Here is a 56,969-nt window from a genome sequence, read left to right on the forward strand (position 1 = left end):
CGAGCCGCTGCCGGAACCGCACCACGTCGTCGTGGTAGTCAACCCAACGGGGGCCGCTCTAAGAAAACCCCCGGCCGCCCCCCCCCCCCCCCCCCCCCCCCCCGGGGGCCCCCCCCCCCCCCCGCCCCCCCCCCCCCCCCCGGCCCCCCCCCCCCCCCGGCCAGGGTGTCGGAGTCGGCGAGCAGCGCGTCGGCCTCCGTGACCACCCGGATGCGCTGCCCGGTCTCCTTCGCGAGCGCGGCGACCGTCGGCGCGAGCCCGTCCCAGGTGGCGTGCGCCAGCCCGTACGCGCGCAACTCCCCGGCGATCCGGGAGGTGTCCTGCTGACCGGCCGTGACGGTCTCGCGCACCTGGCGGTTGGCCTGGCGCAGGGTCAGCCAGGCGGTGGCCACCGTGGCGGTCATCGCGATCAGCATCAGCAGGCCGAGGGCCCTGATCCGGAAGCTCACCCTGTCCCCTCCCGTCAGGTGCCGGCCAGCGCCTGGGTCGGCGCCAGCCTGCTTGCACGTACCGCCGGATACAGCCCGGCGGCCGCGCCGATGACCAGGGTCGATCCGATGCCCGCCGCGCTCGCCCACGCGGGCACGACCGTAGGCCAGTCGCGGCTGAGGGCGTACCCCGAGGTGATCAGTGTCCCCAGGACCGTTCCGGCGAGCCCGCCGATGAGCGACAGAAGCAGTGACTCCATCACGAACTGCGTGCGGATCTGTGCGCGGGTCGCGCCGAGCGCCCGGCGAAGCCCTATTTCCGCACGCCGTTCCAGTACGGAGATCACCATGGTGTTCCCGACGCCGACCCCGCCGACAAGGAGGGCGACACCGCCGAGGCCCAGCAGCAGCCCGGTCAGCGCGGATTCGGTGGCCTCGCGGGCGGCGAGCGCGTCCGAGGGGCGCGAGACGCGCACCTCGCCGGGCTTCTCGGGGTACGCCGTGGCCGGGAGCACCTCCCGCACCGCGGTGACCCGGCTGTCCTCCGCCCGTACGTAGACCGTGGACGGGTGGCCGTCGAAGCGGAGGTAGGTCCGCGCGGCCGGCCGGCCGACCAGGGCCGCGCTGTCGAGCTCCGGAGCGAGCGGCACCGGGTCGAGCACGCCGATCAGCGAGAACCACCGGCCGCCGATCCACACCCGGACGCCCGGCCGGTACACGTCCAGCCGCTGGGCGGCCGTCGCCCCGAGCACGACCGCCGGGTACTCCTCGGTGGCGGAGTCCAGCCAGCGGCCCTCGCGCAGGCGCCCGCCGACGGCCGGCAGCAGACCGGTGTCCGCCGCCAGGACGCTCAGCGAACCGGTGCGCCCGATGGCGATGCGCTCGTTGCGGTAGACGTGCGCCCCGGTCTCGCCGGTGGCGGCGACCTCCTGGACCGGCGGGATGCGGCGGATCATCGCCACGGACTCCTCCGGGAGTTCCGCCTTCTCGCCGGAGAGGGATTCGCCGGGGGCGACCCGCAGCAGATTGGTCCCGAGCGCGTCGAGCCTGCGGTCCACCTCGGCCTGGCCGGAGCCGGAGATGCCGACCACCGCGATCATGGCGGCGACCCCGATGGCGATCCCGAGGGCGGAGAGGAAGACGCGGAGGGGGCGGGTGCGCAGCCCGGTGGAGCCGAGCCGTACGACGTCGGCGGGGCCCAGCCGGGCGGGACGCAGGCGGGACGGGCCCCGCTTCCGGTTTCGCGCCGGCCGGGGTGGGAAGGGCGAGGGCGCCCCGGCCTCTTCCCGGCCCGGGCGGGCCGTATGCGTGCGGTCCGTCATCGGGGCGCCCCGGTCGTCGTGCCGCGCGAGACGTCACCGGTCAGCCGGCCGTCGCGCAGGTCGAGGCGGCGGGGGAGCCCGGCCGCGATCTCCCGGTCATGAGTGATGACGACGACCGTGGTGCCCGCCGCGTGCAGCCCGTGCAGCAGGTCCAGGACGGCGGCCCCGGAGGCGGAGTCGAGGTTCCCGGTCGGCTCGTCGGCCAGCAGCACCGCGGGGTCGCCGACCACCGCGCGGGCGACCGCGACCCGCTGCCGCTCACCGCCGGAGAGCTGATGCGGAAGGTGGTGGACGCGGTGGCTGAGCCCCACCCGGGCGAGCGCGGCGGCTGCCCGGGCCCTGCGGCGGCGCGGCGGCACCCCCGCGTAGAGCAGGCCGTCCCCGACCGCGTCGAGCACGGGGACGCCGACGGCCAGGTGGAACTGCTGGAAGACGAAGCCGATCCTGGTCGCCCGGAGCGCCGAGACCTCCCGGTCGGACAGCTTCGCCACGTCGTGGCCGTCGATCAGGACGCGGCCGGAGGACGGCCGGTCCAGGCTGCCCATCAGATGCAGCATGCTCGACTTGCCGGAGCCCGAAGGGCCGACGACGGCGACCAGTTCCCCGCGTCCGATCCGCAGGCTGACGTCGCGGACCGCGTGGACCCCGCCGGGATACGTCTTGGATACGGCGTCGAATTCCACGACCGCCGAAGAGCGCGCGCCGGACGCCGGAGAGCCCGCACCGCCCACCGTGGGTTCCCCGTTCACTCCGGAATCCTCACCTTCAGGCCCTCGCGGACCGCCGGACCGCTCACCTCCACGTCCCCGTCCGCGAACAGGCCGGTCTTCACCGCGACGAACGTGCCGTCCGCCTTCTCCAGGCCGTGGCCGCCCTCCGCGAGGGCGACCAGGGCGGCGACCGGGACGGTCAGCACGTTCTCGGCCCGCCGCCCCACGTACTCGACGGTCACGGGTCCGCTCTCCCATTTCCCCACGGCATTCTGGTCCTTGATGGTGAGGGTCACCGGCACGGTCGCCGCCCGCTCGCCCGTGCCGCCGCCTCCCTCGGCCTCGTTCGCCTGCTTCCCCACGGACGCCACCCGCCCCTTCACGGGGGTCTCGTCGGGCAGCCGGATCGTCACGCCCGCCCCGCGCACCGCCCAGGAAGCCTCGGACGCGGAGGCGTTGACGACGACCTTGCGGGTCGTGCCGGTGTACGTGAGAGCGCCCTCTCCGACGGCGGCGCCCAGCCGGACCCCGGGCCGGCCGATCCGTATCCGCCCGGCGCTGTAGATGACGTCCCCGAAGCCGACCGTGCCGGTCTGCGGCAGGCCGAGCGACTTCTGCCAGCGCTCGACCGCCGCGGCGGTGCCCGGCGTGAACGTCTCGTCCACCGTGAAGCCCGTGTAGCCGAGGGCGGCGAGGTTGGTCTCGAACTGCATGACGTCCATGCCCCGTACGGGCCCCTGGGCGGCAGGGGGCGCACCCTTGCCGGACTCGTCGGCCCCTTCCGCCTCATCGGCCTCCGGTGCGGCCCGGGCCGGGCCCAGGTCGCGGTACATCGGCAGCGCCCCGTACAGCAGCACCGTCGGGCGGTCGTCGACGCGCAGCAGTGTGTCCCCGCGCTGCGCGGTCGTGCCGGACGCGGGCAGCCAGGTCACCGTGCCCGTCGCCTTGACCGGCAGCGGAATCTCCGGTCCGTATCCCAAGGCGCCGTCCACCGTGGTGCGTTCGGTCAGCGTCGCCCGGGTGACGGCGACGGTCGAACCGGCCCGGGAAGGGGCTTTCGGCCCCTCGTCCCGGCCGCCGCCGAAGCCGAGGGCACCGGTCACCGCGACCGCCGCCACGACGGCCACACCGGCGACGACGAGAAACGTCCGCCGTCCGCGAGGCCCGCGCCCCTCATCGAGGTCTGTCACCTTCTCCACCGCTCAGCCCTCGCCCGGACCCGCGTTCTCGGGGACCCCGACGATCGGCCCGCAGATCCGGGCGGCCCGCTTCGCTCCGGCCGCGCTCTGGTCCCACTCGCCCTGGCCCAGGCCGTCGGGGCCGGGGTCGGGGAAGTCGGCGGCGCCGTTCTTCTGCATGCAGGCGGCGTACTCGCGCTTCACCTTGATCTGGGCGGCCGACAGCTTGGGCTGGTTGCCCTTCTCGATGCTCTCGGGCGCGGCGGAGACGTACCCGGCGCATTTCTCCTGGGCGGTCCGGAACTTCGGGTCCTGCTTCAGCGCGCGCCGCTGGTCGCCCTCGCCGAAGTCGATGGTGCCCTGCGCGTCGGGGTCCGGGGCGTCCACGCCGTGTTCCCGAAGGCACTTCACGTACGCGCGCTGCGCCTTCACGTACGCGGCCACGTCGTCGGTGCCCTTTCCCCCCTCGGCGGGGGCCGACACCTTCCCGCCGCCGGCCGTCGGAACCTCCGCGCCGCCGTCGCTTCCGCCGCAGCCGGCCAGTACGAAGGCCATGGCCGAGGCCGCGACGGCCGGCCGTATCCGGTTCGTCCTCATCGTTCTCCCGCTCTCCCTGCCGGGCCCGGCCGCGGGCGCGGCGGGCAGGGCGAAGGTAGGAGCGGAACGATGAAGAACCTTTGAAGAACCTGTCCGACTGCCGTGCGGTCCGGCGAGGGCCCGTGCAAAGAGGCCCCCTGATCCGCGTTTTCGCAGTTCAGGGGGCCTCTGGGGATGTGGAGCCTAGGAGATTCGAACTCCTGACATCTGCCTTGCAAAGGCAGCGCTCTACCAACTGAGCTAAGGCCCCGACAGCACGCAGCCCGAACACCTCGATGTTCCGGCCACCACCGCAGAACAGAGTACCGGCTCACCCCCGTGATCCTCCAAAAATACGGGGACTCCCCGTGCGCGACCACGCTCCGTAAGATGCTGGTCGAGGTTCGCAGCAGCGAAGCCGATGCGAAGGGGAGACGCAATGGATGCAGCGCAGCAAGAGGCGACGGCCAGAGCCAGAGACCTCCAGCGCAGTTGGTACGGGGAGCCGTTGGGGGCGCTCTTCCGCCGGCTGATCGACGACCTCGGCCTCAACCAGGCCCGCCTCGCCGCGGCACTCGGGCTGTCCGCACCCATGCTCTCCCAGCTCATGAGCGGTCAGCGCGCGAAGATCGGCAACCCGGCGGTCGTCCAGCGCGTCCAGGCCCTCCAGGAGCTGGCCGGCCAGGTCGCCGACGGCAGCGTCAGCGCCGCCGAGGCCACGGCGCGCATGGAGGAGATCAAGAAGTCGCAGGGCGGCTCGGTCCTCTCCGGCACCGGCCAGACCACGTCGACCGGCGGGGCACCCACCGTTCGCCGGGTGGTCCGGGAGATCCAGTCGCTGCTGCGCTCGGTCGCGGCCGCCGGTGACATCATCGATGCGGCGGACTCCCTCGCCCCGACGCACCCGGAACTGGCAGAGTTCCTCAAGGTGTACGGAGCGGGGCGCACCGCGGAAGCGGTGGCGCACTACGAGAGCCACCAGAGCTAGGCCCCGCGCGGTACGGGGGCACGGGCCGGAACATGAACGGGGAGCGGGCGCAGCGCCATGGGTGAGGTCTTCGCCGGACGGTACGAACTGGTCGATCCGATCGGACGCGGTGGGGTCGGTGCCGTGTGGCGCGCCTGGGACCACCGGCGCCGCCGCTATGTGGCGGCCAAGGTGCTCCAGCAGAGCGACGCGCACACATTGCTCCGCTTCGTCCGGGAACAGGCGCTGCGCATCGAGCACCCCCATGTGCTCGCACCGGCCAGCTGGGCCGCCGACGACGACCAGGTCCTCTTCACCATGGACCTCGTCAGCGGCGGCTCGCTGGCCCATGTCATCGGCGACTACGGTCCGTTGCCCCCTCGGTTCGTCTGCACCCTGCTCGACCAGCTGCTGTCCGGCCTCTCGACGGTGCACGCCGAAGGCGTCGTGCACCGGGACATCAAACCGGCCAACATCCTTATGGAGGCCACCGGTCGGGGCCGCCCGCATCTGCGGCTGTCCGACTTCGGCATCTCCATGCGCAAGGGCGAGCCCCGTCTCACCGAGACCAACTACGTGGTGGGAACGCTCGGTTACTTCGCGCCCGAGCAGATGATGGGCGCCGAACCGGATTTTCCCGCGGATCTCTTCGCGGTCGGTCTGGTCGCCCTCTATCTGCTCCAGGGCACCAAGCCCGACTCCCAGGAGCTCATCGAGCACTTCGCGGAGCATGGGACGCCCAGCGCCCCGGACGGCGTCCCGGAGCCGTTGTGGCAGGTCATCGCGGGGCTCCTGCAACCGGATCCGCAGGACCGTTTCCGTACGGCCACGGGTGCGCGCAAGGCCCTGAACGCCGCCGTCGAGATGCTTCCCGAGCCCTCGGACGCCGAGGAGCCGGTGGAGGTCTTCGACCAGATCGGCCCGCTGCCCGAGGGCTTCGGCCCCGACGGCCCCCTGCGGTCCGGCGGTACGGCAGCGCATGCACCGGGCCCTCGGACAACCGACCCCCGTACGGACGGGCAGTTCGCGCCGCAGTCCAACGAACCGCAGCCGCAGCCCTACCCCTCCGCACCGGCTTCCATGTCCGAGACGGGCAGCTTCCACCTCCCGCCCCCCGGGCCGGCCGTTCCCGCGCACCACGCCCCGCAAACCGCCGCACCCGCGGCCCCGTACGGCTACCCGAACCCGGCCGGCTACACCGCCCCCGACGCGGGCCCCGCACCCATACCGGCTCCCGGTCCGCACGACCTCCCCTCCACCCACCCCTACACGGCCCCCCGGCAGGGGGCTGCCCCCTTCCAGGCACCGGCGCCCTCCCCAGGAACGCGTCCGGGACCGCCCCCGAAGGTGGCGGTCCCGGTCCTGCTGGTGGCGCTGGTGTGCTTCGCCGTGGGCATCTGGGCGCTGACCCAGTCCTGAGTACGAGGACGCCGCCCCCGCCTACCAGGCCTGGGGCGGCCCCCCGTACGGGTACTGCCCGCCCGTGGGCGCCGCCGGCACGGAGGCAGCGCGGCGACGCGCGATCAGGGTCCACGCCCCCAGCCAGAGCACCAGCACGGTGCCGGCGCCGATTCCGGCCGCCGCGACCAGCTTCATCGTGTCGCGCCCGCTCGCGGCCTCAGCGGCCTGCGCGCCGCTCTGCCCCTGCCGCGCCGCGTCCTTGTCGCGCTGGGTCACGGCGAAGATCCCGGCGTCGCCCTCGTACGGCGATGCCTCCGGCGCACCCTTCACGTTGATCTTGAGGGTCAGCGCGATCGGCTTCTGCCCGTACGGCTTCGCGACCTCCGGGCTCAGCGACACGGAGAGGTAGTACCAGCCGGCGAACCGCATCCCGCCGACGTCGTCACTGGAGTCGTAGCGGTTCTCGTACGCCACCGGGGGCAGCGGGTCGAAGGAGACGGAGACCGGCTTTCCCGAATAGGACGTGGGCGACACATCGGCGACGTGCCCCAGCGCGGGATTCTCCAGCGACACCGCCAGCGCGCTGCTGACGTACGCGCTCTTCTCGGAGGTGCTGTTGCTCAGCCCGGCCGTCGCGAAGAGCTGCTGGCCCCAGTCCACCGGCACCCGGTAGAAGAGGGTCTGTCCGGGCTCGATCCGGTCCTTCCACTCACCCGTCTCCAGGCTCGTGGAGTCGTAGTAACCAGCGCCCCCGGGACGGGTGTTGTCCGCCCCTGCGACGGGCGGCGGCGGGGACGCGGACGGCCAGGCCGTCGGGGCGGTGGTCGGCGCGGAGGAGGGTTTCGCGAGCTCCGGCTCGGAGGCGTAACGCAGCTCCAGGTCCCACTCCCCCTGGTCGGAGGTCTCCTTGCTCTCCCGCTCGATCAGCACGTAGTACGTACCGGCGTCCTGGCAGCTGCCGTCCTTTTCGATCCGCCGGGAGGCGTAGGCGGCGATGGGGCGCGGGTACTGCGCGGACCCGAACACGGCGTCCTGCGAGCTGCATTCGTCGTCCGAGCTGTCCCGGATGCTGACCGTGATCCCGTCCCCGTACGACACCTTGCCGCCGTCCTTCGGCACGACGACCGCGGAGACATAGGCGTTCGTCTTCGCGTCCAGGTCCAGCCGGTAGTACAGCTTCCGGCCACTCCCGATCGCGCTCTTGTAGACCCCGCCCGGCGTCAGCTTCGACGCCTCGGCGCTGATGTCGGCGCCGACGGCCGACTCGGCGTCCGGATCGAAGGTGTACGAGCCGGGGCCACCGGCCGCGTACGCCTGTCCAGGCAGCGCCGCCACCGCGAACACCGCCGCCACCGTCGCGAGCGCCCCCCGCATCCTGCTGCGCCGCCTCATCACGCGCTTCCCCTCGTCATCCGTACGGCTGCCCCTCGGCGGCCGCGTACACATACGAACACGGCCAGGATCGCGGCCGTGGCGGCAGCCCCCGCGCCCGCGGCCGCAACGACCGCCCATCCTGCCCCTCCCGCACCGCCGCTGTCTGCGGCGGCGGCCGAATCGCCCCGCTTGTCCGCCCCCGCGCCGCCGGTCTTCCCGCCCGCCGGCCCCGTAACCGCCGGGGCGTCGCGTCCCGGCCCGGAGCGTTCCTCGCCCAGCACCGCCACCCGCAGCACCACACCGACCTCCGGGTTCTCGGCGATCTCCGCGGCCCGCGCGCCCAGCGTCACCGAGATGTAGAAGTCGCCCCCGACGCGCACCGGCTGGACGTACGACCGGTTCTCGTAGCGGTTGCTCCAGGCGACCGGGACCCCGCCCATCCGGACCGCCGCGGGGCTGCCGTCGTACAGCGTGCTCGTGTGGAACTCACCGCCCCCGTCGAGCGGGAAGCGGGACGGGGTGTAGAGCCGGGTCGCGCCGTACGAGTACGTGGCGGCGGTCCGGTCCACCGTGGGCTCGTTCGCGAACTCGACGGCGTAGGAGACCTGCTGGCCCCAGCCCGCCGGGACCTTGTAGAAGAGGGTCTGCGAGGGCAGGACGCGGTCGCGCCAGACGCCGGTGCCGAGCTCCCGCGCGTCGTTGAAACCGGTGCCGCCCCGCACATCGCGCGGATCGCCCGTGGGCAGCGCGGCGTCCCCGTCGCCCTCGCCGAACTCCGCCGACGACTGGGCGGGCGTCACCCCCTCCGCCGGCGGCGCCTCGGTCCCGTAGACCAGCTCAAGGGGCCAACGGGCCGCGTCCGAGCCCTTCTTGCTCGTCCGCTCCACCACGAGCCGGTAGCGGCCCGCAGGGTCGCAGACGCGGCCGCCGTCCGGCGAGGGGATCCGGGCGACCGCGGCCGTCAGCGGCACCGCGCCCTCCCGCTGCGAGAAGCGCTCGGTGTCCGTCGCGCAGGACCCTTGTCCGGTGTGCTCGATCCTGGTGGTGAGGGCGTCGAAGGTGTCCACGGGCGCCCCCGGCTGCGGGACCGCCGTCGCGGCGAGGTCCGCCGTGGAGACGGCGTCGAGGTCCGCCGCGTAGTACCTCTTCTCGCCCGGCCCGATGGTGTCCAGGTACTGCCCGGGGGTCAGTACGGGTGCCCGGTCGGCCGTGGCCGTGCCCGTGACCCGGCGTCCCCTCAGCCGGTAGCCGTCCGCCGAGAGCCGTGCGGCGCGCTGGAGTTGACGGGCCAGCGCTTCGGCGTCCGGTGCGTCGTGATAGCGGCCGTTCCCCGCACGCGCGATGCACTCCAGCTGTTCGCGGGCGGGCCCCTTCACCTGGAAGCCGACGGTGTCGATGCGCAGCCCGAGCCCTTCCCCGCCGAGCCGCTCGGCAACCTCGCAGGGCGCCGGCGCACCGCAGTTGTCCTCGCCGTCCGAGACCAGCAGGATCGTGCGCGTGCCGATGGCGCCGTCGGCCGGTTCGGGCAGGTCCTCGGCCGCCTTGCGGAGCGAGAGGCCGATGGGGGTGTCGCCCCGGGGCCGGACGGCCTCGACCGCCCGCTTCAGCGCGCCCCGGTCCAGCGCGCGCACCGGTTGCACGAGGCGGGTGTCCGTACAGCCGTGCGGCCGGTCGGCGCCGTAGACCCGTAGCCCGGTCGGGAAGCCGTCCGGAAGGCCGTCCACCACCGTGGAGACGGCCGCGCGGGCGCTCTCCATCCGGGTGCGCCCGGTGCCGTCGTCGTCCCCCATGGAGCCGGAGGAGTCGAGCACCATCACCAGGCTGCCGTTGCCGCCGGACCGCGCGGCGGCCGGTGCCTCATGGGCGGCCGGGGCCGCCGGAGCGGGCAGTGCGCCCGCCACCAGGGCGAACAGCGCCCCGCCGATCAGAATCCCCGCCCGCGCACCACAGCGGTGATGACCTCTCCCCACCCGTGCCCCCTCGACCGAACGACCAGTTCCTTTGCTCATGCAAGCTATTGATTTGCTTGCGCGAACTCAAGAGCACAGTCGTCACGGTCCCGCAACAGCACGAAGCCCCGGCCGCGTCAGCGACCGGGGCTTGTAGCAGGCTGTTCCGTCTCAGACACCCGAACCTGCGGGCACGGAGTCGGTCGCCTCCGTCCACAGATCCTGCTCGGCGCGATCCGCCTGGATCTGGCGGTACACGAGGAGCCCGCCGATGGCGGCCAGTGCGACCAGGAGAAGCTTCTTCACCGCGCGACCTCGTCCTTCGTTGGCGTAGGGGACTTCTGCCGCCCGACTATACACACCGGCCGATATCGACCGGTGACCTCCCCGCAACCCAATCGGCGCCTGCCGGCGTGCGGTCCGAGCCCGTCTGTGCGTGCCCCTCGGACGCCCTCGCCGGAAGCCGGGGCGGGCCGGTTGAACCATACGAGTGGTGTTCATCTGAAGATCGGCGCATGCGCGGCGTCGGTCCACGAAATCCCGGGCCGGATCCACATCATCGGAAAGGTAAGCAAACCGGACCACCCGAAAGTGAGGGGCCATGAGCACCGTCACGGCCAAGAACATCTGGACCGCCTTCGTCACCGCGTTCTTCGCACTCCTCGCGGCCCTGGGCTTCGCGAGCTCCACCGCCACCGCCGCGCAGGTCACGCCCACGAACACGAACACGGAGCCGGCGGCCACGGCCCACGAGCACACGCCCGCCGACCGCGCAACAGCGACCGGACCTTCCGTGCGATGGACCCTTCCGCGTGACCGCGCACTGCCGCCCACGATGAAGCAGCGCATCCGCGCCGAGGCCCACGGCTCCTCACCCGCCACCCGGCATCTGTCCGCGGACACGAAGAACACCGTGAACACCACGGGCTCCGCCCGCACCTCGCACGGCACCACGGCGCAGGACGCCTCGCTCCTCCCACCGTGACAGCGCCGCCGCACCTGATCCCCTGAGCCCCCGGGCCGGTTCACACCGGACGGGGGCTTTCCCGTGCGCCCGCACGTTCACACAGGCCGGATGAGTAGGTGTACTCACGCCCGGAGCACGGCTCGCCACGAGCATGGGGAGCACCAAGCACCGCTACTCCCGGGGGAATCCCATGCACGCTCGCGCCCTGTTCCGTCTGACCTTCGCCAACCCCGTCTCCGCCGTCTACCTGGGGATCGTCGGCGCCTCCATCGTGTTCGAGGCGGCCGTCGCGACCTTCGGGGAGCCCGGCTTCGTCGGGGTCTGGCCGTTCCTCCTGACCGCCCCGGCCTCCCTGCTGTTCACCATGGTGGGCATGAAGGTCGGGGGCCCGGCAGAGCTCTCGTACTGGTTCCTGGCCGGCGGAGTGGTCGTCAGCGCCCTGGTCCAGGCGTTCGCCCTCGGCGCCCTCACACAGACGGTGCGCGGCCGCCTGCGGCGTACGGCCACGAGATAACGCGCCGGGCGATCACGGGATCGCCTCCAACAACGCCGAAGGCCCCCACCGTTCCCGGTGGGGGCCTTCGTACTGGTGGGGCTAACAGGATTTGAACCTGTGGCCTCATCCTTATCAGGGATGCGCTCTAACCAACTGAGCTATAGCCCCGCCGCGCTTTTCCGTCGCGCTGACTTCTGAAGATTAGCGCACGTCGGGGCCAGTCCCAAAATCGATACCCGCAGGGCTACTCGTCCTCGGCCAGCGTGAGCTCGACACCGCCCACGAAGCCCGCCGACAGGTTGTAGATGAAGGCGCCCAGCGTCGCCAGCGCGGTGGCCAGGACCACGTCGATCACCGCGATGACCGAGGTGAAGACCAGGACCCTGGGCAGCGACAGGAACGCCTGGAGGTCGAAGCCGTTGCCCTCGTTGGAGCCGGTCGCCTCGCTGATGGTGCCGCCCACGGTGGAGAAGACGCCCATCGCGTCCATCACCATCCACAGGACCGCCGACGCCACCACCGTGCAGATGCCGAGCGCGATGGACAGCAGGAAGCTGACCTTCATCACCGACCACGGATCGGCCTTGGACACCCGCAGACGCGCCTTGCGGGTACGCGGAGTGGTCCGCGCGCCCGTCCGCGGCTTGCGGGCCGTCTGGGCCGGTCCCGGGCCCTGCTGGGCACCGTAGGGCCGCCCACCGCCCTGGGTCCCGCCCGGAGGCGAGGGGTAGGCCTGCGGCGGGTGGTACGGCCCCGCCTGGCCGGGTGCGGGTTCCCGCTCGCCGGGCAGCGGCCCGGTCGCGTAACCCTCGTACTGGGGCTGAGGGCCCCGTGTATCCGTCACAGTGCCCCCTTGGGAGTCCGTGGCGGGGCCACGGGCACCGTTACCTCCGGCTCCGGAAGCGGCCGAACCGGCGCCCGTGGCTCCACTCACGCTCTACTCCTCGTGCTCCCCGGTCGAGGACGACGTGTCCTCGACATTGCTGTCGACCGTGCTGCCTGCGGCCTCGTCGGCCGTGGTCGCCTCGGTCGTCCCGCCTTCGGCGTCGCCGTCGACGGGTCCGTCGACCTCGTCGGCCTCGCGGCCCGCCTCGGCGTTGCGGGCGATGCCGACGACGGCGTCCCGCTTGCCCAGATTGATCAGTTGGACGCCCATGGTGTCACGGCCCGTCTCCCTGACTTCGTTGACTCGCGTACGAATCACACCACCGCCGAGCGTGATGGCGAGGATCTCGTCCGTCTCCTCGACCACCAGCGCGCCGACCAGCGAGCCCCTGTCCTCCACGATCTTGGCGGCCTTGATACCGAGGCCACCGCGACCCTGGACGCGGTACTCGTCGACCGCGGTCCGCTTCGCGTAACCGCCGTCGGTGGCAGTGAACACGAAAGTACCGGGCCTGACGACATTCATCGAGAGCAGTTCGTCTCCCTCGCGGAAACTCATGCCCTTGACGCCCGAGGTGGCGCGGCCCATCGGCCGCAGCGCCTCGTCCGTCGCGGTGAACCTGATCGACTGGGCCTTCTTGCTGATGAGCAGCAGATCGTCGTCGGCCGAGACCAGCTCCGCGCCGATCAGCTCGTCGTCCGCGCCGTCCTCCGTCTCGCGCAGGTTGATGGCGATGACGCCACCGGAGCGCGGAGAGTCGTAGTCCTTGAGCGCGGTCTTCTTCACCAGGCCGCCCTGGGTGGCAAGGATCAGGTAGGGAGCGGCGTCGTAGTCGCGGATCGCCAGGATCTGCGCGATCCGCTCGTCCGGCTGGAAGGCCAGCAGGTTCGCCACGTGCTGGCCGCGCGCGTCCCGGCCGGCGTCCGGCAGTTCGTACGCCTTGGCGCGGTAGACCCGGCCCTTGTTGGTGAAGAACAGCAGCCAGTGGTGCGTCGTGGACACGAAGAAGTGGTCGACGATGTCGTCTTCCTTGAGCTTCGTGCCGCGCACGCCCTTGCCGCCGCGCTTCTGCGAGCGGTAGTCGTCCGTCTTGGTGCGCTTCACATAGCCGCCGCGGGAGATCGTGACGACGATGTCCTCCTCGGCGATCAGGTCCTCGATGGACATGTCGCCCTCGAAGGGCACCAGCTTGGAGCGCCGGTCGTCGCCGAACTTGTCGACGATCGCCGCCAACTCCTCGCTGACGATCTGCCGCTGCCGCGCGGGCGAGGCCAGGATCTCGTTGTACTCGTTGATCTTCGCCTGGAGCTCGTCGTGCTCGGCGGTGATCTTCTGGTGCTCCAGCGCGGCCAGCCGGCGCAGCTGCATCTCCAGGATCGCGTTCGCCTGGAGGTCGTCGATCTCCAGCAGGCCCATCAGGCCCTCGCGGGCGATCTCGACGGTCTGGCTGCGCCGGATGAGGGCGATGACCTCGTCGATGGCGTTCAGGGCCTTCAGCAGGCCGCGCAGGATGTGCGCGCGCTCCTCGGCCTTGCGCAGCCGGAACTTCGTCCGCCGGACGATGACCTCGATCTGGTGCGTCACCCAGTGGCGGATGAACGCGTCGATCGACAGGGTGCGCGGCACCCCGTCCACCAGCGCCAGCATGTTGGCGCCGAAGTTGGACTGCAGGTCGGTGTGCTTGTACAGGTTGTTCAGGACGACCTTGGCGACCGCGTCCCGCTTCAGTACGACGACCAGGCGCTGGCCGGTACGCGAGGAGGTCTCGTCGCGCACGTCGGCGATGCCGCCGACCTTGCCGTCCTTCACCAGGTCGGCGATCTTCTGCGCGAGGTTGTCGGGGTTGGTCTGGTACGGAAGCTCCGTGACGACCAGACACTGGCGGTTCTGGATCTCCTCGACCGCCACGACCGCGCGCATCGTGATCGAGCCACGGCCCGTGCGGTACGCCTCCTCGATGCCCTTGCGGCCGACGACCAGCGCCCCGGTGGGGAAGTCCGGGCCCTTGATCCGCTCGATCAGGGCGTCCAGCAGCTCCTCCTGGGAGGCCTCCGGGTTCTCCAGGTACCACTGGGCACCCGAGGCGACCTCGCGCAGGTTGTGCGGCGGGATGTTGGTCGCCATGCCGACCGCGATGCCCGCGGAGCCGTTGACCAGCAGGTTCGGGAAGCGCGCCGGGAGGACCGTCGGCTCCTGGTTGCGGCCGTCGTAGTTGTCCTGGAAGTCGACGGTCTCCTCGTCGATGTCCCGGACCATCTCCATGGACAGCGGCATCATCTTGCACTCGGTGTACCGCATGGCGGCGGCCGGGTCGTTGCCCGGGGAACCGAAGTTGCCGTTGGAGTCCACCAGCGGCATGCGCATCGACCACGGCTGGGCCAGGCGGACCAGGGCGTCGTAGATCGAGGAGTCGCCGTGCGGGTGGTACGTACCCATGACGTCACCGACGACACGGGCGCACTTGTAGAAGCCCTTCTCGGGCCGGTAGCCGCCGTCGTACATCGCGTACAGCACCCGGCGGTGGACGGGCTTGAGGCCGTCCCGCACGTCGGGCAGCGCACGCGAGACGATGACGGACATCGCGTAGTCGAGGTAGGAGCGCTGCATCTCCGTCTCGAGCCCCACGGGCTCGACACGCATACCCACGCCCTCGACGGGCGGAACCTCTTCGGGCGTCACGGGTGCGGGGGTGTTCTCGTCGGCCATTGCTGGTCAAAGTCCTTTCGCGCTGCGGCTTGCTTGTACGGCCGACTCAGATGTCGAGGAAGCGGACGTCCTTGGCGTTGCGCTGGATGAACGAGCGCCGCGCCTCCACGTCCTCACCCATGAGCACCGAGAACAGGTCGTCGGCCTGCGCCGCGTCGTCCAGCGTGACCTGGCCGAGCACCCGGTGGTCGACGTCCATCGTGGTGACGCGCAGCTCCTCGGCGTTCATCTCGCCGAGACCCTTGAAGCGCTGGATCGAGTCTTCCTTGATCCGCTTGCCGTTCTGCTTGCCGAGCGCGACAAGGGCGTCCCGCTCGCGGTCCGAGTACGCGTACTCGGAGTCGTCACGGCCCCACTTGATCTTGTACAGCGGGGGGCGCGACAGGTAGACGTGGCCGGCCTCGACCAGCGGACGCATGAAGCGGAAGAGGAACGTCAGCAGCAGGGTGTTGATGTGCTGGCCGTCGACGTCGGCGTCCGCCATCAGGATGATCTTGTGATAGCGGAGCTTCTCGATGTCGAAGTCCTCGTGGACCCCGGTGCCGAACGCCGAGATCAGCGCCTGGACCTCGGTGTTCTGGAGGATCTTGTCGACCCGGGCCTTCTCGACGTTCAGGATCTTGCCCCGGATCGGCAGGATCGCCTGGTACATCGGGTTGCGGCCGGACTTGGCCGAGCCGCCTGCGGAGTCACCCTCGACGATGAAGATCTCGCACTTGGTGGGGTCGTTCGACTGGCAGTCGCTGAGCTTGCCGGGGAGCGACGCGCTCTCCAGCAGCCCCTTGCGCCGGGTCAGGTCGCGCGCCTTGCGGGCCGCCACACGGGCGGTCGAGGCGGCGATGCCCTTGCGGATGATGTCGGCCGCCTCGTTGGGGTTGCGGTCGAACCAGTCCGTCAGCTGCTCGTGGACGACCTTCTGCACGAAGGTCTTGGCCTCCGTGTTGCCCAGCTTGGTCTTCGTCTGGCCCTCGAACTGCGGCTCGCCCAGCTTCACCGAGATGATCGCGGTCAAACCCTCGCGGACGTCCTCACCGGTGAGGTTGTCGTCCTTCTCGCGGAGCAGCTTCTTGTCCCGGGCGTACCGGTTGACCAGGGAGGTCAGCGCGGCGCGGAAGCCCTCCTCGTGCGTACCGCCCTCATGCGTGTGGATCGCGTTGGCGAAGGAGTAGACACCCTCGCTGTACTGCGTGTTCCACTGCATGGCGATCTCGACCGACAGCAGCCGGTCCTTGTCCTCCGCCGCGATGTCGATCACCGACTCGTGGATGACGTCGCCCTTGCGGGAGTTGAGGTACTTGACGAAGTCGACGATGCCGTTCTCGTAGTGGTACGTGACCGAGCGGGCCACTTCCTCCTCGGGAACGTCCGCCGCCTCGGCGCTGTCCGCACCGGCCGTCGCCTTCGCCGACTCGCGTTCGTCGGTCAGCTTGAGGGTGAGGCCCTTGTTGAGGAAGGCCATCTCCTGGAAGCGGCGCGAGAGCGTCTCGAAGGAGTACTCGGTCGTCTCGAAGATGTCGCCGTCGGCCCAGAAGGTGACGCTGGTGCCCGTCTCGTCGGTTTCCTCGTTACGCGCCAGCGGGGCGGTCGGGACACCGAACTTGTAGTCCTGGGTCCAGCGGTAGCCGTCGGTCTTCACCTCGACGGCCACCCGCGTGGAGAGGGCGTTGACGACGGAGACACCGACGCCGTGCAGACCACCGGAGACGGCGTAACCGCCGCCGCCGAACTTGCCGCCCGCGTGCAGGACGGTGAGGACGACCTCGACGGCCGGCTTGCCCTCGGACGGCACGATGCCGACGGGGATGCCACGGCCGTTGTCGACCACGCGCACCCCGCCGTCGGCGAGGATCGTGACGTCGATGGAGTCCGCGTGCCCGGCCATGGCCTCGTCGACCGAGTTGTCCACGACCTCCTGCACGAGGTGGTGGAGACCGCGCTCACCGGTCGAGCCGATGTACATGCCGGGCCGCTTGCGGACCGCGTCCAGACCCTCCAGCACGGTGATCGCGCTGGCGTCGTACGAGGACTGTGCCTCGGCCGGGACGGGAGCGGCGCCGCCCTCGTCCTGGGTGGACGGAATGTTCTCGTTGGGGTTGCCGGAATCGGCCACGAAGCGCCCTTTCTGGCACAGCACAGGCCGTTCTCCGGGCAGGCGGGAGCGGCTGCGTCGTTCGGCTTGTATCGACGGATCCCGCCAGACACGGGATTGTTCATCAGTCTACCGGTAGCGCCGACCCGAATGGGGGTTTGCGGGCACCTGAGTACGCATGTGCCGCCCTGAATGAGCGGCTGACGACTCCCCATATCCGGGACGGGGCCTCAAGGGGCTCACGGAGGCGTTGAGCGCTTCGGCCTGTCAGCCCTCCGCTACGGTGAGGGACGCCCGCTCACCACCATCCGGTTTCACGTGCCACGTAATTCGGTCCCCGGTCGGCCGAGACACCGCCCGGATCCGCTCGTGGGGACGAAAAACCCAGGTCGCGGGGGTCAGCCGTAGGTGTCGCCGGGGCCCGTGCTCCCCGGAGCGCGCAGCGGGCCGAACCGGTGCTGCGGCCCGCCGGGACCCAGCACCTTGATCATCCGCACCGTGCCGTTGCCCAGGTCCGCGTTGAGCCGGGCCACCAGCTGGGGAGCCAGCAGCCGCAGCTGCGTCGCCCAGGCCGTCGAATCGCACTGCACCGTCAGCACCCGCTGGTCCGGCTCCTCGTCGTACCGCACGGGCACACAGTGGAGGGCGAGGTCGTCGCCGACGATCTGCGGCCAGCGGCCCATCACCCCGCCCACCGCCGCCGGGGTCTCCCAGCCGCGCTCGGTGATCAGCCGGTTGATCGCGGCGCCCAGCGGCAACGGATCGCGGCCGTCCCGCCGCGCGCCGGAACGCAGCCCGCCGCCCCGCCTGGCCTGCTTCTTCTGCTGCGCCGCCTCGCCGCGCGCCCGCGCCTGCTCCTTGGCCGCGCGCAGGGCGACCCGGGCCAGGTCCACACCGGACGGCTCCGCCGGCTTCGCCCGGTCCTCGCCGCCCGGGGCCTTCCCCTCACCGTCGCCGCTCACACCCGCTCCACCTCGCCGGCGGACACCGCGTACCGCGTGCCCGCGAGCACCCCCGGCACGTCGTCGTCGACCGCGGCGGTCACCAGCACCTGCTCGGCCGGCGCCACCAGCTCGGCCAGCCGCACCCTGCGGCGGGCGTCCAGCTCGGCGAACACGTCGTCCAGCACCAGCACCGGTTCGTTGCCCTCGCCGCGCAGCAACTCGTACGAGGCGAGGCGCAGCGCCAGCGCGTACGACCAGGACTCGCCGTGACTCGCGTATCCCTTGGCGGGCATGCCGCGCAGGCCGAGCACCAGGTCGTCACGGTGCGGGCCGATCAGCGTCACTCCGCGCTCGATCTCCTGCTTGCGAACTCCGGCGAGGGCCTCGATGAGCTGCTCGTACAGCTCCTCACGCGTGCGCGCGGGGCCGCTCCCGCCGCCGACGGTGCTGCGGTAGTCCAGTGCCACCGGGCCACCGCCGGGCGCCACGTCCCCGTACGCCTTGTCCGCCAGCGGCTGGAGCGTGGCGATCAGGTCCAGGCGCTGGGCCAGCAGCTCCGCGCCCACCCCGGCCAGATGCTGGTCCCACACGTCGAGCGTCGACAGGTCCAGGGAGCGCCCGCCGTGCCTGCGGGCCATCGCGGCGGACTTCAGCAGGGTGTTCCGCTGCTTGAGCACACGCTCGTAGTCGGAGCGCACCCCGGCCATCCGCGGCGACCGCGCGGTGACCAGCTCGTCCAGGAACCGCCGGCGCTCGCCGGGGTCGCCCTTGACCAGGGCCAGGTCCTCCGGCGCGAACAGCACCGTCCGTACGATACCGAGCACGTCACGGGGTCTGACCTGCGACGATCTATTGACGCGGGCGCGGTTCGCCTTGCCCGGGTTGAGCTCCAGCTCGACCAGCTGTGAGCGTTCGCCCTGGGTGACGGCCGCCCTGATCACCGCCCGCTCGGCGCCCATGCGGACGAGCGGGGCGTCGGAGGAGACGCGGTGACTGCCGAGCGTGGCGAGGTAGCCGACGGCCTCCACCAGATTCGTCTTGCCCTGGCCGTTGGCCCCCACGAACACGGTGACGCCCGGGTCGAGGGACACCTCGGCCCGGGCGTACGAGCGGAAGTCGGCCAGCGACAGATGCGTGACGTGCATGATGTGCGCCGACCTTCCCGGCTTCCTGCTCCGTGCTCCATGGGCGGGAGGGACGGTCGGTCCCTCCCGTCCTCGTCGCGGGGTTACTTCTTGTTCTCGACCGCGTGGCCGCCGAACTGGTTGCGCAGCGCGGCGATCATCTTCATCTGCGGGGAGTCGTCCTGGCGCGAGGCGAAGCGCGCGAAGAGGGACGCCGTGATCGCGGGCAGCGGCACCGCGTTGTCGATCGCGGCCTCCACCGTCCAGCGGCCCTCGCCCGAGTCGGCCGCGTAGCCGCGGAGCTTGTCGAGGTGCTCGTCGTCGTCCAGGGCGTTGACCGCCAGGTCGAGCAGCCAGGAACGGATGACCGTGCCCTCCTGCCAGGAGCGGAAGACCTCGCGCACGTCGGTGACGGAGTCGACCTTCTCCAGCAGCTCCCAGCCCTCGGCGTACGCCTGCATCATGGCGTACTCGATGCCGTTGTGGACCATCTTGGCGAAGTGGCCGGCGCCGACCTTGCCGGCGTGGACCGCGCCGAAGTCGCCCTCGGGCTTCAGGGCGTCGAAGATCGGCTGGGCCTTCGCCACGTCCTCGGCGTCGCCGCCGTACATGAGCGCGTAGCCGTTCTCCAGGCCCCAGACGCCGCCGGAGACGCCGCAGTCGACGAAGCCGATGCCCTTGGCGCGCAGCTCCTCCGCGTGCTTCTCGTCGTCGGTCCAGCGGCTGTTGCCACCGTCCACGACGATGTCGCCGGGCGAGAGGAGCTCGGCCAGCTCGTCCACGGTGGACTGGGTCGCGGCTCCGGCCGGGACCATCACCCACACGACCCGGGGGCCCTTGAGGCTGCCCACAAGCTCTTCCAGGCTGTGGACATCGGCGAGATCCGCGTTGCGGTCGTAACCGATGACGGTGTGGCCTGCGCGGCGGATGCGCTCGCGCATGTTGCCGCCCATCTTGCCGAGGCCGACGAGACCGAGCTCCATCAGAGATTCCTTAGCGTTGTGCCGATTCGTACCCTCATCCGAGCCTACGCCCGGAAGGGGACAGGACGCCGGGCGTGCTCGGCGCTGAACACGCCCGTCGGGCCCCGCCGGGGCGGGGCCGGGGGAGGTCAGCCGGAGAGGCGGACCGGCATGATCAGGTACTTGTACGCGTCGTCCGCCTCGGCGTCCACGGCCGGGCGGCCGCTGAGCAGCGCCGGCTTGGTGGAGGTCGTGAACGAGAGCTGGGCGACCGGGGAGTCGATGGCGCTGAGGCCGTCGAGCAGGAAGGTCGGGTTGAAGGCGATCGAGATGTCGTCGCCCTCCAGCACGGCGTCGACCCTTTCCACAGCCTGTGCGTCGTCGCTGGAGCCGGCCTCCAGGATCAGGACGCCCTGCTCGAAGGTCAGCCGGACCGGGGTGTTGCGTTCGGCCACCAGGGCGACGCGCTTGACGGCCTCCACGAACGGAGCGGTCTCGATCACCGCTACCGAGTTGAACTCGGTGGGGAAGAGCGTGCGGTACTTCGGCAGGTCGCCTTCGAGCAGTCGGGTGGTCGTACGCCGTCCGGCGCCCTCGAACCCGATGAGTCCTTCGCCCGCGCCGGAGCCGGACAGCGCCAGGGTGACCGTGTCGCCGCTGGTGAGGGCCTTGGCGGTGTCGAGCAGCGTCTTGGCGGGCACCAGGGCGACGGCGGAAGCCTCAGGGTCCTCCGGCTTCCACAGGAACTCGCGGACCGCGAAGCGGTAGCGGTCGGTGGAGGCCAGGGTGACGGTGTCGCCCTCGATCTCGATGCGGACGCCGGTCAGAACGGGGAGCGTGTCGTCGCGGCCCGCGGCGATGGCGACCTGGGCGGCTGCGGAGGCGAAGACCTCACCGGGCACGGTGCCGGTCGCGGTCGGCATCTGCGGGAGCGCCGGGTACTCCTCCACAGGAAGGGTGTGGAGTGTGAATCGCGAGGAGCCGCAGGAGACGGTCGCCCGTACACCGTCTGTGGAAATCTCCACCGGCCGGTTGGGCAGGGCGCGGCAGATGTCGGCGAGCAGCCGGCCGGATACGAGGACGGTGCCGTCCTCCTCGACCTCGGCCTCGACCGAGACCCGCGCCGAGACCTCGTAGTCGAAGCTGGAGAAGCTGAGCGCTCCGTCCTCGGCCTTCAGCAGAAGGCCCGCGAGAACGGGCGCCGGCGGACGGGCCGGAAGGCTGCGGGCCACCCAGGCCACCGCCTCCGCGAGTACATCGCGCTCCACCCGGATCTTCACCGGAACCGCCTCCTGCTGTTTTCGCCCTGTCGGCCTTCGTCGTCGTCGGCCTTCGTCGTCTGGTCGGGTCGCTCCGCCGATGACGGGGGAGGACGCCGGGGACCAGTCTGACGCACCGCACCGACACTCGTTGCTGCTCGGGGTCAAATCGCGGCGAGCGGCCCGGAGCGCTCCGAGGGCGAGTTGTGCACAGGGCCCACTTCGAAACGGATTCCGGGCTAACTATGGGTGGTGGTAGTAGTAGGCCCTGTGGAAACCGTGGATAACCCCGTTTTCGCAGCTCAGAGCCCATTTTTTATCCACCGACCCTGTGGGCGGAACCGGTGGACAACCCGGGCTTTCTGTGGACACCCGGAAGTTGTGCACAACCCGTACACAGGGGAGGGCAGTTTCTCCCCAGGTCTGTCCCCAGCTTTACCCCCGTTCCCCACAGGGCAACCCTGCCTCTTGGTGTGACGCCTTTCACTCGGGGCGGTGATGGGGCCTGTCGTGTTGCCGAACAGTGGACAGCGATGTGGAGAAGCGGCCTCCTGCTGGGGAAAACGGCCCCGGACCTGTGGGCAGCCGGTGGACAACCTTGCGCACAGCCTGTGGACGAAGATCTTGTCCACAGGCTGTGGATCATCGTTGACCACAAATCCCCAACCCGCTGAGCTGGCCCGATGTCCTCCCGATGGTTCTGCCTGTGGATGCAGTATGGACAACTTTTGGATCCCCAGGCTGTGGAGGGAAAAAAGTGCCCGGATCTGTGGAGAACACCCGTGACCTCCCGGTTAATCGAACAGGCCGGGGCCCCCGGGAGTCGGCCCGGTGGACGGCCGGCCCCTGTCCGGAGCCGCGCGAAGGGGTTGCGAGCCGCTTTTCGGGGAAGACGGAAGGGCGCTGTGCGGACTCCTGACGAGTCCGCACAGCGCCCTTCGAGTACGTGCGGGAGCCGGCGCGGGGCGCCGTCAGCCGTTCTTGATGCGGTTGGTGAGCTCGGTGACCTGGTTGTAGATGGAGCGCCGCTCCGCCATCAGCGCCCGGATCTTGCGGTCCGCGTGCATCACCGTCGTATGGTCCCGGCCGCCGAACTGGGCGCCGATCTTCGGCAGCGAGAGATCGGTCAGCTCACGGCACAGGTACATGGCGATCTGCCGGGCCGTCACCAGCACCCGGCTGCGCGACGATCCGCAGAGGTCTTCCACCGTCAGGCCGAAGTAGTCCGCGGTCGCCGCCATGATGGCGGACGCCGTGATCTCGGGCGCCGTGTCCTCGCCGCCCGGGATCAGGTCCTTCAGCACGATCTCCGTGAGCCCCAGGTCCACGGGCTGCCGGTTGAGGCTCGCGAAGGCCGTCACCCGGATGAGAGCGCCCTCCAGCTCACGGATGTTGCGCGAGATGCGGGAGGCGATGAACTCCAGCACCTCCGGAGGGGCGTTGAGCTGCTCCTGCACCGCCTTCTTGCGCAGGATCGCGATGCGGGTCTCCAGCTCGGGAGGCTGTACGTCGGTGGTCAGTCCCCACTCGAAACGATTCCGCAACCGGTCCTCCAGAGTGACCAGTTGCTTCGGCGGCCGGTCGGAGGACAGCACGATCTGCTTGTTGGCGTTGTGCAGCGTATTGAAGGTGTGGAAGAACTCCTCCTGCGTCGACTCCTTGCTCGCCAGGAACTGGATGTCGTCCACGAGCAGGATGTCGACATCGCGGTACCGCTTGCGGAAGGTGTCGCCCTTGCCGTCACGGATCGAGTTGATGAACTCGTTGGTGAACTCCTCGGAGCTCACGTACCTCACCCGGGTGCCCGGGTAGAGGCTCCGCGCGTAGTGCCCGATGGCATGCAGCAGATGGGTCTTGCCGAGTCCCGACTCCCCGTAGACGAAGAGCGGGTTGTACGCCTTCGCGGGCGCCTCGGCCACCGCCACGGCCGCGGCGTGCGCGAAGCGGTTCGAGGCCCCGATGACGAAGGTGTCGAAGAGGTACTTCGGGTTCAGCCGGGCGTGCGGCTCCCCCGGACCGGGGGCCGGAGCGGGCTGTGCGCCCATCGGACCCGGGGCTCCGCCCGGCCGGCCGGTGCCGGGGCCGGGGCGGTGCTGCGGCTCCGGGAGCTCGGGGCGCTCGGAGCGGGGGCGCTCGGTGTGCTGGGGCTCGTACCCCTGGCGCTCGGGCGGCTGCTGACGGTAGTCGTGCTGCGGGGGGCGGCCGCCGCCGTACGGCTCGCGCCATTGGTCGACGGACGGCTCGCGGTCCTGGAACCCGCCGAGCCGGGGCTGCTGCCAGGAGAGGTCCTCCTGGGTGCGCGGCCAGGCGCCGGGCTCCGGTCGCTGCTGCTGGTAGTCAGGGTAGGCGGGCCGCGCGGTGGGCATGCCGTCGTCCGCGGACCGGCTCCCGTAGCCGTCGTACGCGTCACCGTGCCGGCCCTCGTCGTGCTGCGGGCCCGGGTAGCGGTGGGGCGGCTGGGGGGACTGGTGCATCGGGGGCGCCGGCGGGCCCGACGGCTCGCCGGCGGAGTCGTCCACCGTGATCGCGATTCGGATGGGGCGCCCGCACTCGCGGCTCAGCGTCTCGCTGATGAGGGGGGCGAGGCGGCCTTCGAGAACCCGCTTGCCCCATTCATTGGGGACGGCGAGGAGTGCGGTGTCGGCGACCAGGGCGAGCGGCTGGCAGCGCTCGATCCACTGCTTGTCCTTCGGCTCGATGCCCTGCTGCCCCTCCCCGAGGAGCTGCTCCAGCACTCGCGGCCACACTGCGGCAAGATCGGCAGGTACGTCAGCCACAGGGCACGCTCTCTCGCTGGTCCCACGAATGTGTGGTTCTCGGGACGGTATGGGTCGGGGTGGGTGAGGACCGGCAGGCGGGAAGAAAAAGAACCGGAGTTCAGTCACGGTAGTCAGCACGACCCGCGACGTTCAAGTCGTTGTCCACAGCCTGTGCACAATGGGGGCCCCGACAGGGTCGGTTTGACCGGATGGCGTAGCCGCGCGTACCGTGACCAGGTCGAGTTGTCGATGGCTGCTGCCGCCTGCCTCCGATGGGCAAAGATCACGATCTGTGATTGTGAATGCGGTGCACTAGGGCGTTTACGCGAGTCTCTCGTGGGCGCACGGTGACAGCCAGGCGATGTCCCGCCAACACACGAGTCATTTCTGGAGCCCCCGAGTGAGCAAGCGCACCTTCCAGCCGAACAACCGTCGTCGCGCGAAGACCCACGGCTTCCGGCTGCGTATGCGCACCCGTGCCGGCCGCGCGATTCTCGCGTCCCGCCGTAGCAAGGGTCGCGCCAGCCTGTCCGCCTGATCGCGTACAGGTCGTCATGACGTGCTGCCTTCCGAGAATCGGCTGAGGCGGCGCGAGGACTTCGCGACCGCGGTACGACGAGGACGCCGGGCCGGTCGCCCGCTCCTCGTCGTCCATCTACGAAGCGGTGCAACCGACCCGCACGTGCCTGGGGAGAACGTTCCCCCGCCGCGTGCGGGTTTCGTTGTCAGCAAAGCCGTGGGTGGTGCGGTCGTCCGCACAGCGGTGAAGCGCAGGCTTCGCCACCTGGTCCGAGAACGGCTCGCCCTGCTTCCCCCCGGTAGCCTGGTTGTCGTACGAGCGTTGCCCGGAGCGGGCGACGCCGGCCATGAACAGCTGGCCCGAGACCTGGACGCCGCCTTGCAGCGGCTGCTGGGAGGGGGCGCGCGATGAAGTACCCGCTGCTGGCTCTCATCAAGCTGTACCAGTGGACGATCAGCCCACTTCTCGGGCCTGTCTGCCGTTACTACCCGTCGTGTTCCCACTATGGATATACGGCGATCGACCGGCACGGAGCGATCAAGGGAACGGCGCTGACAGCCTGGCGCATCCTGCGATGCAATCCGTGGTCACCCGGCGGCGTGGACTACGTACCACCACGCAAACGTCCGCGTTGGCACGAACTGCTGCGCAGCGCCATACGCGGCAGCAAGGGCGGGGACTCCGCCGCTGACGTGCCTTCCGGAGGTTCGGCCACCGAACCTCCGAGTTCGGCCGCAGAGACTTCGCCCAATGCTCAAGGAGCCTGATTAGTGGACACGATTGCCAGTCTGTTCAGCTTCATCACCTGGCCCGTCTCCTGGGTCATCGTCCAGTTCCACAAGTTGTACGGGGCGATCTTCGGCCCTGACACGGGATGGGCCTGGGGTCTGTCCATCGTGTCCCTCGTGGTGCTCATCCGCATCTGCCTGATCCCGCTGTTCGTCAAGCAGATCAAGTCGACGCGGAACATGCAGCTGCTCCAGCCGAAGATGAAGGCGATCCAGGAGCGCTACAAGAGCGACAAGCAGCGTCAGTCCGAAGAGATGATGAAGCTGTACAAGGAGACGGGTACCAACCCGCTCTCCTCGTGCCTGCCGATCATCGCGCAGTCGCCGTTCTTCTTCGCGCTGTACCACGTGCTCTCCGCCATCGCGTCGAACAAGAAGATCGGTGTCATCGACCAGTCGCTGCTGGACAGCGCCCGTCAGGCCCACATCTTCGGTGCTCCGCTGGCCGCCAAGTTCATGGACAGCGCGGAGAAGGTCGACGCCCTCGGTGCTTCGCTGACCGACGTCCGGGTCGTCACCGCGGTCATGATCGTGATGATGTCGGCCTCGCAGTTCTTCACGCAGCGCCAGCTGATGACGAAGAACGTCGACCTGACGGTCAAGACGCCGTACATGCAGCAGCAGAAGATGCTGATGTACATCTTCCCGCTGATCTTCGCGGTCATGGGCATCAACTTCCCCGTCGGTGTCCTCGTCTACTGGCTCACCACGAACGTCTGGACCATGGGTCAGCAGATGTACGTGATCAACCAGAACCCGACGCCGGGCAGCAAGGCCCAGGAGCAGTACCTCGGGCGCGTGCTGAAGAGCGTCACCACGCACGGCGAGGTCCGTGGCCGGACCCGGCGCAACACCGTCAAGCGGATCGTGGCCAAGGGCCCGGACCGCAATGACATCGAGCGGAAGTTCGTCGTCGGACTGGCCAAGCTGGGGCTCGCTCCCCAGGAGGACGGCACGGTGGCCAAGAGTGACACCGCCGTCGCCGAGGCCGAGGGCGGAGCCCCGCAGCGTCGCCAGCAGCCCAAGCGGCAGACGAAGGCACAGCGCCAGACCGGTGCGGCCCACCAGGGCGGACCCAAGGACGACGACTCCGTCGACTCGGCTTCCAAGACCTCCCTGAAGAAGAGCACCGCCCAGGACGACAAGTCGAAGCCGGCGGGCAAGACCGCGTCCGGCTCCTCACGCCAAGCCAAGTCCGGACAGCGCAAGGGCCCGCAGCGGCCCAAGCACCCGTCCAAGAAGTAAGAAGGAGTCCATCCGTGACGGAAGGCACCACCTCCACGGCCGCTGAGGGCAGCGACACCCTGACCCGCCTTGAGCAGGAAGGGGAGATCGCAGCGGACTACCTCGAGGGTCTGCTCGACATCGCCGACCTCGACGGCGATATCGACATGGACGTCGAGGCGGACCGGGCCGCGGTCTCGATCATCAGCGACTCGGCGCGCGAGCTGCAGAAGCTCGTGGGGCGCGACGGCGAGGTCCTGGAGGCTCTTCAGGAGCTGACGCGGCTCGCCGTACACCGGGAGACCGGTGACCGCAGCCGTCTGATGCTGGACATCGCCGGGTTCCGGGCCAAGAAGCGCACGGAGCTCGCCGAGCTGGGTGCCAAGGCGGCGAACGAGGTCAAGAGCACCGGTGAGCCGGTGAAGCTGGACCCGATGACGCCGTTCGAGCGCAAGGTCGTGCACGACGCGGTTGCCGCGGCGGGCCTGCGCAGCGAATCGGAGGGCGAGGAGCCGCAGCGCTTCGTCGTCGTCCTGCCGGCCTGACCGGCTCCTTACCTGTCGGCCCCGTCTGTTCGCAGACGGGGCCGATCTTTGTCAGCCTGATAGACAGCCACCCATGGTGCGTAGTGCGGTATGGAAGGACGGTCCCCCGTGACGGAGGAAGTAGCGCTTCCCCAGGCGCCCGACGAGGCCCGGGAAGTATTCGGTGAGTGCTTTCCCGAGGCTGTCCGGTACGCGGAACTGCTGGCGGACGCCGGGGTCACACGCGGACTGATCGGGCCGCGCGAGGTTCCGCGTCTGTGGGAGCGGCACCTGCTGAACTGTGCGGTGCTCTCGGAGGTCGTCCCCGAGGGGGTCACGGTCTGCGATGTCGGCTCCGGGGCAGGGCTGCCGGGCATTCCCCTGGCGCTGGTGCGCCCGGACCTGAAGATCACGCTCCTGGAACCGCTGCTGCGTCGGACGAACTTCCTCCAGGAGGTCGTGGAACTGCTGGGGCTCGATCATGTGACGGTGGTCCGCGGCCGGGCCGAGGAGGTTCTCGGCTCCCTGCAGCCGGTGCACGTGGTGACTGCCCGGGCGGTGGCGCCGCTGGACCGGCTGGCCGGCTGGGGTGTGCCCCTGCTGCGTCCGTACGGCGAGATGCTCGCGCTCAAGGGCGACACCGCCGAGGAGGAGATCAACGGTGCCCGGGCCGCCCTCAGCAAGCTGGGTGTGGTGGACACCGAGGTGCTGCATGTCGGCGAGGGCGTAGTCGACCCCACGTCCACCGTGGTCCGAGTGGTGGTCGGTGAGAGTCCGGGCGGTGTGAGGTTCGCCGCAAAGCGAGCCAAGGCAGCGCGGACCAGCCGGACGCGTCGCCGTCGCTGAGCCCTTCGCGGAGTGTCGTGTCTCCGTAGCTACGCTGCGGAGGCATCGTGTTTCACGTGAAACGTCGTTCTCTGCTGCATGGAATCATCGGCCGCGGTCATGAGGCGGCCGCCCCTCCCCATCGCAGGCCCGTTAGGGCTACGGAGTTGTCCACAGAAGTGGTTTCATCCACAGAAGAGCGGGCCTCGCTGGTTCATGACCCCGAAACCATGACAGGCTCTGCTCATTGCGAGCCTGAAGTCGAGGAGAGTGAATCCTTGCGGTCCGACGCCAACATCGCGGGGCCGATGACCGATCCGGTCCCCGGCCCCCGAACCGAATCGGTGGGGAACGGTGTTTCACGTGAAACACCGCCGCCGATGGATGACACACCCATCGGTCGTGCGGCCCAGCTGGCGGTGGAGGCCCTCGGCCGAGCCGGCGAGGGGCTGCCGCGGCCCGAGCAGACCCGCGTCATGGTCGTGGCCAACCAGAAGGGCGGGGTGGGCAAGACCACCTCGACGGTCAACCTCGCCGCTTCGCTGGCACTTCACGGGGCGCGGGTCCTGGTGGTGGACCTCGACCCGCAGGGCAATGCCTCGACGGCTCTGGGCATCGATCACCACGCCGAAGTTCCCTCGATCTATGACGTTCTGGTGGAGAGCAAGCCGCTCTCCGACGTGGTTCAGCCCGTTCCGGACGTCGAAGGTCTCTTCTGCGCCCCGGCCACCATCGATCTCGCCGGTGCGGAGATCGAGCTGGTGTCGCTGGTGGCGCGGGAGAGTCGACTCCAGCGCGCCATCCAGGCGTATGAGCAGCCGCTGGATTACATCCTGATCGACTGCCCGCCCTCACTGGGCCTGCTGACGGTCAACGCACTGGTGGCCGGTGCGGAGGTGCTGATCCCCATTCAGTGCGAGTACTACGCACTGGAGGGGCTGGGTCAGCTCCTGCGGAACGTCGAGCTGGTACGGGGCCACCTGAACCCCGATCTCCATGTCTCGACCATCCTGCTCACCATGTACGACGGCCGGACCCGGCTGGCGTCGCAGGTAGCGGAAGAGGTTCGCAGCCACTTCGGCAAGGAGGTGCTGAGGACCAGCATCCCCCGGTCGGTCCGCATCTCCGAGGCACCGAGTTACGGGCAGACCGTGCTCACGTACGACCCCGGGTCCAGTGGGTCGCTGTCCTACCTCGAAGCAGCCCGCGAGATCGCGCTGCGAGGGGTTGGGGTGCACTACGAGGGACAGCACGCCCACACGGGCGGTTCGATCAGTCAGCAGAGCAATTCGGAGGGGATCCAGTGAGTGAGCGTCGTCGAGGGTTGGGGCGAGGGCTCGGTGCCCTGATCCCAGCCGCTCCGCAGGAGAAGCAGCTGTCATCCACCGGGTCCGGGGCTTCCTCGCCGGTTCTGACCACGGAGCGGGGGGTGGCCGCCGCCAAGGTGGCCACGCTCGGAGCCAATCCCGTCGTGCCGGAGCCGAGCTCGCCGGTCTCGGGGGTCGAGTCGACGGCCTCGGGCGATGTAGCCGGCGCGTACTTCGCTGAGTTGGTGCTCGACTCGATCACGCCGAACCCGCGTCAGCCGCGTGAGGTCTTTGACGAGGACGCGCTGGCGGAGCTGGTCACCTCCATCAAGGAGGTCGGTCTCCTCCAGCCGGTCGTCGTGCGCAAGATCGGGACCGACCGCTTCGAGCTCATCATGGGCGAGCGGCGCTGGAGGGCCTGCCGTGAGGCGGGCCTGGAGCGCATCCCGGCCATCGTCCGGGCCACGGACGACGAGAAGCTTCTCCTGGACGCCCTCCTGGAGAACTTGCACCGGGCTCAGCTGAACCCGCTGGAGGAGGCCGCGGCCTACGACCAGCTGCTGAAGGACTTCAAGTGCACGCATGATCAGCTGGCGGACCGGATCGGCCGTTCCCGGCCGCAGGTGTCCAACACCCTGCGTCTGCTGAGGCTGTCTCCTCCGGTGCAGCGGAGGGTCGCCGCCGGGGTGCTGTCGGCGGGCCACGCGCGCGCACTGCTGTCGGTGGACGACTCCGAGGAGCAGGACAAGCTGGCCCATCGCATCGTGGCCGAAGGGCTCTCGGTGCGTGCGGTCGAGGAGATCGTGACGCTCATGGGCTCCCGGCCCACGAGCGCCAAGAAGGCCAAGGGCCCCCGGGCCGGGGCACGGCTCTCGCCGGCGCTCTCCGATCTGGCGACGCGGCTCTCCGACCGGTTCGAGACCCGGGTGAAGGTCGATCTCGGGCAGAAGAAGGGCAAGATCGTCGTCGAGTTCGCCTCGATGGAGGACCTGGACCGCATTCTCGGCAGTCTCGCGCCGGGCGAGGGCCGAGTGCTTGACCGCGCCGGCTCCGAGGAGCCGGCCGAGGACGACGAGAGCTGACACGCGCCGAACGACGCGAGGGCGGGCTGTTTCCGGTTCACGGAATACAGCCCGCCCTTTGCTCTGTCTCGGTGTCGGCTTGATCCGGCGGTGGTTACGATCGTTGCGGCAGGGCATTTCCGTCCATGACGCAGTGGGCGAGAGAAGTGAGGAACAGCCTTCATGGGGCGTCGGCTCGTACCGCTCACGCTGGACAACCTTTCCGACCTTCCCCGGCGCTGCCGCTCCTGTGTCTTCTGGGAGCTCGACCCGGTCAGCGGGGAAGCCGCCGTCAAGAGCGGGACATCCGACCGGGAGAAGGAGGCGTGGATCTCCGGGGTTCTTCTGGAGTGGGGCTCATGCGGGCGCGTGGTCTACGTCGATGACGTGCCGGTCGGCTTTCTGCTCTACGCACCACCCGCATACGTTCCGCGTGCCACCGCCTTCCCGACGAGCCCCGTCTCCCCCGATGCCGTTCAGCTGATGACCGCGCTGATCATGCCGGGCTACCGGGGGCAGGGGCTGGGCCGGGTCATGGTGCAGACCGTTGCCAAGGATCTGATCCGCCGGGGCTTCAAGGCGATCGAGGCCTTCGGTGACGCCAGGTGGAAGGAGTCGGCCTGTGTGCTGCCTGCCGATCACCTTCTGGCGGTGGGGTTCAAGACGGTGCGCCCGCACCCGGTGCATCCTCGGCTACGGCTGGAACTGCGTACGACGCTCTCTTGGAAGGAAGACGTCGAGCTAGCCTTGGACCGGCTCCTGGGAGCGGTACAGAAGGAGCCTGCGCTGCGGCCGTTGTGAGGCATGCTCAGTGACGCATGCAAAACGGGCCCGTCCTGGGGAGGACGGGCCCGTTTCACGTGAAACAAGCGGACGCAGGTGCTGCCTTAATGGTCCTTGTCAGCGATGAAGCCCTCAAGGTCGCGGAGGATCGCGGCCTTCGGCTTGGCGCCGACGATGGTCTTGGCAACCTCGCCGCCCTGGTAGACGTTCAGCGTCGGGATGGACATGACGCCGTACTTGGCGGCGGTGGCCGGGTTCTCATCAATGTTGAGCTTCACGACCTCGATCTCACCGTGCTCGGCCGCGATGGCCTCCAGCGACGGAGCGATCTGGCGGCACGGGCCGCACCAGGCGGCCCAGAAGTCCACCAGCACGGGCTTGTCGCTCTTGAGGACGACCTCTTCGAAGGAGTCGTCGGTCACGTTCTGCAGGGCGCCGGCCACGGCGGCCTCCTAATTTCGCGGGGTGTGTGGGGATGTGGGTGAGGCGTGGGTCAGACGGCGGCCGCAGGAGCGGCCTTCTCGTCGTCGGCGAGCGCGGCGAGGAAGCGCTCGGCGTCGAGGGCGGCGGAGCAGCCGGTGCCGGCCGCAGTGATCGCCTGGCGGTACGTGTGGTCGACGACGTCACCGGCGCCGAAGACGCCGGCCAGGTTGGTGCGCGTCGAGGGCGCGGCGACCTTCAGGTAGCCCTCGTCGTCGAGGTCGAGCTGGCCCTTGAAGAGCTCGGTGCGCGGGTCATGGCCGACGGCGATGAACAGGCCGGTCACGGGCAGCTCGGAGGTCTCGCCGGTCTTGGTGTTGCGCAGCGTCACGCCGGAGAGCTTCTGCTCACCGTTGACCCCGGCGACCTCGCTGTCCCAGGCGAACTTGATCTTCGGGTCGGCGAAGGCCCGGTCCTGCATGGTCTTGGAGGCGCGCAGGGTGTCGCGACGGTGGATGATCGTGACCGACTTGGCGAAGCGCGAGAGGAAGGTGGCCTCCTCCATGGCGGTGTCGCCACCGCCGACCACGGCGATGTCCTGGTCCTTGAAGAAGAAGCCGTCGCAGGTCGCGCACCAGGAGACGCCGCGTCCGGAGAGCGCGTCCTCGTTGGGGAGCCCGAGCTTGCGGTGCTGGGAGCCCGTGGTGACGATGACTGCCTTGGCGCGGTGGACGGTGCCTGCCGTGTCGGTGACGGTCTTGATGTCACCGGTGAGGTCGACGGAGACCACGTCGTCCGGGACCAGCTCGGCGCCGAAGCGCTCGGCCTGGGCACGCATATTGTCCATGAGCTCGGGGCCCATGATGCCGTCCTGGAAGCCCGGGAAGTTCTCCACGTCGGTGGTGTTCATGAGCGCGCCACCGGCGGTGACGGCCCCCTCGAAGACCAGCGGCTTCAGCGAGGCGCGCGCGGTGTACAGGGCGGCTGTGTAGCCGGCCGGGCCGGAGCCGATGATGATCACATTACGCACGTCGCTCACGGGTTTCTTCCTCGTCTCTGCAGACTGCCTACTGTCCACGCCTACTGGGGCCGGTTCAACGACTCTCACCCCACCCAACGGATCCTACGGGGGATGCATTCCCGACGTGCCGGGGTGGCTGGCGGCGCGGTTCTCAGGGGCGCGCGTAGCCATGCGTGAGCAGCAGCTTCCCCTTGGAGGGAGGCTCGGCTCCCACGCAGGTCGCGTCCACGACATACGCCTGAACGCTCTCCGGGTCCGTGGGGTGGGGCAGAACGACGAGGAACGCGTCGGTGCCCTCGTAGGTGCCCCGCTCGATGGCGAGGGCCGGGCTGTTCCGGCCGATGCCTTCCTCTACGCAGGCAGGGACGGTGACAGCGGGGGCCCGGAGGGGGGACTCGGGAGACATGGAGTCCGAGGGATCTGCCTGGAGCGAGGGCCGGGATTGGGGCGAGGACTGCGAGCCGACGGAGGAATCCTCCGCCTCTCCCTTGGGAGCCTGTGGGCTCTTGGTACCCGCGCCCGGGCCCAGCAGTGTGTGGACTCGGTCCTTGAGGGTTGCTGCGGAGAACTCCTGCGAGCGGCTCTTCGCCGTGGCCCCCGCGTCCTGGCTGACGTCGGAGGCGGAGGTATCACTTCTCTCCGCTCCCGGGATGTTCTGCAGCAGGAAGACACTCATGCCGACCAGGGCGGCTACCCCCAGGGCGGAGGCGAGCAGGGTGGCACGGCGACGCCTTCGGCCGGGATGCCCTCCGGGGCCCGTGTTCGCGCGCGCATGTCCGGCCGGACGGTCTGGGACATGTGACCGGGACGGAGGGGGCCCGGTTATGTGCGCGGGCTCTGTTATGTGCGGAGGCTCTGTTTCACGTGAAACATCGGTCGCCGCATCCGGCTCCGCGCGATGACTCCGCGCCTCGGCGGCGAGCGCGGCGTCGATGCGGGCGGCGATGTCTGCGGGCATGGGCTCGGGAGCCGGCAGGTCGCCGAGCAGCCCCCGAATCTCCTCCAAGGAGGCGAGGACGTCGCTGCAGAGTTCACAGGCGTCCATATGGCCGCGGATCTCGGCTGCGCGGATTTCGGGAAGCAGGTCCTCGGTCAGGTCGGAGATCTCCGAGACTTCCGGGTGCTCGGTCGTGCCGGGTGCTGACGTCATCGGTGTCCACCTCCGCCCTTCATCACAGTGGGGTCGCTCGTGGCCGCGTCTCGTGGACCGGCTGCCGGTGGGACGGATGCTCTGGGCGTCCGGTTCCCTTCCGTCCCGGGCGCCTCGTCGGCGCGACCGTCGCTGCGGAGATGCCCCAGCAAGGGGGCCAGGCGGGCGCGGCCACGTGCGCAGCGGCTCTTCACGGTGCCCACGGGCACATCCAGGATGCGAGCGGTCTCGGCCACCGGGTACCCCTGCATGTCCACGAGGACGAGCGCTGCCCGCTGTTCGGTGGGGAGGGTGGCAAGGGCCGCGAGAAGTTCCCGGTGGAGATCGTGGCGTTCCACCGGTGCCTCCGCGGACTCATGCGGTTCCAGCAGCTGGTCCAGCCGTTCCGGGTCGTCGACAGGTGAGGTCTTCCGGGACGCGGCCTTGCGGACGCGGTCGAGGCAGGCGTTCACCGTGATGCGGTGCAGCCAGGTGGTGACGGCGGACTGGCCTCGAAAGGTGTGGGCGGCGCGGAAGGCGGAGATCAGAGCGTCCTGTACGGCGTCTGCCGCTTCCTCGCGGTCGCCCAGCGTCCGCAGGGCCACGGCCCACAACCGGTCGCGATGGCGTCGGGCCAGCTCGCCGAAGGCGTCGGGGTCACCCGCCACATGCTGGGCAAGGAGGTCCGCGTCGCTCGGTGGATCGGCGGCATCGGCGCCGTAGCGCTCGCGGTCTCCCCCCTCAGCTGTCGCCATCCGTGCATTCAAACCGATCCACGCCGGGAAGTAAATGGAGAGGTCGGGTGGATTGTATGAATGATAAAAGGCGCGATTCGCTCGCGCCTCAGAGGTGCCCTGTCCGCCCTATATTGAGGGAAATCAGAAAGGGGACCATGTGATGCAGAAGCATGTGAAGCGATACCTGGGAAAGGTTCTCCCGGCCGTTCTCGCCGCACCCGTGCTCGTGGCGTTGCTCCCGGGGAGCGCACAGGCGGCCACCTATGCGATGGACGGGAAGAATCCCATTTCCGCCGGGTGCTCCGGTGATGCAACTACCGTGAAACGGGCACTGATCGGTACCTCCAGCTGGACACTCGGCGCCATTGAGCTGCGGTACAGCGTCAAGTGCCACACCGCCTGGGCGCGGATCAGCCTCTCCGAAGACGTGTGGGGCAAGGCCCAGATCGTGCGGAACTCGGACGGTAAATCTTATAACTGCACGAAGCTTTCCTACAGCTCGTCGCTCGGCACATATACCTGCTACACGGCAATGGTCTACGACAAGGACCCGCTCTCCGCATTCGCGGAAGGCTGGTCCCAGTACGACAACGTGAGCCTCCACTCGAAAACGCCTTCGTACTGACCGCTGGGTCCGCTTGCGGGCAAGGAATTGGGGCTGGGCCGGATCCGAGGATCCGGCCCAGCCCCAATCTCGTGCTCGAAAGCTGTCAGCTGGTGACCTTGATGTCTGAGATCTTCCCCCGGAAGTTCCCCTCACCGCTCGGTGGGAGCTTGGTCAGCCAGACGAGCAGGTACCGGGCTTGTACGGGCTTGGCGGGCTTGAGCGACACCTGAGTCCCTGAGCCCTGGGCGACTGAGTCGAAACCGGTGGGCTTGGCCGGGATCGTCGAGTCGCTGGTCGTCCGCAGCTCTACCGAGGTGTCACCGCCGAGGAAGGTCACGTCCACCTTGCCGACACGCTGTGTGCTGCCGAGGTCGACGACGACGCCGACGCCCGTCTTCAGCCTGCCGAAGTCAGCGGTCGCGTACCAGTCCGTGTACCAGTAGGAACTCGGATCACTGTCGTAGACGTTGCCTATGCTCTGAGGCTTCTCACTGCCGTCGGGGCCGAGCGGGTCGTAGTCCTTGGCGTGGACGATCGGAACAGGCTTGCTCTTCTCGACCGGCGGGGCATCGTTGTTCTCCGGATTGGACTGCGTGGTGCCGGGATCACCGCCCGAGTTGTCGTCCCGGTCGATGAGCGTCTCGGCGAGCTGCCAGCTGCCCAGGCCCAGGGCGGCGATCAGCAGCGCGGATACCACCCACTTCAGAGCCTTTCCGGTGCGGCTCTGCAAGGGCGCGGGGGGCACCGGCACGACGGGCTGGCTGACGACGGAACCGGCCGCCGCCGGCCTTCCGTACGTGCCCTGCTGGTAAGTGGTCCGCTGGTACTCGGGCGGGGCGGTGAAGACGGGCTCGGGCGGGGGGATGCGGGGCATCGCCGTCACGGCCTTGGCGAGCTCGTCGGGCGTGGTGCACGGCTGCTCCTGGCGCGACGCCGTAGCGCCGTCGTTGGCGAGAGCCCGCATGGCGATCTCGGAGAGTCCCCGGTGGACGCCGGCCCGCACCTGGTCGGGCGGGAGCAGCCCCATCCCCTTGGGCAGACCGGTGAGCCCGTACGCATCGCTCTCGTAAGGCCAGCGCTGGGTCAGCGCGGCGTACAGCAGGGCCCCGATCGCCTCCGTGTCGGCGCGCTGAGGGCCGTCGGACGTGATGCCCCGCAGGGCGGCGTTCACCGCGAGGCCGCGGATGCGGTACTGGCCGGACGAGCTGCGCAGCACGGCCCCGGGCGTGAGCCTCAGGTGGGCCAGACCCTCCCGGTGCGCGGCCGCCATGGCCTGGGAGACCTGACTCACGAGCTGGTACGCGTCGTGGGCGTCCATCGGGCCCGCGCTCAGGAGGGCCGTGAGCTCGGTGGCGTCGGGAAGCCACTCGTGGACGACGTAGACGAGCTCGTCCTCCTCCACGGCGTCGAGGACCTGCACGAAGCGCGGGTCGCCCAGCAGCGCGGAGGACCGGGCGGCGGCCAGAACAGAGCGCGCCCGAGGGTGGTCCGCGGGCAGGAGGTGGACCCCCACCGCGCGACGCAGCTTCTCGTCGACGGCACGCCAGCTGCTGAACCCGTCCAGACGGGTGACGCATTCCTCCAGCCGGTACCGGCCGGCCAGCTTGTGCCCGCTGTGCAGATCCGGGGTGGCCGGGAAGGTCTTCGATGCGGCCTTGTCGTCGGGCTCCTCCTGGGAGCCCGGCTCCGCCGCGTCCTGGGCTTCTGCCGTACCGTCGGTCGTGGCCTCGTCCGCCTTGGCGGTCAGCGGCTTGTCCCCGCTGTTGTCGGCCACGTCGACGGCAGCCGTGCTACGTTCCGCCACCGTCGTTCCTGCCTCCCCATCCGTTGCGCGATGCCAGCCAGCTCTGCTCTGCACAGTCACGCCAATTGTGCCCACACTCCGGCGCTATGCACGACACGCGGAGACCGGCGATGGTTGTGCGGGCCGGCCGGCCTCAGCGGCCGAGCCGCCCCCTGACCATGCCGACCATGCCGTTGATCTCTTCGATCCGCATTTTCCTCGCCGCGACGAAGAACACTCCCAGGAGCAGGGCACCGCCGCAGACCAGGGCGACGAGCGAGCCGAAGGCGCCTTCCCCGAGCACCCGCAGAAGGCCGAAGCCCGCGGCTCCGCCGACCACGGTGGCGGGCAGTGCGGCGAGGCACAGCCTGGCGTAGGTGCGGACCACGTGCGCGCCGTCCAGGTCCCCGCCGAGCCGGTTGCGCAGCCGGCGCCAGGCGATCCCGACGCCCACCGCGTAGGCCAGGCCGTACGAGGCCGCCATGCCGACCACAGCCCACTGGGCGGGCAGCACGACGTAGCAGAGGGCGGACGCCGCCGCGTTCACCAGGGCGACGATGACGGTGTTGTAGAAGGGCGTCCGGGTGTCCTCGTACGCGTAGAACCCACGCAGCACCACGTACTGCACGGAGTAGGGGATCAGGCCGAGGCCGAAGGCCATCAGGATGAAGCCCATGGAGCGGGCGGCCTCGGGGCCGCTGGACGAGTAGAGCAGGGTGCACATCGGCACGCCCAGGGCGAGGAACGCGAAGGCGACCGGGACGATGGCCACGGCGGAGTTGCGGAGCCCCTGCGAGATGTCGTCGCGGACGGCGCCGGGGTCGTTGTCGTGGGCGGCCCGGGAGATCCGGGGCAGCAGGGCGGCCATGACCGAGACGGTGATGATCGCCTGCGGCATGCCCCAGATCAGCTGGGCGTTGGAGTAGGCGAGGAAGCCCGCGCCATCCGTTCCTGATGCTTTGCCGGCGGAGGTCGCGAGCTGGGTGACGACCAGCACACCGGCCTGGTTGGCGAAGACGAACAGCACCGTCCACTTCGCGAGCTTTATCGTCTTGCCGAGCCCGTGGCCCCTCCAGTCGAACCGCGGACGGAAGCGGAAGCCGGCTTCGCGCAGATACGGGATCATCGCCAGCGCCTGCACGACCAGACCGAGCAGGGTGCCGATGCCGAGGAGCCGCACGCCCTCCGGCGGAATCGTGTCCACGCCCATGTGGGACTCGTGGGACGTGCCGTAGACCCAGATGAACATCCCGAAGGTGAAGATCATGACGATGTTGTTCAGGACCGGGGTCCACATCATCGCGCCGAACTTCCCGCGAGCGTTGAGGATCTGCCCCATCACCACGTGTACGCCCATGAAGAAGATGGTCGGCAGGCAGTAGCGGGCGAAGGTGACGGCGACACTGTTGGCCGCCGGGTCGTCCGCGATCGTCGAGGACATCAGCCGGATCAGCCAGGGGGCCGCGAAGACCACCACGGCGACGATGAGGCCGAGGGCGACCATCACCAGGGTCAGGAGCCGGTTGGCGTATGCCTCGCCGCCGTCCTCGTCGTCCTTCATCGAGCGGACGAGCTGGGGGACGAAGACCGAGTTGAGGCCGCCGCCCACGGTGAGGATGTAGATCATCGTGGGCAGCGTGTACGCGATGGTGAAGCTGTCGCCGAGCAGGGCCGCACCGAGCGCCGCGGTGATCACGAGGCTGCGCACGAAGCCGGTGAGGCGCGAGACGAGCGTGCCCGCCGCCATGACCGCGCTGGACTTCAGCAGGCTGGAGGCGCGGCCGCCCGACTTGGCCGGCGCCGGCGCCGGAGCGGGCTCGGGCTGGGTCGGGGCCGGAGCGGCACCCGGGTTCGCGGGGCCCTCCTGGTCGCGGAAGAGATGGGCGAACGCGTCGGGCTCGTCACGGTTCGCGGAAGCCTGTGTGACGAGGTCGTCCACGCCCACGAACTGGGTCGTCGCGGCGTTGTCGCCGTACGGCAGGTGGCGCGAGGGTCCGGCGGGCTCGGGGGGCGGCGTCTGGGCCCAGATACGGGGGTCGGGGGCGTACTGGGACGACGGCGGCTGCTGATAGAGCGGCTGCGGCTGCTGGTAGGTGCCGGGAGGCGGCGGCGGATGCGCGGCGCGGTCGTACAGCGCCTCGTCCACCGGGTCCTGGGCGGAGAGGTCCTGGGCCCGGTACGGGTCGTAGTCGTACGCGGACTGCAGATACGGGTCCGGCGCCGGCTCCTGCTGCGGGTCAGGGGGCACCGGAGGGCCGCCGGAGTACCCGGCCCCGCCCGCACCCTGACCGCGGTCACCGTCGTACGGCGCGTTCATCGAAACCCCACCTCATCGTCCCCGGCCGACCGGCCACGACAGACATCGCTCAACGGTCCACTTTCTCACCCGTGCCCGACGGCTCCGCGCTTTCGGGACCGGTGTCCGGCGTCGGGTCACTCGGCTGCTCGGGTTCACTGCCGTCGTCGCCCGCCGCGCCGCCCGCATTGGCGCGCTTGCGATGTGCATACATCCTGATGCCGGCCAGCACCAGCAGCAGGAGCCCGCCGGCGATGACCAGAAGCACCGTCGGGGTGATTTCGGAGACCTTCACGGTGAAGGCCATTTCCTCGCCGTACGGAGTCCCGTCTTCCGTGTAGAGCTGCGCGGTCATCTGGACCTGGCCGTTGATGTTGGCCGCCGCGTCGAACTTCACGGACTGGCTGTGCCCGGCGCCGATCTGGATGGGCTGCTCCGCGGTGCTGCCGCCGTCGTTCAGTTTGAGCCGGGTCGCGTTGTCCGACTTCAGCCGCAGTACCAGGTGATCGACGTCCTGCAGCAGCCGGTTCTGCACGGTCACGGGGATCGTGGCGCTGCGGCCGGACAGGGTGATGTCCGACTTCGGGACGAGCTGGACCTCGCCGACGAGCCCTTGCAGATAGGTGCGGACCGAGTCCCGGTACTGCTGGGCCTTCAGCGGCTTCCCCCGCCACGAGGTCGACATGGACCGGTTGACGGCGTTGCCGAAGGGGGTCACCACACGCTCGGGGTGGGTGAGGATGACCTGGAAGTTGTTGAGCGAGGACTGGATGGACTTGATGTCCTGGAACGCCTGCGTGGGCAGCTCCTGGCGGCGCAGCGCCTTCGGGTAACGGGATGCCGGGGGCACCTCGGTGGTGGCCGCGGAGTCCGGCTTGGTCGCCGCCGCCTGAGCCAGCCCCTCGGACTTCGTCCAGCGGTCGTCGTCCAGGGCGTGGAGGGCGCGGGCCATCGACTGTGCCTGGGCGACCGTCGGGGTGCGCTGGGGCGCCACGACGACGGAACGGTCCTTGTCCGTGTCCTGCTCGGCCAGGCCGAGGGTGAGGGCGAGGAACTTCTGGACGGCGAGCGTGGAGCTCCCGGCGTTGCCCATGTCGCCCTGGAAGGCGGTGGAGAGTCTCGCGTCGGCGACGACCGCTGTGGTGCCGCCGCCGATCGGGCGGGCGGCGGAAGGCGTGTAGACCAGGTTCCCGGTCTCTTCGAGGCTGTCGCCGCGGGCGATGACGTGGTGCGCGCCGGCCGAGGTGGCGACGTCCACGATCGAGGGGTCCACCGCACCGTCGACCGGCCACGCGAAGTCGGTGGACGGCTTCAGGTGGAGGATCGTCTCCACCGTCATCCCGGCGACCTCACTGGCGGTCTGCAGGTGGCTGAGTGTGCCCGAGACGTTCTTGCCGCGGTGGGCGATCGAGGCCAGGTCGGGGTCGCCGAACGGCAGGGCCACGACCTTGCCCTCGGACACGGCCGCCTCCAGCGAGGTCAGCCACTTCTTGGCCACGTCCTGGTTCGTCCCGGCGACCGTGGTGTCGCCGGACTTGACCCGGTAGGGCTTGGTCATCGCGTCGACGCTGGCCAGCAGGTCCGGATCGATGACCCAGGTCACGGGCAGCCGGCTGCCCAGGGAGACCATCTGTTCGAGTCGGCCGCCCGGTGCGATCTCCGCGGCGAGGTCGTCATCGGCGAACACCGGGGTCTGCTGCTCGTCCGAGCCGGTCTCTGCCGTGAGGTGCGCGGACGCGATCAGGGGCCAGAGGTAGCTCATGCCGATCTTGGAGTCGCGGTCGCCGTCCTGCCAGGGCAGGAACGTCCGCTTGATGCCGAGCACCTGGTCGTAGACGGTGTGCGAGGTGCGCCCCGACAGCGAGACGCCCAGCTGGTAGACCCCGTCGTCCCCGAGATCCAGCTTGCTGACGGGGACGGACAGCGAGAAGTCCTGGCTGATTCCCGAGCGCAGCTTGTCGATCTCGACCGTGTACTTGCCCCCGATGGGATAGGGGTCGGTGCCGGGCAAATATCCCGTGCGCCGAGCGGCCGTGTCGATGGCGGTCCTGCTGAAGAGGCGGGGACCGACGCGCAGGTCGACCTGCGCGTCAGTGACCGTTTCCTTGCCCTTGTTGGTCAGCGTCCCTGAGATCCGCAGCGTGTCCCCCTTCTCCGGGGCGCTGGGGGTGATCTCGTCCAGGGACACCGACACCGTGCTGGATCCCGTCGGCGCCTTGGCCGGAGCGTCGGCCCGGGCCTGCGGGGCGGAGGCGCCTGCCAGCAGGGCGGCGACGAGCGGCGCCCCGGCGAGCACGGCGGCTGTGCGCCGCAGCCACCGGCGGGCAGGAGAGGGATTCATCCCCTGGATGTCTGCCGCCTCGGCCACGCGTACCCGTCCCTCGTCATCGTCAACTGCTGTCGATCGTCGTCCGTTGCTGCGTCCCCGCATGGTAACGAGGTGCGTCAGGGCTAAGTGCCGGGGAGTGTGCTGCATGATCGGGAGAGTCTCGCAGGGCCGGGGAAATGGGTGACGTCCGGACCGGTCCGTGCACGTACCCTTTTCTGTTGTGCCGAATGCCAACGAAGACAACCCCAGCGCCCTGACCCAGGTGCAGCACCGCGCAGTCAGCGAACTGCTGCGGGTCGCCCCGGTCGCCGACGATCTCGCCCGCCGCTTCCAGGATGCCGGATTCAGTCTCGCACTGGTCGGCGGCTCGGTCCGTGACGCACTTCTCGGCAGGCTCGGGAACGACCTGGACTTCACGACCGACGCCCGCCCCGAGGACGTGCTGAAGATCGTCAGGCCGTGGGCGGACTCCGTGTGGGAGGTCGGGATCGCTTTCGGCACGGTGGGGGCGCAGAAGAACGGCTACCAGATCGAGGTCACGACGTACCGGTCGGAGGCGTACGACAGGACCTCGCGCAAGCCGGAGGTGTCCTACGGGGACTCCATCGAGGACGACCTCGTGCGGCGCGACTTCACGGTCAACGCCATGGCCGTCGCGTTGCCGGAGAAGGTCTTCATCGACCCTCATGACGGCCGGAGGGACCTGGCCGAGCGGGTCCTGCGTACGCCCGGGACTCCTGAGGCGTCGTTCTCCGACGATCCGCTGCGCATGCTGCGGGCGGCACGGTTCGCCGCACAGCTCGACTTCGAGGTGGCCCCCGAGGTTGTCACCGCCATGGCGGAGATGGCGGGCCGGATCGAGATCGTCTCCGCCGAGCGCGTGCGCGAGGAGCTGAACAAGCTCCTGCTCTCCGCGTATCCCCGGAAGGGCCTGTCCCTCCTCGTGGAGACGGGGCTGGCTCAACAGGTCCTGCCGGAGTTGCCGGCACTCCGACTGGAGAGCGACGAGCACCACCGGCACAAGGACGTCTACGAGCACTCCCTGACCGTCCTGGACCAGGCGATCGCCCTGGAGGAGGAGGGGCCGGACCTCGTTCTGCGTCTTGCTGCTCTCCTCCATGACATCGGCAAGCCGAGGACCCGGCGCTTCGAGAAGGACGGGCGGGTCTCCTTCCACCACCACGAGGTGGTGGGAGCCAAGATGACCAAGAAGCGCATGACGGCGCTCAAGTACTCCAACGAGATGGTCAAGGACGTCTCGAAGCTGGTGGAGCTGCACCTGCGCTTCCACGGCTACGGCGACGGCGAGTGGACCGACTCCGCGGTGCGCCGCTATGTGCGGGACGCCGGTCCACTCCTGGAGCGGCTGCACAAGCTGACCCGGTCGGACTGCACCACGCGCAACAAGCGCAAGGCCGCCGCTCTCTCGCGTACCTACGACGGGCTTGAGGAGCGCATCGCTCAGCTGAAGAGCCAGGAGGAGCTGGACGCGATCCGGCCGGACCTGGACGGCAACGAGATCATGCAGATCCTGGGTATGGGCCCGGGCCCGGTCATCGGCAAGGCGTACGCGTTCCTGCTGGAACTGCGCCTGGAGAACGGCCCGCTGGAGCATGACGCGGCGGTCACGGAGCTGAAGAAGTGGTGGGAGGGGCAGAGCTGACACTCTGGCTCCGTTCCATGCGGCGGCGCTCATGTTTCACGTGAAACATGAGCGCCGCCGCATACGCCGAGGGCGTTGTTTCACGTGAAACAACGCCCTCGATCGATGTTCTGGGTGCCGCAGAGGTTCAGTTCGCCGTCTTGAGCGGCGTCAGGCAGAGCACCACGCTGTTCCGGCTCTTACGGCGACCCGAGCTCTCGGTGTAGGCCGAGTACTTCTCCGGGTCGCAGAGATCCGTGTCGGTGGTGTTGTCGTGCACCTCGGCGACCTTGTACTCGGCGGCGGACGAGCTGCAGTCGACGGAGTTCATGTCCGGGTTGTAGTTGGTGCCCTTGTTCTCGAAGCAGTCTCCGACCGCAGCGGCCTTGGCGTCGGACTCGAACATGTCGCCCAGGCCGAACTTCAGCCCGGCGAGCACGACGAGGCCCACGACGATGATGATGATGTTGCGGGTGGCGAGGAATGCCTTCTTGCCGCCCGAGGGCTGCGGAGGCCCCTGGGGAGGAGTGCCCCAGCCCTGGGGCTGCTGGGGCTGCTGCGGAGCTCCCCAGCCCTGCTGGGGCTGTTGCGGCTGCTGCGGGCCGCCCCACCCCTGCTGGGGCTGTTGCGGCGGGTAGCCGTATCCGCCCTGCTGCGGCGGGTAGGGCTGAGGCTGCTGGCCGTAGGGACCGCTGCCCTGCTGCGGCGGGTAAGTCATCGGAGTTCCCCCGTGAATCGTGCGTCTTATTTGACGCGGGCACGCTATAGGACATCACTGCCTCGACTCCAATGCGCGAGGCACAGGGCAGAACTTGCGTAGAGCACCGCCACGCCGATCACCAGTGCCTCGGACTGCCCGTCAGGCGGCAGCATCAGCGCGGCGACCACCGCTGCGGCGACAAAAGCCACGTTGAACAGCACGTCGTAGAACGAGAAGGCCCTGCCCCGGTAGGCGTCGTCCACGGAGATCTGCACGACGGTGTCCGTGGCGATCTTCGCCCCTTGAGTGACGAGCCCGAGGACGAACGCGGCGACGAGCATCGGCGCCGGAGCGAACCACAGCCCCAGGGCCGGTTCGAGGATCGCGGCGGTGCCCGCACACACCACCATCCAGCGGAGGCGCCCGAGCCGCCCCGCTGCCCAGGGAGTCAGTACCGCGGCCGCGAAGAACCCGGCGCCTGAGATGACCACCGCGAGGCCGAGGAGGGCCAGACCGCCGTCCTCGCTGTCCGTCCAGGCGTACCGGCAGAGCATGAGGACCATGACGGTCAGAGCCCCGTAACAGAACCGGATCACCGTCATCGCGGCCAGCGCCCGGGACGCGACCTGGTGTGTCAGCAAGTGCCGCAGTCCGTCCAGGAGTCCACCGCCCGCGGCGGCCAACGCTGCCCGCATCGACATGCGGCCGGTGTCGCGGTCCGGCCCGAGGAGCCCTGCCGCCAGGCTCAGCGCCGCCAGCGCCGAGGCGAGGTAGAGCGCCGCTCCGAGCAGCACCACGGCGGAGTCCGAAGCCGCCAGCAGCCGCACCAGGAAGGCGAGTCCGCCGCCCGCAGTGGCGGCGAGAGTCCCGGCGGTCGGCGACAGCGAGTTGGCGAGCACGAGGTGCTTCCGCTCGACCACGCGCGGCAGAACGGCGGAGAGACCGGCGAGGACGAAGCGGTTGACCGCGGTGACGCACAGCGCGGAGGCGTAGAAGAGCCATGCCGGAGCCGCGCCTAGGATCAGGAGGGCGGTGCAGCAGGCGAGTCCGGAGCGCAGCAGGTTGCCGTAGACGAAGACCTGACGCCGGGGCCAGCGGTCCAGCAGCACACCCGCGAAGGGCCCGACGAGTGAATAGGGGAGCAGGAGCACGGCCATGGCGGAGGCGATCGCCCCTGCGGACGTCTGCTTCTCCGGTGCGAAGACCACATGCGTGGCCAGGGCCACCTGATAGACGCCGTCGGCCGACTGGGACAGGACCCGCACGGCCAGCAGGCGCCGGAAGTCCGGGAGGCGGAGAAGTATGCGCAGGTCGCGCGCGACGGGCATGGGAGCAAGGGTCACACACGACGAGGGCCCCCGGGCGGATTGCCCGGGGGCCCTCAACGGCGCTGCAGCCGAGAAGCGTTGCCGATCCTCACCTGCGTGGCTGACTCACGGGAGTCAGTTGGAGACCTCACCGCGGATGAACTTCTCGACGTTCTCGCGGGCCTCGTCGTCGAAGTATTGGACCGGCGGGGACTTCATGAAGTACGAGGAGGCCGAGAGGATCGGGCCGCCGATGCCGCGGTCCTTGGCGATCTTCGCGGCACGGACGGCGTCGATGATGACACCGGCGGAGTTCGGGGAGTCCCAGACCTCGAGCTTGTACTCCAGGTTCAGCGGGACGTCGCCGAAGGCGCGGCCCTCAAGGCGCACGTACGCCCACTTGCGGTCGTCCAGCCAGGCCACGTAGTCCGACGGGCCGATGTGGACGTTGTCCGCGCCGAGCTCGCGGTCACGGATCTGCGAGGTGACGGCCTGCGTCTTGGAGATCTTCTTGGACTCCAGGCGCTCACGCTCGAGCATGTTCTTGAAGTCCATGTTGCCGCCGACGTTCAGCTGCATCGTGCGGTCCAGGATGACGCCCCGGTCCTCGAAGAGCTTCGCCATCACGCGGTGCGTGATGGTGGCGCCGACCTGAGACTTGATGTCGTCGCCGACGATGGGGACACCGGCCTCGGTGAACTTGTCCGCCCACTCCTTGGTGCCGGCGATGAAGACCGGAAGAGCGTTGACGAACGCGACCTTGGCGTCGATGGCGCACTGGGCGTAGAACTTCGCGGCCACCTCGGAACCCACCGGGAGGTAGCAGACGAGGACGTCGACCTTGCGGTCCTTGAGGATCTGGACGACGTCGACCGGGGCCTCGGCCGACTCCTCGATGGTCTGGCGGTAGTACTTGCCGAGGCCGTCGTGGGTGTGGCCGCGCTGGACGGTGACACCGGCGTGCGGCACGTCGCAGAGCTTGATGGTGTTGTTCTCGCTCGCACCGATGGCGTCCGAGAGGTCGAGGCCGACCTTCTTCGCGTCGACGTCGAAGGCGGCGACGAACTCGACGTCCCGCACGTGGTAGTCGCCGAACTGGACGTGCATCAGGCCGGGCACCTTGCCGGCCGGATCGGCGTCCTTGTAGTACTCGACGCCCTGGACCAGCGAGGCGGCGCAGTTGCCCACGCCGACGATGGCTACGCGAACCGAACCCATTCCGGTTGCTCCCTGTGTGTAATGGATGTTTCTGATGAGCCCGCCGCGGATCTGCGGTGAACTCACTTGGCGGTGTCGCCGGACGGATCCGGCGGGTTGTCTCCCCGCCGGGGCAGGCCGTCAGGCTCTCCTGCGGTCTTCTGCTGAGCTGAGCCCTCGGGCGAGGATCGTCGCTGATCCCGCCCCGACCGCTCGCTCTCGATGAGCTCGTTCAGCCAGCGCACTTCGCGCTCCACGGACTCCATGCCGTGTCGCTGCAGCTCAAGTGTGTAGTCGTCGAGGCGCTCGCGGGTGCGGGCCAGAGAGGCGCTCATCTTCTCCAGGCGCTCCTCCAGCCGGCTGCGACGGCCTTCGAGCACCCGCATGCGCACGTCGTGCTCCGTCTGCCCGAAGAAGGCGAAGCGAGCCGCGAAGTGCTCGTCCTCCCAGGCGTCGGGGCCGGTGTGCGAGAGCAGTTCCTCGAAGTGCTCCTTACCTTCGGCCGTCAATCGGTAGACGATCTTGGCGCGACGCCCTGCCAGGGACGAGGCGGGAGCGACGGGCCGGCCGGAGCCGGGTGCCGCCTCCGCCGGGGCGGTCCCCGGTTCCTCGATCAACCAGCCGCTGGCGACCAGCGTCTTGAGGCAGGGGTAGAGCGTTCCGTAACTGAAGGCACGGAAGATGCCCAACGAGGTGTTGAGGCGTTTGCGCAGCTCATAGCCGTGCATCGGGGATTCGCGGAGCAATCCGAGGACGGCGAACTCGAGGATGCCGGAACGTCTGCTCAACCTCGCCTCTCCTTTTCCGAGTGCTCTCACGGTCCCTTGTACCGGGTCGATGTACCGAGCTGATGTATCGACTCGATACATCAGCACGATAGATCGGACCGGCGATGCCGACAAGGGGAGCCTCAGTGAGCGGCGTCACATCGACAATTCGTAGGAACCGACTTGCGTTATTTGGGGTGAAGTTCGGTCCCAGGGGGGTTTTGACCGTGCGTAGTCTGTGCGGCATGCAGACCACCCGGAACCGCGAGACGCGCGCGTGCGTCAGTGCTCGCGGGCCATCCGGACGCATTGCGGGAGAGCCCGTCACCGGGCCTGCCCGTCATTCGGGGGACCGGATCTCACCTGCCGCTTCCAGGCGCTCTCGCCTGCCCGAGGAGTAGTCGTTCGATGAGCGAGCACCGTCGCAAAACGTCGCAACCGCAAGGTGGCGGACGTGCCGCGGCCCGACGAGCCGCCCAGCAGTCCTCAGGACGCCGCGCAGCACCGTCACGCGGAGTAACTTCAGCCTCACCTTCCGGCTCGCACGGCGAGGAGGCCCCGTACGAGGGTCGTGCAGCCGCCAGACGCGCGGCCCAGCGTGGCGGCGGAGGCCGCGGAGGTTCCGACGGCGGTGGCGGCGGACGGCGTCGCGGCGGCGGGGACGGCGGGCATGAGGGCAGCGGGCGCGGTGGCCGGCGCCCGGCCAAGAAGCGCTTCATCGACTACCCGCGCGCCGGCCGCCAGGGCCTGCGCCGCTGGGTTCCGTCCTGGAAGCTGGTGTCCAGCCTGTGCATCGGCTTCCTCGGCCTGCTGATGGGCCTTGCCGGTCTCGCGTACGCGATGGTCGCCAAGCCGGAGGTCCAGGCCGCCGCGAAGGCGGAGAACAACGTCTATTTCTGGGCGGACGGCAGCCAGATGGTGGCCACCGGCGGTGAGGTCAACCGCCAGGTCATCGACTACGCGCAGATCCCCGAGGCGATGCGCAACGCCGTCATCTCGGCCGAGAACAAGTCCTTCGACACCGACCACGGCATCGACCCCATGGGTATCGCCCGCGCCGTGTTCAACATGGCCAAGGGTGGCGAGACCCAGGGCGGTTCGACGATCACCCAGCAGTACGTCAAGAACTCGCGGCTGTCGCAGGAGCAGACCCTCAGCCGCAAGTTCGAGGAACTCTTCATCACGCTCAAGGTCGGCAGCGAGATGAAGAAGAACGACATCATGGCCGGGTACCTGAACGTCTCGTACTACGGGCGCGGCGCCTCCGGCATCCAGGCCGCGGCTCGCACGTATTACGGCGTGGACGCCAAGGACCTGAACGCGAGCCAGTGCGCCTTCCTGGCCAGCCTCCTCAAGGGCGCCAGCTATTACGACCCGGCCGGCGCGCCGGAGGTCGACTCCGTGCAGGCGACCGCGGCCAAGAACCGCGTGCGGGCGGAGAAGCGCTGGAAGTGGATTCTCGACGAGGAGGTGAAGGACGGCCGGATGTCCCAGGAGGAGCGGGCCAAGTACACGAAGTTCCCGATGCCCGACAAGCCGAAGCGGGCTGCGCAGCTGGGCGGCCAGATCGGCTACCTCGTCAACACCGCCAATGCCGAGATCTTCAATAAAACCAAGATCAACAAGGACATGCTCGACCAGGGCGGCTACGAGATCCACACGACCTTCGACAAGAAGAAGGTCAATCAGCTCAGCACGGCCGTGAAGCGCGTCTACGACGAGAACATCGATCCCAAGAAGCGCCCGGAAGACACCCACGTGCAGTTCGGTGGTTCGTCGGTCGAGCCCAAGACCGGTGCGATCCAGGCGATCTACGGTGGCGTGGACGCGACCACGCACTACCAGAGCAACGCCGGCCCCACCGGCGCCGCGGTCGGCTCGACCTTCAAGCCCTTCGTGCTGGCAGCCGCCATGGAGTACGGCAAGCGGGACCCGTCAGGCGGCGCGGAGCAGGACGAGTCGCAGCGTACGAAGGTCTCTCCGCTCAGCATCTACAACGGCGCCAACAAGCTGAAGATCAAGAAGTACAACGGCGACATCTGGACCGACAAGGCCGGCCAGGAGTGGCTGCAGACCAACGACGACCACGAGTCGTACGGCAACATCACCCTGCGTGAGGCCATGCAGTGGTCCGCCAACTCCCCCTACGTGCAACTGGGTATGGACGTCGGCACGGACAAGGTGAAGAAGGCGGCCATCGCGGCGGGCCTGAAGGACGACCAGTACATGGCGGATGCCAGCGTGCCGTCCTTCTCGATCGGTACGTCCTCGCCCAGTGCGACGAGCATGGCCGGCGCCTACGCCACCTTCGCGGCCCGGGGCCAGCAGCGCGATCCGTTCTCCGTCACCGAGGTGAAGAAGCGCGGCAAGCCGGAGTACCAGCACAAGGCGGTCACCAAGAGCGCCTTCGACAGCGCCATCGCCGACAACGTGACGGACGTGCTCAAGAACGTCGTCGAGAAGGGCACCGGTACGTCGGCCCAGCTTCCCGGCCGTGAGGTCGCGGGCAAGACGGGTACGACCGACGACAACCTGTCGGCATGGTTCGTCGGCTACACGCCGCAGTTGTCGACGGCGATCAGCATGTACCGACTGGACGACAACGAGAAGCACAAGAACCGCGGGTTCGAGAAGATGTACGGCACCGGTGGCAAGGACAAGATCCACGGTGCCTCGTTCCCCGCGCAGGTCTGGCACGACTACATGGTCGAGGCGATGAAGAAGGAGAAGGCGGAGTCCTTCCCCAAGGCGGAGCCGATCGGGGAGAAGGTGTACGGCGGCGGCGCGTCCAAGAAGCCCACGCCCACGCCCACGCCCACGCCGACCGAGACCGAGACGACGAAGCCGACCCCGTCGCCCACCCCGACGCCCACACCCGACGTTCCGACCCCCGATCCGACCGAGAGCTGCGGTACGTGGGGCTGGAACTGCCAGAACAACGGCGGCGCCAACGCGGGCACCGTTCAGGGGAACGACGGCGGCACGGACACGGGTACGAGCCAGGGCAACGACGGCGGCACGGACACCGGCACCACCACCGGCACGACCGGCGGTGACGCCGGTTCCGACGGGGGCACCACCACCGGAGCCAATAACGGAACCACCAACGGCACCGGAAACAACAGCACCGGGAACAGCAACTGGTGGGGTGGTACGACCGGGTAGAGCCCGGTACGGCAGGCGATGAGGGCCGCGGCACCCCGGTGCGGCGGCCCTCGTCCTTTCCACAGCGCCGTACGGCAGGATGTGCGGCATGCCAAGCGCAGAGGACACGAGCGTGCACCAGGAACGGCCCGTCGTACGGCCCACGCACCGGGACGAGGTCGCGGCGGCCGGGAGCGAGCTGATCGGCGGGAGGTCGGGCCGATGGTCGCGGCTCGGCAGCGCCGCACTCACCCCGGTGGGGGCGATCGCCCTGGTGGCTATCGGGATGTTCGCGCTCGGCATGGTGCAGAAGCTGCCCTGTTACAACTGGGCGTGGTTCAGAGGAGCCGGCTCCCAGTACACGCACGCGTGCTACTCGGACATCCCGCACCTGTACTCGGGTCGCGGCTTCGCCGACGGGCTGGTGCCGTACTTCGACCGGCTGCCCGGGGACATGCAGTTCCTGGAGTACCCCGTCCTCACCGGGGTGTTCATGCAGGTCGCGGCGTGGCTGACCCCGGGCGGCGGTTCCATCCAGGCGCAGGAGCAGACGTACTGGCTGGTCAACGCCGGGATGCTGATGATCTGCACCGCCGTGATCGCCGTCTGTGTCGCCCGCACGCACCGGCGGCGCCCCTGGGACGGCCTGCTGATGGCGCTCGCGCCCGCCTTCGCGCTCACCGCCACGATCAACTGGGACCTCCTGGCTGTGGCGCTCACCGCCGGGGCGATGCTCATGTGGTCCCGGAGCCGCCCGCTGGCGTTCGGCATCCTCATCGGCCTTGCGACGGCCGCGAAGCTCTATCCCGTCCTGCTGCTGGGGCCCGCGTTCGTCCTGTGCTGGCGGGCGGGCAAGTGGCGGGAGTTCGGGGCGGCGGCGCTGGGCACGGCAGGCTCCTGGCTGGTCGTCAATCTGCCGGTCATGTACTTCGCGCCCGAGGGGTGGAAGAAGTTCTACACCTTCAGCGAGGAACGTGGCATCGACTTCGGGTCGTTCTGGCTGGTCATCACGCAGCGCACCGGTGAGTCCATCGACGTCGGCACGGTCAACACCGTCTCGACGGTGACCACCATCGCCCTGTGCGCCGCGATCGGCGTCCTGACCCTGACGGCACCGCGCCGGCCGCGCTTCGCGCAGCTCGCGTTCCTGGTCGTCGCGGTGTTCATCCTCGTCAACAAGGTCTACTCACCGCAGTACGTCCTGTGGCTGATCCCGCTCGCCGCGATGGCCAGGCCGCGCTGGCGGGACTTCCTGATCTGGCAGACGTGCGAGGTCCTGTACTTCCTCGGGATCTGGCTGTACCTCGCGTACACGACGAGCGGCGACAAGCACCAGGGCCTGCCGACGGAGGGCTATCAGCTCGCGATCGTGCTGCATCTGCTGGGAACGCTGTACCTGTGCGCTGTCGTCGTACGGGACATCGTGATGCCGGAACGCGACGGGGTACGGCGCGACGGCTCGGACGATCCGTCGGGCGGGGTGCTCGACGGGGCCGAGGACGTGTTCGTACTGTCCGACCTCGTCGAGACCGGTGGCGCACGCCGGGAGGCGCTGTCCGCGGCGCCCGGGCCGCGGGTGGAGTGGGGTACGGCCGGCACGCCCGCCGCCGACTGAGCGGGGCGGGCGCGCGGGCTCAGCGTTCGACGATGCGGTCGTACTGCGTGGTCGTGTGGCGCAGGTGGGCCACGAGTTCGTCGCCCACCCGGGGCTCCTCGGCGTCCGAGGGAACGAACAGGATCGACACCTGCATGTGCGGCGGTTCGGCGAACCAGCGCTGCTTGCCCGCCCAGACGAACGGGGACAGGTTGCGGTTCACGGTGGCCAGGCCCGCCCGGGCGACCCCCTTGGCGCGCGGCATCACGCCGTGCAGCGCCTTCGGCGCCTCCAGGCCCACGCCGTGCGAGGTGCCGCCGGCGACGACGACCAGCCAGCCGTCGGACGCCGCCTTCTGCTGGCGGTAGCCGAACCGGTCGCCCTTGACGACGCGGGTGACATCGAGCACGGCGCCCCGGTACTCCGTCGCCTCGTGGTCACCGAGCCAGAGCCGGGTGCCGATGCGGGCGCGGAACCGGGTCTGCGGGAACTGCTGCTGCAGCCGGGCGAGCTCGTCGGCGCGCAGGTGGCTGACGAACATCGTGTGCAGCGGGAGCCGGGCCGCCCGCAGGCGGTCCATCCACGTGATGACCTCCTCGACCGCGTCCGACCCGTCCGTACGGTCCAGCGGCAGGTGGAGGGCGAAGCCTTCCAGGCGTACGTCCTCGATGGCCGCGTGCAGCTGCCCGAGCTCCTCCTCCTTGACGCCGTGGCGCTTCATGGAGCTCATGCACTCGATGACGACCCGGGCGCCCACCAGGGCGTGAACCCCGTCCACGGAGGACACGGACCGTACGACGCGGTCGGGCAGCGGCACCGGTTCCTCACCGCGCCGGAACGGCGTGAGGACCAGCAGATCGCCGCTGAACCAGTCCTTGATGCGGGCGGCCTCGTAGGTGGTGCCTACCGCGAGGATGTCGGATCCGAAGCGGATCGCCTCGTCGGCCAGCCGCTCGTGACCGAAGCCGTACCCGTTGCCCTTGCAGACCGGCACGATGCCGGGGAACTGGTCGATAACGGATTTCTGGTGCGCCCGCCAGCGCGCGGTGTCGACGTACAGGGAGAGCGCCATGGCCGGTCCGGAACCCTTCTGGTGGCTGCGGTGGATCAGGGAGGAGAAGCGTGTTCAGGCCCCATTGAAACCAATGGAGCCGGTTTCGTCAGCTGTGGGGCCCGGATCAGCGGCGTGACATGTAGATGTCGAGCGCCTTGTGCAGCAGCTTGTTGAGCGGGAAGTCCCACTCGCCGAGGTACTCCGCCGCCTGCCCGCCGGTGCCGACCTTGAACTGGATCAGGCCGAAGAGATGGTCGGTCTCGTCCAGCGAGTCGGAGATGCCGCGCAGGTCGTAGACCGTGGCGCCCATGGCGTACGCGTCGCGCAGCATCCGCCACTGCATCGCGTTGGAGGGGCGGACCTCGCGCTTGTGGTTGGCCGAGGCGCCGTACGAGTACCAGACGTGTCCGCCGACGATCAGCATGGTCGCCGCCGCGACGTTCTCGCCCTCGTGGCGGGCGAAGTAGAGGCGCATCCGGTTGGGGTCCTCGCTGTTGAGGGCCGTCCACATGCGCTGGAAGTAGCCGAGCGGGCGCGGGCGGAAGCGGTCGCGCTCCGCCGTGATCTCGTACAGCCGCTGCCACTCCGAGAGCTCCGCGTAGCTGCCCTGGACGACCTCGACGCCGGCCTTCTCGGCCTTCTTGATGTTGCGCCGCCAGAGCTGGTTGAAGCCCTTGTGGACGTCTTCCAGCGAGCGGTTCGCGAGCGGCACCTGGAAGACGTAGCGGGGCTGTACGTCACCGAAGCCGGCGCCGCCGTCCTCGCCCTGCTGCCAGCCCATCTTCCGCAGCCGGTCGGCGACCTCGAAGGCGCGCGGCTCGATGTGCGTGGCCTCGACATCGCGCAGGCGCTTCACGTCCGGGTCCTGGATGCCGGACTTGATGGCCGCCGCGTCCCAGCGGCGGATGATCACCGGCGGGCCCATCTTCACGGAGAAGGCGCCCTGCTGCTTGAGGTGGGCGAGCATCGGCTCGAGCCAGTCGCTCAGGTTCGGGGCGTACCAGTTGATGACCGGGCCCTCGGGCAGGTACGCCAGATAGCGCTTGATCTTGGGGAGCTGCCGGTAGAGCACCAGACCGGCGCCGACGAGCTGGCCGGTCTTGTCGAACCAGCCCAGGCTCTCGGAGCGCCACTCGGCCTTCACGTCCGCCCATGCCGGGACCTGCATGTGGCTGGCCGCGGGCAGACTCTGGATGTACGCCAGATGCTGCTCTCGGCTGATGGTCCTCAGGGTCAGGCTCATGCGGGGCGCTCCTCGGCAGGTGTGTCCCCATCGGTCAGGGGCTCCGGCTCTCGCGCCGAAGCCTACTGTGGCCGTGAAGCGAGCGGTCTGGCCCCGTGTACCTGTACGCGTGCGGGGGCGGCCCCGTCCGGTGACGGGGCCGCCCGGGCCGGACCCGGGAGGTCAGCCGATCACGCCGCCGAAGAGTCCGCCGTGGGCCATGCCGAGGAAGAACCCGAGGGCGGACGCGCCCATGCCGATGATCAGCGGGAACCTCTCGCGCGTGGTGACGGAGATGTACTGGCCGTACGCCCCCGTGAGGATTCCGATGAGGCCCGCCCATGAGCTGAGCAGGTGCAGGTTGTGGAACATCGCCGAGATGAAGGCGAGGGCGCCGAGGACGAGCGTGACCACCACGAGCGCGCCCTGCAGCGGATGGGGCCTGCCGTCCGTGGCGAAGAGCGAGACGGAGGGGCGGGTCCGCGTTACGTGTGCCATGGAGTACCTCCTGGCCGACATGCGGCGCGGTTGTGGCGCCGCTCACACCCCGATGTGTACAGATTGCGTCCCCTGACCACCGGATTTCAACCGGAAGGCGGTCTGCGGGTACTCTGGACGGTCTGCACCGGTGTCTGCCCAGGCCAGCACGGGCCGCCCCTCCTCATCGAGGGCGCTGTCAGTGGGGGCTGTTTTACTCGGGCACCGTTGCTCAACGCATCACGACCCTCCTGCCACGGAACGACCGTGGCCGCTGAGTCCAAAGGAGGTGGGTTCCACATGCGTCACTACGAGGTGATGGTCATCCTCGACCCCGATCTCGAGGAGCGAGCAGTCTCCCCGCTGATCGAGAACTTCCTCTCCGTCGTCCGTGAGGGCGAAGGAAAGGTTGAGAAGGTCGACACCTGGGGCCGTCGTCGTCTCGCTTACGAGATCAAGAAGAAGCCCGAGGGCATCTACTCGGTCATCGACCTGCAGGCCGAGCCTGCGGTCGTCAAGGAGCTCGACCGCCAGATGAACCTGAACGAGTCGGTCCTCCGGACCAAGGTCCTCCGTCCCGAGATCCACTGAGCTTCTAGCTCAGTGGTCATCGGGTTCGAGTAGCAGCAAGCAGCCAGAAGCAATCCCCGCCGAGAGGTTCACCCATGGCAGGCGAGACCGTCATCACGGTCGTCGGCAATCTCGTCGACGACCCCGAGCTGCGCTTCACCCCGTCCGGTGCGGCGGTCGCGAAGTTCCGTGTCGCGTCCACTCCCCGCATCTTCGACCGGCAGACCAATGAGTGGAAGGACGGCGAAGGCCTGTTCCTCACCTGCTCGGTCTGGCGGCAGGCGGCGGAGAACGTCGCCGAGTCGCTCACGCGAGGCATGCGCGTTGTCGTGCAGGGCCGGCTGAAGCAGCGGTCTTACGAAGACCGCGAGGGCGTCAAGCGCACGGTCTACGAGCTGGATGTCGAGGAAGTCGGCCCCAGCCTCAAGAACGCCACAGCCAAGGTCACCAAGACCACCGGTCGCGGTGGTCAGGGCGGCCAGGGTGGATACGGCGGCGGCCAGCAGGGCGGCGGAAACTGGGGCGGCGGTCCCGGTGGTGGCCAGCAGGGCGGTGGCGGTGCTCCCGCCGACGACCCGTGGGCCACGAGCGCGCCGGCCGGCGGCCAGGGCGGGGGACAGCAAGGCGGAGGCGGCTGGGGCGGAAGCTCCGGCGGTTCCGGCGGCGGCTACTCGGACGAGCCCCCCTTCTAGGGCAGCTCGTACCCCCACTTCTTGATCACACAGGAGAAACACCATGGCGAAGCCGCCTGTGCGCAAGCCTAAGAAGAAGGTCTGCGCGTTCTGCAAGGACAAGACCCAGTACGTGGACTACAAGGACACGAACATGCTGCGGAAGTTCATTTCCGACCGCGGCAAGATCCGTGCCCGCCGCGTCACCGGCAACTGCACGCAGCACCAGCGTGACGTCGCCACGGCAGTCAAGAACAGCCGTGAGATGGCGCTGCTGCCCTACACGTCCACCGCGCGATAAGGGAAGGGTGACCGAATCATGAAGATCATCCTCACCCAGGAAGTCACCGGCCTCGGTGCCGCTGGCGACGTCGTCGACGTCAAGGACGGGTACGCCCGTAACTACCTGGTTCCGCGTGGCTTCGCCATCCGCTGGACCAAGGGCGGCGAGAAGGACGTGGCGCAGATCCGCCGCGCCCGCAAGATCCACGAGATCGCGACGATCGAGCAGGCCAACGAGGTCAAGGCCAAGCTCGAGGCCGTCAAGGTCCGTCTGGCCGTTCGCTCCGGCGACGCCGGCCGGCTCTTCGGCTCCGTCACCCCGGCCGACATCGCCTCGGCGATCAAGGCCGCCGGTGGTCCGGACGTCGACAAGCGTCGCGTCGAGCTCGGTTCGCCGATCAAGACGCTGGGCGGGCACCAGGTGTCCGTCCGTCTGCACCCCGAGGTCGCTGCGAAGCTCGGCGTCGAGGTCGTTGCTGCCTGATCGGGCCGCACCTCAGCAGAACAGTGAAGGGCCGCACCCTGAGGGGTGCGGCCCTTCGCCGTTTCACGTGAAACATGCCGGGGCGGTCAGCGGGTCGCGCCGGTGACCAGCCACTTCCCGGAGCGGGTACGGAGCCAGAGCGTTGCCATCCGCACGATCATCATCAGCCCCATCGCACACCACAGGGCGCCGAGCCCGCCGCCCAGGATGGGGACCAGCACCGCCGCAGGGGCGAAGACGGCCAGCGTGACGAGCATGGCCCAGGCCAGGTACGGTCCGTCGCCGGCGCCCATCAGCACGCCGTCCAGGACGAAGACGACGCCGGCGATCGGCTGGGTGACGGCCACCACCAGGAGGGCGGGCAGTAGTGCATCCCGGACCGCTGTGTCGCTGGTGAACAGGGGGAC

52 protein-coding genes and 2 tRNA genes (1 of these 54 running past the window's edge) are annotated in these 56,969 nt (G+C 69.4%); 22 read left to right on the forward strand and 32 right to left on the reverse strand.

The genetic code is table 11. The annotated features are described in order from the left end of the window. The first annotated feature begins 198 nt into the window (after nt 1-198). A complete protein-coding gene (locus ACFZAT_RS25005; RefSeq protein ID WP_391267351.1) occupies nt 199-327 on the forward strand; it encodes a hypothetical protein in 129 nt (42 codons plus the stop codon). 136 nt (nt 328-463) lie between these two features. Here ACFZAT_RS25005 and ACFZAT_RS25010 read toward each other — a convergent pair whose 3' ends face one another. From ACFZAT_RS25010 to ACFZAT_RS25030, 5 genes are all read right to left on the reverse strand, one after another. Continuing rightward, nucleotides 464-1,750 carry an ABC transporter permease gene (locus tag ACFZAT_RS25010; protein WP_391267354.1) on the reverse strand — a complete coding sequence of 429 codons (1,287 nt, stop codon included), beginning with the start codon at nt 1,748-1,750 and terminating at the stop codon, nt 464-466. Continuing rightward, a complete protein-coding gene (locus ACFZAT_RS25015) occupies nt 1,747-2,481 on the reverse strand; it encodes an ATP-binding cassette domain-containing protein (protein ID WP_391267727.1) in 735 nt (244 codons plus the stop codon). The genes ACFZAT_RS25010 and ACFZAT_RS25015 overlap by 4 nt, the downstream gene beginning before the upstream one ends. Before the next feature lie 14 nt (nt 2,482-2,495). Continuing rightward, nucleotides 2,496-3,650, reverse strand: a complete 1,155-nt coding sequence (locus ACFZAT_RS25020; RefSeq protein WP_391267356.1) for a peptidoglycan-binding protein — start codon at nt 3,648-3,650, stop codon at nt 2,496-2,498. 12 nt (nt 3,651-3,662) lie between these two features. Then, on the reverse strand, nt 3,663-4,235 hold the full coding sequence (locus ACFZAT_RS25025; RefSeq protein ID WP_391267357.1) for a hypothetical protein: 573 nt from the start codon (nt 4,233-4,235) through the stop codon (nt 3,663-3,665). Between the two features lie 177 nt (nt 4,236-4,412). Then, nucleotides 4,413-4,485, reverse strand: a tRNA-Ala gene (locus ACFZAT_RS25030). A 168-nt stretch (nt 4,486-4,653) separates the two neighbouring features. Here ACFZAT_RS25030 and ACFZAT_RS25035 point away from each other — a divergent pair. Then, nucleotides 4,654-5,202: a DNA-binding protein gene (locus ACFZAT_RS25035; RefSeq protein ID WP_391267360.1), complete on the forward strand. Its 549-nt coding sequence runs from the start codon at nt 4,654-4,656 to the stop codon at nt 5,200-5,202. Between the two features lie 57 nt (nt 5,203-5,259). Next, nucleotides 5,260-6,600, forward strand: a complete 1,341-nt coding sequence (locus tag ACFZAT_RS25040; protein WP_391267362.1) for a protein kinase — start codon at nt 5,260-5,262, stop codon at nt 6,598-6,600. A 21-nt stretch (nt 6,601-6,621) separates the two neighbouring features. Here the strand turns inward: ACFZAT_RS25040 and ACFZAT_RS25045 are convergent, their stop codons facing one another. The 3 genes from ACFZAT_RS25045 to ACFZAT_RS25055 all read right to left on the reverse strand — a co-directional run bounded on the left by ACFZAT_RS25045 (nt 6,622) and on the right by ACFZAT_RS25055 (nt 10,211). After that, nucleotides 6,622-7,956: a hypothetical protein gene (locus ACFZAT_RS25045; RefSeq protein ID WP_391267729.1), complete on the reverse strand. Its 1,335-nt coding sequence runs from the start codon at nt 7,954-7,956 to the stop codon at nt 6,622-6,624. Nucleotides 7,957-7,973: 17 nt separating this feature from the next. After that, on the reverse strand, nt 7,974-9,869 hold the full coding sequence (locus ACFZAT_RS25050; protein WP_391267732.1) for a VWA domain-containing protein: 1,896 nt from the start codon (nt 9,867-9,869) through the stop codon (nt 7,974-7,976). A gap of 207 nt (nt 9,870-10,076) precedes the next feature. Next, nucleotides 10,077-10,211, reverse strand: a complete 135-nt coding sequence (locus ACFZAT_RS25055; protein WP_003958712.1) for a DLW-39 family protein — start codon at nt 10,209-10,211, stop codon at nt 10,077-10,079. A 295-nt stretch (nt 10,212-10,506) separates the two neighbouring features. Here ACFZAT_RS25055 and ACFZAT_RS25060 point away from each other — a divergent pair, with 295 nt between their 5' ends. Together ACFZAT_RS25060 and ACFZAT_RS25065 are read left to right on the forward strand one after the other, a co-directional pair. Then, nucleotides 10,507-10,890, forward strand: coding sequence for a DUF6344 domain-containing protein (locus ACFZAT_RS25060; RefSeq protein WP_391267365.1), 384 nt, complete (start codon nt 10,507-10,509; stop codon nt 10,888-10,890). 172 nt (nt 10,891-11,062) lie between these two features. After that, the gene (locus ACFZAT_RS25065; protein WP_391267368.1) at nt 11,063-11,386 is read left to right on the forward strand and encodes an SCO4225 family membrane protein; all 324 of its coding nucleotides are present in this window, start codon (nt 11,063-11,065) and stop codon (nt 11,384-11,386) included. A gap of 73 nt (nt 11,387-11,459) precedes the next feature. Here the strand turns inward: ACFZAT_RS25065 and ACFZAT_RS25070 are convergent. From ACFZAT_RS25070 to dnaA, 9 genes are all read right to left on the reverse strand, one after another. Continuing rightward, nucleotides 11,460-11,536 (reverse strand) — tRNA-Ile (locus ACFZAT_RS25070). 76 nt (nt 11,537-11,612) lie between these two features. After that, nucleotides 11,613-12,212 carry a DUF3566 domain-containing protein gene (locus tag ACFZAT_RS25075; RefSeq protein WP_391267370.1) on the reverse strand — a complete coding sequence of 200 codons (600 nt, stop codon included), beginning with the start codon at nt 12,210-12,212 and terminating at the stop codon, nt 11,613-11,615. A gap of 93 nt (nt 12,213-12,305) precedes the next feature. Continuing rightward, nucleotides 12,306-14,960, reverse strand: a complete 2,655-nt coding sequence (gene gyrA / locus ACFZAT_RS25080; protein ID WP_391267372.1) for a DNA gyrase subunit A — start codon at nt 14,958-14,960, stop codon at nt 12,306-12,308. A gap of 46 nt (nt 14,961-15,006) precedes the next feature. Continuing rightward, nucleotides 15,007-17,094, reverse strand: a complete 2,088-nt coding sequence (gyrB, locus tag ACFZAT_RS25085; RefSeq protein WP_391267374.1) for a DNA topoisomerase (ATP-hydrolyzing) subunit B — start codon at nt 17,092-17,094, stop codon at nt 15,007-15,009. A 353-nt stretch (nt 17,095-17,447) separates the two neighbouring features. Next, the gene (locus ACFZAT_RS25090; protein ID WP_073966644.1) at nt 17,448-18,011 is read right to left on the reverse strand and encodes a DUF721 domain-containing protein; all 564 of its coding nucleotides are present in this window, start codon (nt 18,009-18,011) and stop codon (nt 17,448-17,450) included. Then, nucleotides 18,008-19,138 carry a DNA replication/repair protein RecF gene (gene recF, locus ACFZAT_RS25095; protein WP_391267378.1) on the reverse strand — a complete coding sequence of 377 codons (1,131 nt, stop codon included), beginning with the start codon at nt 19,136-19,138 and terminating at the stop codon, nt 18,008-18,010. Before recF ends, ACFZAT_RS25090 begins: the two co-directional genes overlap by 4 nt. An 83-nt stretch (nt 19,139-19,221) precedes the next feature. Continuing rightward, the gene (gene gnd / locus ACFZAT_RS25100; RefSeq protein ID WP_391267381.1) at nt 19,222-20,100 is read right to left on the reverse strand and encodes a phosphogluconate dehydrogenase (NAD(+)-dependent, decarboxylating); all 879 of its coding nucleotides are present in this window, start codon (nt 20,098-20,100) and stop codon (nt 19,222-19,224) included. 128 nt (nt 20,101-20,228) lie between these two features. After that, nucleotides 20,229-21,359, reverse strand: a complete 1,131-nt coding sequence (gene dnaN, locus ACFZAT_RS25105) for a DNA polymerase III subunit beta (RefSeq protein ID WP_073966647.1) — start codon at nt 21,357-21,359, stop codon at nt 20,229-20,231. A 950-nt stretch (nt 21,360-22,309) separates the two neighbouring features. Further along, nucleotides 22,310-24,115: a chromosomal replication initiator protein DnaA gene (gene dnaA, locus ACFZAT_RS25110; RefSeq protein ID WP_391267384.1), complete on the reverse strand. Its 1,806-nt coding sequence runs from the start codon at nt 24,113-24,115 to the stop codon at nt 22,310-22,312. 382 nt (nt 24,116-24,497) lie between these two features. On the opposite strand from dnaA, the gene rpmH reads away from it, so the two are divergent. The 9 genes from rpmH to ACFZAT_RS25155 all read left to right on the forward strand — a co-directional run bounded on the left by rpmH (nt 24,498) and on the right by ACFZAT_RS25155 (nt 31,147). Next, entirely contained in the window at nt 24,498-24,635 is a 138-nt protein-coding gene (gene rpmH, locus ACFZAT_RS25115) for a 50S ribosomal protein L34 (protein ID WP_006348049.1), read from the forward strand. 21 nt (nt 24,636-24,656) lie between these two features. Beyond that, a complete protein-coding gene (gene rnpA, locus ACFZAT_RS25120) occupies nt 24,657-25,028 on the forward strand; it encodes a ribonuclease P protein component (protein WP_073966650.1) in 372 nt (123 codons plus the stop codon). Next, nucleotides 25,025-25,384 carry a membrane protein insertion efficiency factor YidD gene (gene yidD / locus ACFZAT_RS25125; protein ID WP_391267389.1) on the forward strand — a complete coding sequence of 120 codons (360 nt, stop codon included), beginning with the start codon at nt 25,025-25,027 and terminating at the stop codon, nt 25,382-25,384. Before rnpA ends, yidD begins: the two co-directional genes overlap by 4 nt. A 3-nt stretch (nt 25,385-25,387) precedes the next feature. Continuing rightward, nucleotides 25,388-26,650, forward strand: a complete 1,263-nt coding sequence (gene yidC / locus ACFZAT_RS25130; protein ID WP_391267391.1) for a membrane protein insertase YidC — start codon at nt 25,388-25,390, stop codon at nt 26,648-26,650. A 14-nt stretch (nt 26,651-26,664) separates the two neighbouring features. Continuing rightward, on the forward strand, nt 26,665-27,174 hold the full coding sequence (locus tag ACFZAT_RS25135) for a R3H domain-containing nucleic acid-binding protein (RefSeq protein WP_161207463.1): 510 nt from the start codon (nt 26,665-26,667) through the stop codon (nt 27,172-27,174). A 108-nt stretch (nt 27,175-27,282) separates the two neighbouring features. Further along, entirely contained in the window at nt 27,283-27,999 is a 717-nt protein-coding gene (gene rsmG, locus ACFZAT_RS25140; protein ID WP_073966654.1) for a 16S rRNA (guanine(527)-N(7))-methyltransferase RsmG, read from the forward strand. Between the two features lie 209 nt (nt 28,000-28,208). Further along, complete coding sequence (locus tag ACFZAT_RS25145; protein WP_365677373.1) at nt 28,209-29,285, forward strand: ParA family protein; 1,077 nt, start codon at nt 28,209-28,211, stop codon at nt 29,283-29,285. Next, nucleotides 29,282-30,367: a ParB/RepB/Spo0J family partition protein gene (locus ACFZAT_RS25150; protein WP_391267396.1), complete on the forward strand. Its 1,086-nt coding sequence runs from the start codon at nt 29,282-29,284 to the stop codon at nt 30,365-30,367. The genes ACFZAT_RS25145 and ACFZAT_RS25150 overlap by 4 nt, the downstream gene beginning before the upstream one ends. Before the next feature lie 162 nt (nt 30,368-30,529). Further along, nucleotides 30,530-31,147 carry a GNAT family N-acetyltransferase gene (locus ACFZAT_RS25155; RefSeq protein WP_391267397.1) on the forward strand — a complete coding sequence of 206 codons (618 nt, stop codon included), beginning with the start codon at nt 30,530-30,532 and terminating at the stop codon, nt 31,145-31,147. An 86-nt stretch (nt 31,148-31,233) separates the two neighbouring features. Here ACFZAT_RS25155 and trxA read toward each other — a convergent pair whose 3' ends face one another. From trxA to sigM, 4 genes are all read right to left on the reverse strand, one after another. Beyond that, a complete protein-coding gene (gene trxA / locus ACFZAT_RS25160) occupies nt 31,234-31,572 on the reverse strand; it encodes a thioredoxin (protein ID WP_391267398.1) in 339 nt (112 codons plus the stop codon). Between the two features lie 50 nt (nt 31,573-31,622). Continuing rightward, nucleotides 31,623-32,588 (reverse strand): thioredoxin-disulfide reductase, encoded by a 966-nt coding sequence (gene trxB / locus ACFZAT_RS25165; RefSeq protein ID WP_391267399.1) that lies wholly within the window; start codon nt 32,586-32,588, stop codon nt 31,623-31,625. A gap of 133 nt (nt 32,589-32,721) precedes the next feature. Beyond that, nucleotides 32,722-33,246 carry a hypothetical protein gene (locus tag ACFZAT_RS25170; protein ID WP_391267400.1) on the reverse strand — a complete coding sequence of 175 codons (525 nt, stop codon included), beginning with the start codon at nt 33,244-33,246 and terminating at the stop codon, nt 32,722-32,724. A 470-nt stretch (nt 33,247-33,716) separates the two neighbouring features. Beyond that, nucleotides 33,717-34,454, reverse strand: coding sequence for an RNA polymerase sigma factor SigM (gene sigM, locus ACFZAT_RS25175; protein WP_391267401.1), 738 nt, complete (start codon nt 34,452-34,454; stop codon nt 33,717-33,719). Between the two features lie 142 nt (nt 34,455-34,596). On the opposite strand from sigM, the gene ACFZAT_RS25180 reads away from it, so the two are divergent. After that, nucleotides 34,597-35,061: a DUF2690 domain-containing protein gene (locus ACFZAT_RS25180; RefSeq protein ID WP_391267402.1), complete on the forward strand. Its 465-nt coding sequence runs from the start codon at nt 34,597-34,599 to the stop codon at nt 35,059-35,061. A gap of 85 nt (nt 35,062-35,146) precedes the next feature. Here ACFZAT_RS25180 and ACFZAT_RS25185 read toward each other — a convergent pair whose 3' ends face one another. From ACFZAT_RS25185 to ACFZAT_RS25195, 3 genes are all read right to left on the reverse strand, one after another. Further along, nucleotides 35,147-36,847, reverse strand: coding sequence for a protein kinase family protein (locus ACFZAT_RS25185; protein WP_391267403.1), 1,701 nt, complete (start codon nt 36,845-36,847; stop codon nt 35,147-35,149). A gap of 133 nt (nt 36,848-36,980) precedes the next feature. Then, entirely contained in the window at nt 36,981-39,143 is a 2,163-nt protein-coding gene (murJ, locus tag ACFZAT_RS25190; RefSeq protein ID WP_391267405.1) for a murein biosynthesis integral membrane protein MurJ, read from the reverse strand. A 49-nt stretch (nt 39,144-39,192) separates the two neighbouring features. Further along, a complete protein-coding gene (locus tag ACFZAT_RS25195) occupies nt 39,193-41,490 on the reverse strand; it encodes a DUF6049 family protein (RefSeq protein ID WP_391267406.1) in 2,298 nt (765 codons plus the stop codon). 181 nt (nt 41,491-41,671) lie between these two features. On the opposite strand from ACFZAT_RS25195, the gene ACFZAT_RS25200 reads away from it, so the two are divergent. Then, the gene (locus ACFZAT_RS25200; protein ID WP_391267408.1) at nt 41,672-43,114 is read left to right on the forward strand and encodes a CCA tRNA nucleotidyltransferase; all 1,443 of its coding nucleotides are present in this window, start codon (nt 41,672-41,674) and stop codon (nt 43,112-43,114) included. A 127-nt stretch (nt 43,115-43,241) separates the two neighbouring features. On the opposite strand, the gene ACFZAT_RS25205 is transcribed toward ACFZAT_RS25200, so the two are convergent. The 4 genes from ACFZAT_RS25205 to ACFZAT_RS25220 all read right to left on the reverse strand — a co-directional run bounded on the left by ACFZAT_RS25205 (nt 43,242) and on the right by ACFZAT_RS25220 (nt 47,085). Then, nucleotides 43,242-43,811, reverse strand: coding sequence for a hypothetical protein (locus ACFZAT_RS25205; RefSeq protein ID WP_391267409.1), 570 nt, complete (start codon nt 43,809-43,811; stop codon nt 43,242-43,244). Between the two features lie 44 nt (nt 43,812-43,855). After that, nucleotides 43,856-45,121 carry an MFS transporter gene (locus ACFZAT_RS25210; protein WP_391267410.1) on the reverse strand — a complete coding sequence of 422 codons (1,266 nt, stop codon included), beginning with the start codon at nt 45,119-45,121 and terminating at the stop codon, nt 43,856-43,858. Nucleotides 45,122-45,235: 114 nt separating this feature from the next. After that, nucleotides 45,236-46,318: an inositol-3-phosphate synthase gene (locus tag ACFZAT_RS25215; protein ID WP_164399286.1), complete on the reverse strand. Its 1,083-nt coding sequence runs from the start codon at nt 46,316-46,318 to the stop codon at nt 45,236-45,238. 62 nt (nt 46,319-46,380) lie between these two features. Further along, nucleotides 46,381-47,085, reverse strand: a complete 705-nt coding sequence (locus ACFZAT_RS25220) for a helix-turn-helix transcriptional regulator (RefSeq protein ID WP_391267411.1) — start codon at nt 47,083-47,085, stop codon at nt 46,381-46,383. 387 nt (nt 47,086-47,472) lie between these two features. Between ACFZAT_RS25220 and ACFZAT_RS25225 the strand changes: the two genes are divergently transcribed. After that, nucleotides 47,473-50,229, forward strand: coding sequence for a transglycosylase domain-containing protein (locus ACFZAT_RS25225; RefSeq protein WP_391267412.1), 2,757 nt, complete (start codon nt 47,473-47,475; stop codon nt 50,227-50,229). An 88-nt stretch (nt 50,230-50,317) separates the two neighbouring features. Next, entirely contained in the window at nt 50,318-51,823 is a 1,506-nt protein-coding gene (locus ACFZAT_RS25230; protein ID WP_391267413.1) for a glycosyltransferase 87 family protein, read from the forward strand. 19 nt (nt 51,824-51,842) lie between these two features. Here ACFZAT_RS25230 and ACFZAT_RS25235 read toward each other — a convergent pair whose 3' ends face one another. From ACFZAT_RS25235 to ACFZAT_RS25245, 3 genes are all read right to left on the reverse strand, one after another. Then, on the reverse strand, nt 51,843-52,874 hold the full coding sequence (locus tag ACFZAT_RS25235; protein ID WP_391267415.1) for an alanine racemase: 1,032 nt from the start codon (nt 52,872-52,874) through the stop codon (nt 51,843-51,845). Between the two features lie 106 nt (nt 52,875-52,980). Next, nucleotides 52,981-54,099 carry a peptidoglycan bridge formation glycyltransferase FemA/FemB family protein gene (locus ACFZAT_RS25240; RefSeq protein ID WP_391267417.1) on the reverse strand — a complete coding sequence of 373 codons (1,119 nt, stop codon included), beginning with the start codon at nt 54,097-54,099 and terminating at the stop codon, nt 52,981-52,983. A 162-nt stretch (nt 54,100-54,261) separates the two neighbouring features. Further along, the gene (locus ACFZAT_RS25245) at nt 54,262-54,576 is read right to left on the reverse strand and encodes a hypothetical protein (protein WP_391267418.1); all 315 of its coding nucleotides are present in this window, start codon (nt 54,574-54,576) and stop codon (nt 54,262-54,264) included. A gap of 279 nt (nt 54,577-54,855) precedes the next feature. Between ACFZAT_RS25245 and rpsF the strand changes: the two genes are divergently transcribed. The 4 genes from rpsF to rplI all read left to right on the forward strand — a co-directional run bounded on the left by rpsF (nt 54,856) and on the right by rplI (nt 56,562). Beyond that, nucleotides 54,856-55,146 (forward strand): 30S ribosomal protein S6, encoded by a 291-nt coding sequence (rpsF, locus tag ACFZAT_RS25250; protein WP_018101872.1) that lies wholly within the window; start codon nt 54,856-54,858, stop codon nt 55,144-55,146. Nucleotides 55,147-55,220: 74 nt separating this feature from the next. Then, nucleotides 55,221-55,817 carry a single-stranded DNA-binding protein gene (locus ACFZAT_RS25255; protein ID WP_018522065.1) on the forward strand — a complete coding sequence of 199 codons (597 nt, stop codon included), beginning with the start codon at nt 55,221-55,223 and terminating at the stop codon, nt 55,815-55,817. A 43-nt stretch (nt 55,818-55,860) separates the two neighbouring features. Continuing rightward, nucleotides 55,861-56,097, forward strand: a complete 237-nt coding sequence (gene rpsR, locus ACFZAT_RS25260; RefSeq protein ID WP_003967857.1) for a 30S ribosomal protein S18 — start codon at nt 55,861-55,863, stop codon at nt 56,095-56,097. Nucleotides 56,098-56,115: 18 nt separating this feature from the next. Next, the gene (gene rplI, locus ACFZAT_RS25265) at nt 56,116-56,562 is read left to right on the forward strand and encodes a 50S ribosomal protein L9 (RefSeq protein WP_018101870.1); all 447 of its coding nucleotides are present in this window, start codon (nt 56,116-56,118) and stop codon (nt 56,560-56,562) included. Nucleotides 56,563-56,648: 86 nt separating this feature from the next. Here rplI and ACFZAT_RS25270 read toward each other — a convergent pair whose 3' ends face one another. Continuing rightward, a protein-coding gene (locus ACFZAT_RS25270; protein WP_391267419.1) for an MATE family efflux transporter crosses the window boundary here: on the reverse strand, nt 56,649-56,969 show its 3' end. The gene runs 1,017 nt beyond the window's last position; the window shows 321 of its 1,338 coding nt (coding positions 1,018-1,338); the start codon falls outside the window, past its right edge — the gene reads right to left on this strand; it ends in the stop codon at nt 56,649-56,651.

This window comes from Streptomyces sp. NPDC008163 (genome assembly GCF_042956885.1).
GTDB classification, from domain to species: domain Bacteria; phylum Actinomycetota; class Actinomycetes; order Streptomycetales; family Streptomycetaceae; genus Streptomyces; species Streptomyces drozdowiczii_A.

Excerpts from the sequence above, each read along its gene's own strand:
- ACFZAT_RS25010 (WP_391267354.1), bottom strand. The coding sequence starts at position 1,750 with ATGACGGACCGCACGCATACGGCCCGCCCGGGCCGGGAAGAGGCCGGG.
- ACFZAT_RS25025 (WP_391267357.1), bottom strand. The coding sequence starts at position 4,235 with ATGAGGACGAACCGGATACGGCCGGCCGTCGCGGCCTCGGCCATGGCC.
- ACFZAT_RS25035 (WP_391267360.1), top strand. The coding sequence starts at position 4,654 with ATGGATGCAGCGCAGCAAGAGGCGACGGCCAGAGCCAGAGACCTCCAG.
- ACFZAT_RS25040 (WP_391267362.1), top strand. The coding sequence starts at position 5,260 with ATGGGTGAGGTCTTCGCCGGACGGTACGAACTGGTCGATCCGATCGGA.
- ACFZAT_RS25045 (WP_391267729.1), bottom strand. The coding sequence starts at position 7,956 with ATGCGGGGGGCGCTCGCGACGGTGGCGGCGGTGTTCGCGGTGGCGGCG.
- ACFZAT_RS25060 (WP_391267365.1), top strand. The coding sequence starts at position 10,507 with ATGAGCACCGTCACGGCCAAGAACATCTGGACCGCCTTCGTCACCGCG.
- ACFZAT_RS25065 (WP_391267368.1), top strand. The coding sequence starts at position 11,063 with ATGCACGCTCGCGCCCTGTTCCGTCTGACCTTCGCCAACCCCGTCTCC.
- gyrA (WP_391267372.1), bottom strand. The coding sequence starts at position 14,960 with ATGGCCGACGAGAACACCCCCGCACCCGTGACGCCCGAAGAGGTTCCG.
- recF (WP_391267378.1), bottom strand. The coding sequence starts at position 19,138 with ATGCACGTCACGCATCTGTCGCTGGCCGACTTCCGCTCGTACGCCCGG.
- gnd (WP_391267381.1), bottom strand. The coding sequence starts at position 20,100 with ATGGAGCTCGGTCTCGTCGGCCTCGGCAAGATGGGCGGCAACATGCGC.
- yidD (WP_391267389.1), top strand. The coding sequence starts at position 25,025 with ATGAAGTACCCGCTGCTGGCTCTCATCAAGCTGTACCAGTGGACGATC.
- ACFZAT_RS25145 (WP_365677373.1), top strand. The coding sequence starts at position 28,209 with ATGACAGGCTCTGCTCATTGCGAGCCTGAAGTCGAGGAGAGTGAATCC.
- ACFZAT_RS25155 (WP_391267397.1), top strand. The coding sequence starts at position 30,530 with ATGGGGCGTCGGCTCGTACCGCTCACGCTGGACAACCTTTCCGACCTT.
- ACFZAT_RS25170 (WP_391267400.1), bottom strand. The coding sequence starts at position 33,246 with ATGAGTGTCTTCCTGCTGCAGAACATCCCGGGAGCGGAGAGAAGTGAT.
- sigM (WP_391267401.1), bottom strand. The coding sequence starts at position 34,454 with ATGGCGACAGCTGAGGGGGGAGACCGCGAGCGCTACGGCGCCGATGCC.
- ACFZAT_RS25180 (WP_391267402.1), top strand. The coding sequence starts at position 34,597 with ATGCAGAAGCATGTGAAGCGATACCTGGGAAAGGTTCTCCCGGCCGTT.
- murJ (WP_391267405.1), bottom strand. The coding sequence starts at position 39,143 with ATGAACGCGCCGTACGACGGTGACCGCGGTCAGGGTGCGGGCGGGGCC.
- ACFZAT_RS25205 (WP_391267409.1), bottom strand. The coding sequence starts at position 43,811 with ATGACTTACCCGCCGCAGCAGGGCAGCGGTCCCTACGGCCAGCAGCCT.
- ACFZAT_RS25210 (WP_391267410.1), bottom strand. The coding sequence starts at position 45,121 with ATGCCCGTCGCGCGCGACCTGCGCATACTTCTCCGCCTCCCGGACTTC.
- ACFZAT_RS25215 (WP_164399286.1), bottom strand. The coding sequence starts at position 46,318 with ATGGGTTCGGTTCGCGTAGCCATCGTCGGCGTGGGCAACTGCGCCGCC.
- ACFZAT_RS25225 (WP_391267412.1), top strand. The coding sequence starts at position 47,473 with ATGAGCGAGCACCGTCGCAAAACGTCGCAACCGCAAGGTGGCGGACGT.
- ACFZAT_RS25230 (WP_391267413.1), top strand. The coding sequence starts at position 50,318 with ATGCCAAGCGCAGAGGACACGAGCGTGCACCAGGAACGGCCCGTCGTA.
- ACFZAT_RS25235 (WP_391267415.1), bottom strand. The coding sequence starts at position 52,874 with ATGGCGCTCTCCCTGTACGTCGACACCGCGCGCTGGCGGGCGCACCAG.
- ACFZAT_RS25240 (WP_391267417.1), bottom strand. The coding sequence starts at position 54,099 with ATGAGCCTGACCCTGAGGACCATCAGCCGAGAGCAGCATCTGGCGTAC.
- ACFZAT_RS25245 (WP_391267418.1), bottom strand. The coding sequence starts at position 54,576 with ATGGCACACGTAACGCGGACCCGCCCCTCCGTCTCGCTCTTCGCCACG.
- rpsF (WP_018101872.1), top strand. The coding sequence starts at position 54,856 with ATGCGTCACTACGAGGTGATGGTCATCCTCGACCCCGATCTCGAGGAG.
- ACFZAT_RS25255 (WP_018522065.1), top strand. The coding sequence starts at position 55,221 with ATGGCAGGCGAGACCGTCATCACGGTCGTCGGCAATCTCGTCGACGAC.
- rpsR (WP_003967857.1), top strand. The coding sequence starts at position 55,861 with ATGGCGAAGCCGCCTGTGCGCAAGCCTAAGAAGAAGGTCTGCGCGTTC.
- rplI (WP_018101870.1), top strand. The coding sequence starts at position 56,116 with ATGAAGATCATCCTCACCCAGGAAGTCACCGGCCTCGGTGCCGCTGGC.